Source organism: Ruegeria sp. BB5 (assembly GCF_056539405.1).
In genome coordinates this window covers 1-57,671 of the sequence record NZ_JBQFUX010000001.1, presented here as the reverse complement: position 1 = coordinate 57,671, position 57,671 = coordinate 1, and the positions used below count along the sequence as shown (strand labels likewise).

The window sequence follows — 57,671 nt, the reverse complement described above, 5'->3', positions numbered from 1 at the left end:
CGCTCGGCCAAAGCAACGGCTTCCAGAACAACAGCCAGCTGCTTGGACTTGTCACGTACTTCGATTACGTCGCCTTCTTTGACGCGGTAGCTGGGGATGTTGACCCGCTTGCCGTTCACTTTGACGTGTCCGTGGTTCACGAACTGACGTGCGGCAAACACGGTCGGCACGAACTTGGCGCGGTAAACAACAGCGTCCAGACGGCGCTCCAGCAGACCGATCAGGTTTTCACCAGTATCACCGTTCACACGGACGGCTTCTGCGTAGATGCGGCGGAACTGTTTCTCGGTCAGGTCGCCATAGTAACCTTTCAGCTTCTGCTTGGCGCGCAGCTGCAGACCGAAGTCCGACAGTTTACCCTTGCGGCGCTGACCGTGCTGGCCGGGGCCGTATTCGCGGCGGTTGACCGGGGATTTCGGACGACCCCAGATGTTTTCGCCCATCCGGCGGTCGATTTTGTGCTTGGCAGACGTGCGTTTGGTCACGGCTGATCTCCTTCTTAAGGTCGAGGTCCAGACGGACCACTATGAAGGGCGTTGTCCTCTTGAGGTTTCCCCCATGACAGGCATCCCCTTGCGGGGGCCACCAACACCAATGAAGCCGCGCTTATATCCGCGAAACCGGCAGAGTCAACACACCATGCCATGCAACATTGGAATTTCCATTGAAATCGAGGTTTACCTGCGGGTCAGTCAGCTCTGCGTCCGACAGAAACCGCCCTCTGCTGATCTTGATCATCCAGGACCGGAGTGGATCGGGATGGGAACGCTATGACAGTCTCATCCATCCCGGTTGCTTCGTTCCCCTGGCCCGCAAATTCGGCGACTTCACTAATCCAGAAATCCTGATCCCGCTCCGGGCAATCCCCTTCGAAGACCAGTATCGGGGCTGATTCGCCAGCAACTGGGAACAACGCCGCTGTGAAAGTTTGCGCACCGTTGGTCAACACAAGCAGGCCACTCGCTTCCTCTGAAAGGTTTTGAACATGCGCGCAATGGCTCAGCGTCGCTAAGTCGGAACCAATGTCTTCGGCTCCTTCCAGCATCTGCACAGAGGAATTCTTCAAAAATCGTGCCTGTCCTCGCCACGACCAGGCAGCTCCGACGCTCAAAAAGGACAAGGGCGCTGCCTCAAGTCCATCGATTTCCGTTTGCCTCCAAGAAATGGCTATACGACCGCTTTTTCCGGTTCTCATATTACCGCCTGTACCCTTAAACCCATCACTGCGTACTGGGCTACCCTTATCAACGTAAATTAAGGCGGAAAAGAGACGTTAATGTAATGTTAACGAAATTGTGGCCTTTGAGATTCAACTATTGACTTCTGGCGGGGTATTTTCCCGCCAGAATCGATCAACTTTTGTTGCTTTAGGATTTCTAACTCAGCCACACTTGGAATGCCCGCAACTGCGGCAGGTCATGCAACCTTCGATCATCACCATATCGAATTGACCACAGGACGGACAGGCTTTGCCGCGTGGCGCATCCATATTGACCACCTGCGCCTGAGGGTCGGATTTCAGCCCCATGCCTTCCCCTTCAAGAAAGCCGATATTGATCAGGTGCTGCTCGATCACGCCACCAATCGCGGCCAGGATCGACGGGATGTATTTGCCCTGAACCCAGGCTCCGCCGCGCGGGTCAAACACAGCCTTCAACTCTTCGACCACAAAGGACACATCCCCGCCCCGCCGGAACACGGCCGAGATCATCCGGGTTAGCGCCAGCGTCCAAGCGTAGTGTTCCATGTTCTTCGAGTTGATGAACACCTCGAACGGGCGACGCCGGCCGCCGATGACAATGTCATTGATGGTCAGATAGATCGCGTGCTCGCTATCGGGCCACTTCAGTTTATAGGTCGACCCCTCCAACGCCTGCGGACGATCCAAAGGCTCGGACATGTACACGACTTCGCCTCCATCGACCTCATGCGGCGCAGCGGCGCTTTCGCCCGGCGCAGTGTCGGCACTTTCCGAAACGGTCAGCACCGACCCGGTCACGTCATTCGGTCGATAGGTGGTGCAGCCTTTGCACCCCTGATCCCACGCCTGCATGTATACATCCTTGAACGCGTCAAAGCTGATGTCCTCGGGGCAGTTGATCGTCTTGGAAATCGAACTGTCGATCCATTTCTGCGCCGCGGCCTGCATCTTGACGTGATCGGACGGTGGTAGCGTCTGCGCATTGACGAAATAGTCGGGTAATTCCGCGTCCCCGAACTTGTCACGCCACATCTGCACGGCATAATCCACCACCTCTTCCTCGGTGCGCGAGCCGTCTTTCTGCAGAACTTTGCGCGTATAGGCATAAGCAAAGACCGGCTCGATTCCCGATGACACGTTCCCAGCGTAAAGGGAAATCGTTCCCGTGGGCGCAATCGAGGTCAGCAATGCATTGCGGATGCCATGTTCACGGATCGCATCGCGCACATCCTCGTCCATTTGCTGCATCGTGCCGCTGGCCAGGAATTTCTCGGCATCGAACAGGGGGAACGCCCCTTTTTCCTTCGCCAAGTCCACCGACGCCAGATACGCGGCGCGGGCGATCGCGTGCAGCCAGCGCTCAGTCTGACGCGCCGCCTCGTCCGAGCCATAGCGCAGGCCCTTCATCAACAATGCATCGGCCAGACCTGTCACACCCAGCCCGATGCGGCGTTTGGCTTGCGCTTCGGCCGCCTGCTCCGGCAGCGGGAATTTCGACGCGTCGACCACATTGTCCATCATGCGTACGGCGGTGGCGACCAGATCCTGCAATGCGGCCTCATCCAGGTGTGCCGCATCCTCAAAAGGTTCAGCTACCAATCGCGCAAGGTTGATCGAGCCCAGCAGACACGCGCCATATGGCGGCAGGGGCTGTTCACCACATGGGTTGGTGGCGGCGATGGTTTCCACATAGCTCAGGTTGTTGGCCTGGTTGATGCGGTCGATGAAGATCACGCCCGGCTCGGCATAGTCATAGGTGGCCTGCATGATTTTGTTCCACAGATCGCGCGCCTGAACGGTGTGATAGACCTTGTCGCCAAAGACCAGATCCCACGGGCCGTCGGCTTTGACGGCTTCCATGAAGGGGTCGGTCACCAGCACCGACATATTAAACATGCGCAGGCGGGCCGGGTCGGATTTGGCTGTGATAAACTGTTCGATATCCGGGTGATCGCAGCGCATGGTGGCCATCATCGCACCCCTGCGCGAACCCGCCGACATGATAGTGCGGCACATCGCGTCCCACACATCCATGAACGACAACGGCCCCGAGGCATCGGCGGCCACCCCATGCACATCAGCCCCACGTGGGCGGATGGTCGAGAAATCATAGCCGATCCCCCCACCCTGCTGCATGGTCAACGCAGCCTCTTTCAGCATGTCAAAGATACCGCCCATGCTGTCGGGAACGGTTCCCATGACAAAACAGTTGAACAGGGTCACCTGCCGTGCAGTACCTGCGCCCGCAGTGATACGACCTGCGGGCAGGTATTTGAAATCTTCCAGCGCTTCAAAGAACTTATCTTCCCAATGCCCCTGATCTTTTTCCACTCGTGCCAAATCGCGGGCAATGCGCCGCCAGCTGTCTTCGACTGTCTGGTCGATCGGTGTGCCATCCGCCTGTTTGAAGCGGTATTTCATGTCCCAGATCTGCTCGGCGATGGGGGCGGCAAAGCGGCTCATTGGTGATTCCCTGTACTGAAAGAGGTATCCAGACTATCCTAAATCACACGTCCACCACAACACCTTGATGACGCCGGTCATCAGGCTACAATATAAAGGTGGACCTTGGGACGACTCTGTGGGAAAGCTGTGGATAAGTACGTAAACCTGATAAAACTCTCGGTCGGATCGGAAAGTGTAGACACGCTGATCGCGTGGCAGGACAGCCGTAAACCGCTGTACGAGGATGGTTGCCCGCGCCATGTCACCCGCATGTGGCCCAAGCGCGAGTCCGAGATTTTGAACGGCGGGTCAATTTATTGGGTGATCAAGGGTGTAATCCAATGCCGTCAGCGCATCCTGCGGCTGGATGAGGTGCGCGGTGAGGACGGCATCCGCCGTTGCGCCATCGTACTGGACCCCGAGGTGCACCGTACGCAAACCGCTCTGAAGCGCCCGTTTCAGGGTTGGCGCTATTTAAAACCTGAAGACACCCCTGCCGATCTGCCACAAGGACGCGAGCAGGACGACGCCCTGCCCGATGATTTGAACCGCGCGCTGGCCGAAATCGGAGTGCTTTGATCAGGTCAGGTGATCCAGTAACTTGGATAGAACCGCTTTGTCATCGGCTGAATAGTTGGGCACCCTGCTGCGCCACAGAGTCGCCTGCGACCGTAAGATCACTCCGTCCGACAGAATCTTCAGGTGATTGGCGCGGAGTGTTTCACCCGTCGAGGTGATATCGGCAATCGCTTCGGCCGTTTCATTCATCACCGTGCCTTCGGTCGCGCCCTGGCTATCCACCAAGGTGTAATCGGCGACGCCCGCATCGGTCAGAAACTCGCGCACCAGCCGGTGGTACTTGGTGGCAATCCTCAGCCGATGGCCATGGGTTTTACGAAAGGCCGCTGCAGCAGCGTCCAAATCGTCCAGCGTGTCGACATCCACCCAGCAGGCCGGTGTCGCAATGATCAGGTCAGCCTTACCGAAGCCCAGCTGTGACACCTCTTCCACCTGCTGTTCCCAGCGCGGCAGCTTTTCCTGCACCAGATCAATACCGGTCACGCCCAGATGAATGCGCCCAGCCGCCAGTTCGCGCGGAATTTCCCCTGCAGACAGCAGAATCAGCGATACGCCCTCAATCCCTTCGACCTTACCGGCATATTCCCGGTCCGAACCACTGCGCGACAGGGTAATGCCGCGCTTTTCAAACCACGAGAAGGTTTTCTCCATCAACCGGCCCTTCGAGGGCACGCCCAGTTTCAGGCTCATTGCGCGCCCTCCTCGATTTCCAGGATCAGGTCAGGGCGCAGCACGCCACCCACGGCAGGGATTTCAGCACCATTGCCCAATTGCCGGGTCAGCGCATCATACCGCCCGCCTGTGGCAACCGGAGGCAGGTCCGGGCGTCCCTCGGCATAAAAGCCAAAGACGAACCCGTCGTAATATTCCATGGAAGTACGGCCATAGGCAGCTTCGAAGTCCAGCCGCTCGACATCGACGCCACGCGCCTGCAATGCGGCCACGCGTGTCTCAAGACGGTCCAGCGCCGGGGTAATCTGCGGCAGGTCTACCGCCACATCGCGCAGTTGCTCTAACGCAAAAGGCATGGTTTCGCGCACGTTGAGCAAGGTTTCTAACCCGCCTAGTTCGCTGTCGGAAATCGGCGGGGTGTCGCGGTCTTCGCGCAAGGCTTCGATCCGCGCCTCAATCTCGCTTGCGCGGCGTTTGCCGATCATCGGCACATCCATGGCCAGCGGGTCCTGGGAATCCAGCAAGGCATCACGGCCTTCTGGCACCGGCTTGCGCCCTGCAAACCGATCCAGCAGATTGCGGAAACGACGCGGATGCCACAGGTGCCGCATCAGAGCGGCCTTGCGGCGATCCGTGGTGCGCAGGCCCTGAACTGCAGCCATCAGGATACCAATATCGCCGGTCGCCGCACGCAACGGCAGCCCGCGCAGCTGAAGGGCGAACAACGAAAAAACCTCGGCATCTGCACCCGAGGGATCATCGCGGTCAAAGACCTCGTACCCCACCTGAATGTATTCGTTTGACCGATCTGGGTCGTGCTCCTGACGGCGGAACACCTCACCGGAATAAGTATAGCGCGCGGGTTCAGCCCCATCGCTCATGTGCATCTGCACGACTGGCAGCGTGAAATCTGGGCGCAACATCTGTTCGCCGCGCAGCGCATCCGAGGTCACATAGGCGCGGGCACGGATATCTTCGCCATAGAGGTCCAGCAGCGTTTCGGCTGGTTGCAACAGGGGTGGGTCGACGACCTGTGCGCCAGCGGCCTCGAACCGGACCCGCATCATCGCGGCGCGGGCTTGTATCTGGGAACGGTTGGCCATGGATCAGTCCTGACTGTCCAGAATTTCGCGCACCTTGGCGACCAGATCGCCACGCGGCACTTCAAACTGGCTTGGGCGTTCTTTCCATTCCTCCAGCGTGGCGCTTTCGGCGATCTTCGCACCCAGGATCAGGTCTTTGATCTGTACGATGCCATTGGCCTTTTCATCGCCGCCTTCAATCACCGCGATCGGAGAGTTTCTCTTATCCGCATATTTCAGCTGATTGCCAAAGTTCTTGGGATTGCCCAGATAGACCTCGGCCCGGATGCCAGCATTGCGCAGCTCGGCCACCATGGTCTGATAGTCGGCCATCCGATCCCGGTCCATGACAGTCACAACGACGGGGCCTGTCGCCTGCGCAGCGATCCGACCCTTTTCGCGCAACGCGGCCAGCAATCGGTCGACGCCGATGGAAATACCGGTCGCAGGCACTTCCTGCCCGGTAAATCGCTTGACCAGATCGTCATAGCGACCACCGCCAGAGACCGACCCGAACTGTCGCTTGCGGCCCTTCTCGTCGAAAATCTCAAAGGTCAGTTCGGCCTCATACACCGGCCCGGTATAGTAACCGAGGCCACGCACGACTGAAGGGTCAATCTCTATCCGATCCGCACCGTAGCCGCCCGCATCCAGCAACGCGCCGATCTGTTCCAGTTCGGCAATACCATCGGCACCGATCTTGCTGTCACCGACAGCAGCACGAAGGTTGGCCAATGTCCCAGCGGTGTCTGCGGCTTTCGAAGTCAGGAAAGCAATCACTGGTTCGGCCTGATCGTCGCTGAGGCCCACGCCGTCGATAAACGCCCCCGAGGCATCCAGACGGCCTTTGGTCAGCAACGCGCGCACGCCCTGCTCACCCACCTTGTCGAACTTGTCGATGGTGCGCAGGACATTGTCGCGGGCAGCAGCGTCTTCGCCCAGACCCATCGCCTCAAGCACGCCGTTCAGAACTTTGCGGTTGTTCACCCGTACCAAGTAGTCGCCGCGCGGGATGCCCACGGTTTCCAGCGTGTCCGACAACATGGCGCAAATCTCGGCATCGGCCGCCATCGAGGCCGTACCCACAGTATCCGCGTCACACTGATAAAACTGACGATAGCGTCCCGGACCCGGCTTTTCGTTGCGCCAGACCGGGCCCATCGCATAGCGGCGATAAGGTGTCGGTAGATCATTGCGGTGCTGCGCATAGACACGGGCTAGTGGCGCGGTCAGGTCATAGCGCAGGGCCATCCAGTCGCCCTTGTCATTCTCGTCCACTTCCTGCCACGCGAATACACCCTCGTTCGGGCGATCTACGTCGGGAAGGAACTTGCCCAGCGCCTCAACGGTCTCAACCGCGCTGCTCTCTAAGGCATCAAAACCATATCGATGATAGACGTCCGCAATAGCCCGCAGCATCTCGGTGCGCTGCGTGACTTCCTGGCCGAAATAGTCGCGGAACCCTTTTGGCGTTACTGCCTTGGGGCGGGGCTGTTTCTTGGGCTTGGCCATGTGGGGCGTCCTTGGGCGTTTAGTGTTCCGCGCGCGGTCTATCCCATGGTCCGCATCGGGGCAAGGCGCGCTTTCGCTGGCCTTGGGCCTCACGTGTCGCTATGACCGGCAAAGAAGGAGTCTCCCATGCAGCATTTGGAAGAGCAGATCGCCCATCTGACCCGCACGGTCGAAGAACTAAACACGGTTGTCACCCTCCAGCAATCCGAGATCGACCGCCTGACCCGCCGGGTCGAGATGCTGATGCGTCGCGAAGGCGAACGGGCGCAGGAAGGATCAGGTGGTGTTGTGTTCGGAGACGAACGTCCGCCGCATTATTGAGCGCTTTTTGTGTACCGCCTTTATCAAGAGGCTGAAATTCTATTTCTTCAGTCTCATTGGTGAAACGGATTGCATTCACAGCAACCAAATAACCGGAGAAAATTAATGGTCAAAAAACTCGCTCTGGTTACCGGTGCCGCGCGCGGTATTGGGCTGGCCACCTCAAGACTGTTTCTCCAGGACGGGTGGCACGTGGCGATGGTCGATCGTGATGCGGAAGCATTGACCGAGGCGGCGAGCAATCTTGATGGCACGATGCCGATTGTTGCCGATGTTTCAGATCCAGATCAGGTGGACGATACAATACAGGCCGTTATGTCAAATTTTGGACGAATTGACGCCGTGGTGAACAATGCGGGTATCGCCGAATTTGGACCAATCGAGCAACACGACTTTGCGGTGTGGCGCCGCGTCATGGAAACCAATCTTGACGGTGTGTTTCTGGTTTCACAGGCTTCAATTCCAGCCCTTCGCGAAAGCCGGGGCTCTATTGTCAATATCGCCTCGATCTCGGGACTGCGGGCCAGCACCCTACGTGTTGCGTACGGCACTTCAAAAGCTGGCGTCATCCACCTGACCAAACAGCAAGCCGCAGAATTGGGAGAATACGGGATTCGAGCCAATTGCGTCTGTCCCGGCCCGGTTCGTACCAAGCTGGCGATGGCCGTTCACACACCCGAAATCATCAACGCGTATCATGACGCCATTCCGCTGAACCGTTATGGTTCGGAAGAAGAGATCGCTCAGGTGATCTTATTTCTTTGCTCGGACAAGGCCAGCTATGTAACTGGCCAAGTGATTGCGTCCGATGGCGGGTTCGAGAGCACTGGCGTCGGGCTGCCCGCACTTCGGTCACCCGACTGAATTCTCAATCCAGAAATCTGGTCAGAGATACGGAAAACCGTTGATCACAGACCCAGCGTAGTTTTCACCGCATTGTCGACCACCCCGCCCAAGAGGGCATGCTTATCCGCGGCGCAGCCTTCCGACAGTGCGGCTATGAAAGCTTCACGCAGTTGGGCCTTTTCTTCGTCCGTGGTCGCGTGATCTTCGATATTGATCTGGCGGTTGTAGAGCGATAGGGCCGTCATCTTACCAACAACCTCTACAACAAAGGCTTCATCCCCGTCCGCCTCCTCGGCAATCGAGGCGCAGGTATAGTGCATCAAAGGCAATGCGTCCTGGACCATCTGTTCAGCAGTCTCATCGGCCGTCGCCAAACACGGGGCCGCCAGGATCGCGGCGCAAACAAGCATTCTGAATCTAACAAACCGCATCACAATCACTTCCAGTTATGTCCGATAATGGCCCCGGCCACGCCACCGATGGCTGCACCCTTGCCGTCGCCGATCAACGCACCCACGCCCGCTCCGATCAAAGCCCCTTCGATCGTTTGCTTTTTCTTCTTGTCATCCTTGTCATCTGCCAGCGACCCGGACGCCACCGCCAGTGACGCAGCGGCTGCCAATGCAAATGTTCTGAACCCAATAGCTGTAATTGCCATAGCTGTGCCCTCCTGTGACACACCCCGAAACGGGGCATAAGTCCAGCCTAGCGGCGCAAAAACACTGTGGCAACAAAAGGGTGGGTCAGATTTCCTCGACCATGGTGACGCCATCCAAAGATTTAATGGCCCCCTTGATCTGCGGATTGATTGGGAAATCCTGTCCCAGATCCATCTCAACATCCCCCGGCAGACCGGGATCCAGCAGACAGATGTGGATCGGCCCTTTGGCCGCGCGCTTGGCTGCACCAGCCGCGTCTTCTAGAACCTTGGCGACCGTCGGAAGCACCTCGGGGACGTCAACAAATATTCGCAACCCCGTTGCGCCTGCTTCGGCAACTACAGAATCAACCGGCCCAACAGAATTCGCAAGCAACTTGAGCTGATCGGATTCCATTTCGGCTTTGACGGTCAGCACCACTTGCGATCCGGTCTCTAGAAACTCGCGCGATTTCTCCAGGGTTTCCGAGAACAGCGTGACCTCGTACGCCCCACTTGGATCAGACAATTGCGCAAAAGCAAAGCGGTTGCCCTTGGCCGATTTGCGTTCCTGACGCCCAGACACCACACCGGCCATCTTGGCAATAAACGGACCCGAGCGCGCCTGTTCCGTCACCTCATCCAATGTCATGACCTTCTTGCGTTTCAGCGCGGGCATGTAGTCGTCCAGCGGGTGACCGGACAGATAGAAACCGATGGCTTTGAACTCTTCGCTTAGGCGTTCTGCAGGCAGCCAGTCCGGCGTCTGCGACAGGCGGGGTTCGGGTAGATCATCGCCAGCCTCACCGAACAATGATACCTGGTTCGAGTTCTTTTGGTCGTGGATCGCCGCCGAGTATTGTACCAGCGGATCAAGGCTTTCGAACACACGGCGGCGGTTTTTATCAAGCTGGTCGAATGCCCCGGCCCGCGCCAGCATTTCAAGCGGGCGTTTGCCGACTTTCTTCAGGTCCACCCGGCGGGCAAAGTCGAACAGGTTGACGAATGGCTTGTCGCCGCGGCCATCAACCACGAGGGTCATGGCCTCGGCGCCCACGTTCTTGAGCGCGCCCAGCGCATAGACCAACTGCCCGTCGACTACATCAAAGGTTGACAGAGATCGGTTCACGCAGGGCGGCACGTAGGGCAGCTCTAACCCCTTGCGAACCTCTTCGAAATACACGGCTAGTTTGTCGGTCAGATGGATATCGCAGTTCATGACACCCGCCATGAACTCGACCGGGTGGTTCGCCTTCAGCCAACCGGTTTGATAGCTGACCACCGCATAGGCGGCGGCGTGGGACTTGTTGAAACCATAGTTGGCGAATTTTTCCAACAGGTCGAAAACCTCAGAGGCTTTCTTGGCATCCACGCCATTCTCACCCGCGCCCTTTTCGAATTTGGGGCGTTCGGCATCCATCGCCTCTTTGATCTTCTTACCCATCGCGCGGCGCAACAGGTCCGCGCCACCAAGGCTGTACCCAGCCATCACCTGCGCGATCTGCATCACTTGTTCCTGATAGACGATGATGCCTTGGGTTTCCTCAAGGATGTGGTCGATCAGAGGATGTACGGATTCAATCTTGCGAAGCCCATTCTTGACCTCGCAGTAGGTGGGGATGTTCTCCATTGGCCCCGGGCGATAGAGCGCCACAAGCGCGACGATATCCTCAATACACGTGGGCTTCATGCGTTTCAGCGCATCCATCATACCCGACGATTCCACCTGGAACACCGCTACGGTTTTGGCGGCTGAATAGAGCTTATACGTCGCTTCGTCATCCAGCGGGATAGCGTTGATCTGGTTTTCGGCCCCCTCGGCGGGCTCATACAGTTCCGTGCTATCGGCGGCGATGTGCAGGGGTCGCCCGGATTTGAAGATCAGATCCATCGCATTCTGGATTACGGTCAGGGTTTTCAGACCCAAGAAGTCGAACTTGACGAGACCGGCCTGTTCCACCCATTTCATATTGAATTGGGTTGCAGGCATATCCGAACGCGGATCTTGATACAGCGGCACCAGCGCGTCCAGCGGACGGTCCCCAATCACTACCCCCGCCGCGTGGGTCGAGGCGTTCCGCAACAGACCCTCGACCTGCTGGCCATAGGTAAGCAGCCGGTCCACGACCTCTTCACTGCGGGCCTCTTCGCGCAGGCGGGGTTCGTCTTTCAACGCTTTTTCGATCGAGACTGGTTTGACACCTTCGACCGGGATCATCTTGGACAGACGATCCACCTGACCATAGGGCATCTGTAGCACTCGCCCGATATCGCGCACAGCGGCCTTGGACAGCAAGGCACCAAAAGTGATAATCTGCCCAACCTTATCGCGGCCGTATTTCTGCTGCACGTAGCGGATCACCTCTTCACGGCGATCCATGCAAAAGTCGATATCAAAGTCGGGCATAGAAACCCGTTCGGGGTTCAGGAACCGTTCGAACAACAGTGAATAACGTAGCGGATCAAGGTCCGTGATCGTCAGCGCATAAGCCACCAGCGAGCCCGCACCCGAACCCCGCCCCGGCCCCACCGGAATGTCTTCGTCTTTCGCCCATTGGATAAAGTCAGCAACGATCAGGAAATAGCCGGGAAACCCCATGCCTTCGATGATGTCCAGTTCGAAATCCAACCGTTCCTGATATTCCTCGGGCGTCACCGCATGCGGGATAACTACCAGACGTTTTTGCAGACCTTCATTGGCGATGCGGCGCAGTTCGGCGACCTCGTCATCGGCGAATTTCGGCAGGATCGGGTCACGGCGATAGGCCATGAAGGCGCATCGTTTGGCGATTTCCACCGTATTCTCGATCGCCTCGGGCAAATCGGCGAACAGTGTCACCATTTCCTGCTGCGACTTGAAGTAATGCTGCGCAGTCAGACGGCGGCGTCCGTCCTGCTGATCGACATACGCCCCTTCGGAAATACAGATCAGTGCATCATGGGCCTCGTACATGTCCGAGGTGGGAAAAAAGACATCATTGGTGGCGACCAGCGGCAGGTTCTTGGCATAGGCCATTTCGACATGCCCACGCTCGGTCAGGTGTTCAGCCTCGGGTTGGCCACCCTCCCCCGGATGGCGTTGCAACTCGATGTAAAGACGATCAGGGAACATGCCCGCCAGCCGATCCACCAAAGCCTCAGCCGCCAGGCGTTGGCCTTGCTGCAGTAACATACCCACCGGCCCGTCCGGCCCACCTGTCAGGCAGATCAGGCCGTCCGAGTGTTGTGCCAGTTCTTCCAAGGTGACCTGTGGAAGCTGTCCGCCCTTGTCCACATAAAGACAGGAACTCAGCTTCATCAGGTTCTCATATCCGACCTCGGACTGCGCCAGCAGCACCAGCGGAGCCGGGATTTTCGGCTTTTCACCCGGCTGTGCCTGCACATAGGTCAGATCAACCTGGCACCCCATAATCGGTTGCACCCCTGCCCCGCTTGCGGTGACCGAAAACTCCAAAGCCGAGAACATGCTGTTGGTGTCGGTCACGGCGACGGCTGGCATCTCCATTTTTTCGCATAATGCGGGCAGTTTTTTCAGCCGTACGGCGCCTTCCAGCAGGGAATATTCGGTGTGAACGCGGAGGTGAATGAATCGTGTGGTGCTGCTCATACCGCCTACGCTATCCCAGCCAGCGGCGCGGCAAAAGCGGGAACCGATGCTTTTGAAAGCTCAAAAAATCAAAACCGATTGTTCGGTTTTTACAGAAGGTGCTTCGGGCAGAAATTCGTTGGATTGACAGAAAACACTTTAATTTCAGATGCCTGAATATTACAGAAACCCGGTGTTTTTTCGCAAAACGGTCCTAATGGTACATCATATAGGCAGTTTTTCTTGCCAGATAACCTGCCCTGTTTCTAACATCTAATGGCAAGCTTTCCGCCCGCCACTCTTTCTACGTCGCATCGAAGGAGGGCCACAGGGGCGCAACCGGGTAAGGCGACGGGTTTCTCGAATGGATATCACGTTTCTTCTGAACGGAGAGACAGTGGAACTGGCGGATGTCGATCCGACAGCGACCCTGCTGGATTGGCTACGCGAGGATCGGGGCCTGACCGGTACCAAGGAAGGCTGCAACGAAGGTGATTGCGGGGCTTGCACCGTCATGGTCACGGATGAAAGCGGCGCCAAGGCGCTGAATTCCTGCATCCTGTTTTTACCGCAACTGCACGGCAAAGCGGTTCGTACCGTCGAAGGTGCAAGCGGCCCAAATGGCGAAGCCCATCCGGTGCAGCAGGCCATGGTTGATCTGCATGGATCGCAATGCGGCTTTTGCACCCCCGGTTTCGTGATGTCGATGGTGGCCAGTCATTCAAACGACGCAAGGGACCATGACACGCAGTTGGCGGGGAACCTTTGTCGCTGCACCGGATACGCCCCGATCATCCGCGCGGCCAAAGCCGCCGAAGAACACCCCGTGCCCGTTTGGGTCAAGGACAAACCTGTTTCTACACCTGCCACGATGCCCATGCTGCCGGGCTCCTCTGACGAATTGGCCGCGGTCTATGCCGAACACCCAGATGCCACCCTGGTCGCGGGCGCAACCGATGTAGGGCTGTGGGTCACCAAGCAATTGCGCGATCTTGATCCGGTGATCTTCCTGAACCGCTGTGACGATCTGAAAGACATTACAATAACGGACGATGAAATTCGTTTTGGGGCCATGGTCGATATGAACCGCATGGGCGAGGCGCTGACCGATCTGCACCCCTCGTACGCCGAGATGATCCGCCGATATGCCAGCGTTCAGGTGCGCCACGCGGCCACCGTTGGCGGCAACATCGCCAATGGCTCCCCCATCGGGGACAACCCGCCCGCGCTGATTGCCCTGAACGCCACCCTGCATCTGCGCAAGGGCAACGACCGCCGTTCGATACCGCTGGAGGAGTTCTTCATCGACTACGGCAAACAGGACCGCAGCCCCGGCGAGTTTGTTGAGGCCGTCAGCTTCCCCCGTCAGGCGGATCGCCTGAAGGCTTATAAGATCAGCAAACGGTTCGATCAGGATATCTCGGCCGTGTGTGGTTGTTTCAACATCACCGTTTCAGATGGTGTCGTCGACCAGGCGCGCATCGCCTTTGGCGGCATGGCCGGCGTCCCAAAACGCGCCACTCAAGTCGAGGCCGCGTTGAACGGCAATCCATGGACACGTGAAACGGTGCATACTGCGATGCTGGCCTTTGACGATGACTTTACACCAATGACGGATATGCGCGCCTCGGCCACCTATCGGCTTGAGACGGCCAAGGCGCTGCTGGAAAGGTATTACCTTGAAGATCAGGGCCACGTGACCAACGTGCTGGAGGTGTCGGCATGAGCGTGACAAAACCCCTCCCCCACGACGCAGCGCCGCTTCATGTGTCCGGCACCGCCCGCTACGTAGATGACATTCCGACGCCCAAGGGAACGCTTTATCTGGCGTTCGGTATGAGCCCGATTGCCAAGGGCAAGATCACCGCGATGGATTTGTCTGCGGTCAAAGCAGCCGAAGGCGTCGAGTTGGTCATGACGGCCGAAGACCTGCTTTTTGCCAACGATGTTTCGCCCTCGATCCATGATGAGCCGCTGCTGTCTGACGGCACCGTTCACTATATCGGCCAACCCGTTTTTCTGGTGGTCGCCACCAGCCATCTGGCCGCCCGCAAGGCCGCACGGCTGGGCAAGATTGACTATGACGAAGAAACCCCAATCCTGACGGTCGAAGAGGCGCTTGCTGCCAATAGCCGGTTTGAGGAAGGCCCGCGCATTTATGCCAAGGGCGACGCGGACGCGGCTATTGCGGGCGCGACCCATGTGATCGACGGGGGCTTTGAGCTCGGCGGGCAGGAACATTTCTATCTGGAAGGTCAGGCCGCCCTGGCCGTGCCGAACGAAGGTGCGGATATGCTGGTGCATTCCTCAACACAGCACCCGACCGAGATTCAGCACAAGGTTGCTGACGCTTTGGGCGTTCCAATGCACGCCGTACGGGTCGAAACCCGCCGCATGGGCGGAGGGTTCGGCGGTAAGGAAAGCCAGGGCAACGCGCTGGCCGTGGCTTGTGCCATTGCCGCGCGTGTAACCGGCAAGGCCTGCAAGATGCGCTATGACCGCGACGATGACATGGTCATCACCGGCAAGCGCCATGCGTTCCGGATTTCGTATCGCGCAGGCTTTGATGAGCATGGCCATATTCAGGGCGTGTCCTTCCTGCAATACGCCATCTGCGGCTGGGCACAGGACCTGTCCCTGCCGGTCGCTGACCGTGCCATGCTGCATTCGGACAATGCCTATTTGCTGCCTAATGCGCGGATTGAAAGCCACCGGCTGAAAACCAACACCCAATCCGCCACCGCCTACCGCGGATTTGGCGGCCCGCAGGGCATGATCGCGATAGAACGGGTCATGGACCACGCCGCTTATGAATTGGGTCTGGACCCGGTCGAGCTGCGCCGCCGGAACTATTACGACCCTGCCCATCCGCCAACCATGGAACCTGAACATCTGGCGAAGCGTCCGTTGGAACGCGTCGATCCGCATGAGGATCTGACAAGCCTTGGCGCTGTTGAGCAGGTTGAGACCGCTCCGCCCGTGCGCCCGGTGCCGGAAGGCGGCAATACAACGCCCTACGGCATGGAAGTCACCGATTTCGAACTGCACGGCATGACCGAAGCGCTGCTGAAATCCAGCGACTATGCCGCGCGCAAGGCGGCGATCGATGCGTGGAACGCCGAAAACAGCGTGATCAAGAAAGGCATCGCTTTCTCTCCGGTCAAATTCGGGATTTCCTTCACGCTGACCCACCTGAATCAGGCGGGTGCGCTGGTGCATGTGTATCAAGACGGTTCGGTCCACTTGAACCATGGCGGCACAGAAATGGGCCAGGGCCTGTTCCAGAAAGTCGCGCAGGTTGCGGCCTCGCGCTTTGGCATTCCGCTCGAGTTGGTAAAGATCACTGCAACGGACACGGCCAAGGTGCCGAATACCTCTGCCACGGCCGCGTCTTCGGGCAGTGACCTGAACGGCATGGCGGTGAAGGCCGCGTGCGACACGATCCGCGATCGGATGGCCGACTATCTGGCCGAACGGCATCAGGCTGATCCGTCCAGCGTTACCTTCACGGATGGCCACGTCTCAGTCGGCGAAGAACGCTATACCTTCGCCGAAGCCGCAGCATTGGCGTATCAAGGGCGCATCAGTCTGTCGGCAACCGGGTTCTACAAGACGCCTAAGATCGAATGGGACCGGATCAAGGGCCGGGGCCGCCCGTTTTACTACTTTGCTTATGGTGCTTCGATCACCGAGGTTGCCGTCGACACATTGACCGGAGAGAACCGCATTCTGCGCACCGACATCCTGCATGATGCGGGTGCGTCGCTGAACCCGGCACTGGATATCGGGCAGGTAGAAGGTGGCTATGTGCAAGGCGCAGGCTGGCTGACGACCGAAGAACTGGTCTGGGACGACAAGGGCAACCTGCGCACGCATGCGCCGTCTACATACAAAATCCCCGCCTGTTCGGACCGACCCGACATTTTCAACGTCGCACTCTGGGACGGACAGAACCGCGAAGACACGATCTATCGCTCAAAAGCGGTGGGTGAGCCGCCCTTTATGTTGGGAATTTCCGCTTGGCTGGCACTGTCCAACGCGGTGGCGGCTTGTGGAGACAGCTATCCGGCACTGGATGCGCCTGCCACGGCCGAAGAAGTCTGGCGCGGCGTCCAAAGGGTGAAGGGAGGCATCTGATGGGATTCGACCTGGAGGCTTTGAGGGAGGCGGTCAAAACCCACGGGAAAGTAACTCGGGTGGTCATCGCGGCGATCAAAGGGTCGTCCCCACGCGAAGTTGGGGCCGCTATGCTGGTTTGGAAGGATGGGCAAAGCGGTACAATCGGGGGTGGCGTACTTGAATACGAAACAGCCCAGGCCGCACGAACCCAAATCGTATCCTCGCGCCTGACGCATCATGCGCTTGGCCCAGACATGGGGCAGTGCTGCGGCGGCGCGGTCGCGTTGTTTAGCGAAGTCTTTGACGCCAAGGCAGCGAACGCGCTGGACGATACGGTCATCGCAAGAACGGCAGCGGGAGGTGACATGCCCCTGTCCGTCAAACGCCTGCTGGCGGCTGCGCGCGGTCAGGGTATCGCGCCCGATCCGCAACTGATCGACGGCTGGATGGTTGAACCGGTACACAAACCGGCCCGCAATCTGTGGATCTGGGGTGCAGGTCATGTCGGCCGTGCACTTGTGGATGTGCTCGCACCACTGCCCGATCTGGCAATCACATGGGTCGACACTGCACCTGAGCGTTTTCCGAACACGGTTCCAAACGGAGTAACAGTGGTTCCGGTCGCAAAACCGGCCGAGTTGGTGCGCCACGCGCCGACCAATGCCGAACATCTTGTGCTGACTTATTCACACAATCTGGACCTGGAGCTGTGCAACCGGCTGCTTTCACACGATTTCCGCTTTGCGGGGCTGATCGGCTCGGCTACGAAATGGGCGCGATTCCGGTCTCGGTTGGCAGCGCTGGGGCATATGCCCGAACGGATTAACCGGATCACCTGTCCAATCGGCGACCCCGACTTGGGCAAACACCCGCAGATGATCGCCGTTGGCGTCGCAGCAGACCTGCTGCGTCCCGCCCGGCAGAACGAATTGAAAAAGGACCTGAGCGCGTGACCACTCCACTGCTAAGCTTACAAGGTTTAACCAAGGCCTATCCCGGCGTCGTGGCCAATGATCAGGTGTCCTTTGACATCGGTGAGGGTGAAGTTCACGCCCTGCTGGGCGAAAACGGCGCGGGTAAATCCACGCTGGTGAAAATGATCTATGGGCTGGTGAAGCCCGACAGCGGCACAATGCTGCTGCGCGGTCAGGCGTTTGCGCCACCGGAACCCCGCGCCGCACGAGCCGACGGGATCGCGATGGTGTTCCAGCACTTCTCGCTGTTTGACGCGCTGAACGTGGCCGAAAATATCGCGCTGGGGATGGAGAACCCGCCGCCGATGGGCGATCTGGCCTCGCGTATCCGCGAAGTGTCGGAAACCTATGGCCTGCCGCTGGACCCGTTCCGCACCGTTGGCGATCTGTCCGCGGGTGAGCGTCAGCGGGTCGAGATCATCCGCTGCCTGTTGCAGGACCCCAAGCTGCTGATCATGGACGAGCCGACCTCGGTTCTGACCCCGCAAGAGGTTGAGATCCTGTTCGAAACACTGAACAAGTTGCGGTCCGAGGGCACCTCGATCCTGTATATCTCGCACAAGCTGGAAGAAATTCGCACGCTTTGCGACCACGCCACCATTTTGCGCCTAGGCAAGAACGTAGGTGAGTGTGTGCCGTCTGAAACCTCGGCGCGGGACATGGCCGAGATGATGGTCGGCTCGACCTTGCAGACACCGGAACGCTCGGGGCGTGAATTTGGCGAGGTAGCGCTGGATGTCAGCGGACTTTCAGTTCCGTCGCCCTCGGAATTTGGCACGGCTTTGAAGAACGTTCACATGACGGTCCGTAAGGGCGAAGTTCTTGGTGTCGGCGGCGTGGCTGGCAACGGTCAGGATGAACTGCTGGGCGTGTTGTCCGGTGAAATCCAGACAACAGCAGATGCCATCAAGTTCAACGGCCTGCCGATCGGCAAGCTGGGGCCGACGGCCCGACGCAAGCTGGGTGTGCTGACCGCGCCCGAAGAACGGCTGGGCCATGCAGCGGCCCCGGACATGAGCCTGACCGAAAACGCATTGCTGACCGGTTCGGTGCGCGAAGGTTTGGAAAGCAACGGCTTTCTGAAGTGGTCAGAAACCAAAAGTTTCGCTGAGAAAATCATCAGCGCCTTCGACGTCCGCACGCCGGGGCCCGAAAATGCGGCGCGGTCATTATCAGGCGGCAACCTGCAGAAATTCGTGATCGGACGCGAGGTGTTGCAGAACCCTGACGTTCTGGTGGTGAACCAGCCCACCTGGGGCGTGGACGCGGCGGCGGCAGCCTCGATCCGGCAGTCCATTCTGGACCTGGCGGCCAAAGGAACCGCAGTCATCTGCATTAGCCAAGATCTAGATGAATTAATGGAAATCTCCGACAGCTTTGCCGCCCTCAACGAAGGGCGTCTGAGCGCGCCGCGCCCAACCACCGGCCTGACCGTGGATGAGATTGGCCTGATGATGGGCGGCGCACATGGCATGGAGGTGGCCCATGTCTAACCCATTACAAAAGAATGAAATCAGGGGGATGAGCGGATGATTGTGTTGGAGAAACGGCCGCAGCCGTCCAAGGCGTGGTCTTATGCCACCCCGCTGGTGGCGGTGTTGGCAACGATGGTGTTTGGCGGCATTCTGTTCGCCATTCTGGGTAAGAACCCGATCGAAGCAATCGGCACCATTTTCTGGGAACCTCTGTTCGGAGAATTCGCCTTTTATTACCGTCCGCAATTGCTGGTGAAAGGGGCACCTCTGGTGCTGATCGCTATTGGCCTATCGCTGGGTTTCCGCGCCGGTATCTGGAATATTGGGGCCGAGGGTCAATACATCATGGGTGCCATCTTTGGTGCCGGTGCGGGCTTGGCCTTCTATCCGCTAGAGGCGTTTTACGTCTTTCCGATCATGGTGATCGCTGGCGCGCTTGGCGGTTGGTTGTGGGCATCCATTCCGGCCTTTCTAAAGGTCCGCTTCGGCACCAATGAAATACTTGTTTCGCTGATGCTGGTGTACGTGGCCGAACAGATGCTGGCCTCGGTCTCGCTGGGCCTGCTGAAAAACCCTGAAGGCTTCGGCTTTCCCGGCTCGCGTAACCTGCAATCCTATGAAAGCGCACATAATGCGGAACTGATCGCGGGGTCCGGGATGCACTGGGGTGTCGTGACCGCGCTGATCGCGGTGATCTTTGCCTATGTCCTGCTGAACCGACACATGTTGGGCTTCCACATCCGGCTGACCGGAGAAGCCCCTCGCGCGGCAAAGTTTGCAGGCGTGAACCCGGCGCGGCTGATCTTGTTCTGCCTGGGTCTGTCCGGCGCGCTGGCCGGGCTTGCGGGCATGTTCGAAGTGTCCGGCCCCTCGGGTGTGGTCAGCATCGACTTTAACGTCGGTTATGGCTTTACCGCGATCATCGTGGCCTTTCTGGGCCGTCTGCATCCGGTGGGTATCCTGCTGGCCGGTGGCCTGATGGCGCTGACTTATATCGGCGGTGAAATCGCGCAGTCTCAGCTGGGCCTGCCCGCCGCTGCCATTCAGGTGTTCCAGGGGATGCTTCTGTTCTTCCTGCTGGCTTTCGATCTTTTGACCAACTACCGCATCCGTGCGGCCCATAGCGAGGTGGCGTGACCCATGGATTTAGGTGAAATCAATCCCGTACTTCTGATCGCCTCGCTGATGGTGGCCGCAACTCCGCTGCTGTTGGCTGCAATCGGAGAGTTGGTGGTCGAGAAAGCAGGCGTCCTGAACCTTGGCGTCGAGGGTATGATGATCGTGGGTGCAATCAGCGGATTTGCGATCTCGGTCGAAACCGGCTCACCCTGGCTGGGGTTCATTGCGGCGGCCATCGGCGGCGCCGTACTGTCGCTGCTGTTTGTGCTGCTGACACAGTTCGCGCTGGCCAATCAGGTTGCAAGTGGTTTGGCCCTAACCCTGTTTGGCCTGGGTTTCAGCGCCCTTCTGGGCCAAAGCTATGTGGGTATCAAGCCGCCCAGCATGGGTGACATCCACATCCCGGTGATCAGCGATATCCCGGTGATCGGCCCGATCCTGTTCCAGCATGACCCGATCCTGTATGTCGGTATCGCCCTGACAGCAGCCGTGTGGGCCGTTCTGAAATACACCCGCGTCGGTTTGATCCTGCGCGCGGTGGGTGAAAACCACGATGCGGCTCATGCCTTGGGTTACAAGGTTATCAAGATCCGCATCATGGCGATCCTGTTCGGTGGCGCATGCGCGGGCCTCGGCGGAGCCTATATCAGCCTGATCCGCGTCCCGCAGTGGACCGAGGGCATGACAGCCGGTGTCGGCTGGATCGCCCTGGCGCTGGTGGTCTTCGCCAGCTGGAAGCCATGGCGCGCCTTGCTGGGAGCCTATTTGTTCGGCGGAATCACGGTGTTGCAGCTTAATTTGCAGGCGGCGGGCGTTGCCATTCCAGTCGAGTATCTGGCAATGTCGCCCTATATCATCACGATCCTTGTGCTTGTGATCCTTTCGGCCGACAAGAGCAGCGCACCTGCCTCACTAGGCCGGATCTTCCATGCCTCACACTAGGGGCCAATTAAACCAACTTGGGGAGTAACACATGAAATTCACATCACTTTTGGCAAGCGCCGCCATGGCGCTGGGTCTGGCGACAAGCGCCATGGCCGAAGACAAAACCAAAGTCGGTTTCGTCTATGTCGGCCCCGTCGGCGACGGCGGCTGGACCTATGAACACGACAAGGGCCGTCTGGCGGTCGAAGAGCATTTCGGTGACAAGGTCGAAACTGTATTCGTGGAATCAGTGCCCGAAGGCCCGGACGCTGAACGTGTGATGACTCAGATGGCGCTGGAAGGGGCTGACCTGATCTTTACCACTTCGTTCGGCTATATGGACCCGACCATTAACGTGGCCAAGAAATTCCCGAACGTGAAGTTCGAGCATGCGACTGGCTACAAGACCGCCGACAACGTCTCGGTCTATTCTGCTCGCTTTTATGAAGGTCGTGCCGTTCAGGGCCACATCGCCGGTAAAATGACCGAGTCGAACATCGTCGGCTATATTGGTTCCTACCCGATCCCCGAAGTGATCCGCGGCATCAACTCGGCCTATATTCACGCCAAGAAGGTGAACCCGGATGTCGAGTTCAAGATTGTCTGGGCTTACACTTGGTTCGATCCCGCAAAAGAAGCGGACGCCGCCACCGTTCTGATCGAACAGGGCGCCGACGTGATCCTGCAGCACACCGACTCGACCGCACCGCAGGCGGCCGCGCAAGAGGCAGGCAACGTGATCACCTTCGGGCAGGCCTCGGACATGAGCGAATACGCCCCGAAGCCACGCGTATCCTCGATCATCGACAACTGGGCGCCCTATTACATCGCGCGCACTCAGGCTGTTATGGATGGGTCGTGGGAAACCGTGAACACCTGGGACGGCATCAAAGAAGGCATGGTTGAGATTGGCGAAATCTCGGACGCGGTTCCTGCCGAAGTGAAAGAAGAAGCGCTGGCGATGAAAGCCGCCATGGCCGCAGGTGAATACCACCCCTTCACCGGTCCGCTGAAAAAGCAGGACGGCAGTGACTGGCTGGGTGAAGGCGAAACCGCCGATGACGGTACGCTGGCGGGCATGAACTTCTATGTCGAAGGGCTGGAAGGCGACATTCCGCAGTAAGCTCTATTGAGCCAAGACAGGAAAGGCCCGCAGTTCTAGCGGGCCTTTTTTCAAAGGGCCGTTCTGAGCCCAAACACCCCAGACCTATGGGCACAAAGTCGGCAAATATCGATTGAGTTTTGTGTCGAGAATTTCGAAGCGCATCCGCTTTTTTGACCAGTTGTAGACCTCAGTTCGCTCGTCAGATGGAGTAACCAGGATGGCGTGATAGTCCAGAATTACTGTGCCGGTCGGTCCCGTCCTACTCGTCGCGACTTCAGGAAGACGCATTTCCCAAATGGAAATGAGTTCGGTGTCATAACGAGTTGGTTCAGGCACAAGAATACATGCCTCTTGTGTATCGCTAACCGCCCCACGATGAACGTACATGCTTATTGCTGAAACCCAAGACCACGTTGCAAGAAGAAAGAGGATCAAGAAACCTCTTCGAGGGAACCACCGCGAGGTCCGTTTTGGTGTAATAATGTCAGCAAGCAATTGTAGATAGCCAGCAAACCCCACGACGAAAAACAAGGTGATTGCCCCATCAACTGGTGTACCTAAGGCCAACGCCACAAAAGCAAGTAAAGCCCCGCCAATCAGAACGAGGACTGTGAGCACCGACAGTGCTCTAGCTGGCCACCGGCGTTCCTTTAGTGGCTTTTGGACAAGAAGTACCGCGAGCAATCCAAGAGTACAGATTGTAATGACCGAAAGCGCCCATCTATCCAGTGAGATTGGGAGCCAACTACTATACCAGAAAATAAGCACAAAAAACGAAGATGCGGCTTTCAACTGAATTTATGCTCCAAGCTAATTTGCGCTGTATCACAACTATGGCTTTAAATTCGTATCCCATCCGAGTGCACTGTCCAAGGTCAGCTTTGTTCGCAAACAGGCCATTCATGCAACTCGTCAAACAGGAGCATTGGGTAATGACATTTCCACAACCCATCGCGGTCAAACGAGCCCTTCGAATCTCAGGTCCATCCCGTCAAATGTGACGAGATGAACCTTTAGAAATCAGTGCCCGGTCAAAACCAGCGTATTCACCGGCATCAGGATCAGACGCAGGCGCAGGCCCGCAGCGTGAACAACGCCAATCGTGTCGATCACATGCAGCGTTGCAGATTTCCAGAAACCCAAATCCTCATGCTCTAGCCGTTCGTGGTTGTCGGTATAGACATTGGCCAGACAGTTGCTGCCCGGCGGGATGTCATCGGCCATGCTTTTGTACAGAGGCTCCATATACACCAGGATTGATCCGGGATTGGTATTGGCCTGCACATCCCGCAGCTCATCCGAAGGGCGAATTTGGCCCGAGGGGATAACATCCTGCACCTCAACCACGACCATCGGGATCACGGTGAACGGCTTGGTCATACAACCCAGCTCTCCGATCATGCCCGGTTTGATGACTTGCGCGGACATTTGGTTGAACGCGGCCTGAAACCGATCATGGCCCGAGTGTGACGGCACCAAGATACCTGCCGGACGCAACAGAGGGCTGACATAGTCGCCGACCTGCAGGCCAAACTGTTCAATCCGGCCAGTGACCCCGGCGCTGATCACGGTTTTGTCCAGCTCGGTCAGGGCAGCGTCCAGCTGAGCGTTGGCGCTGGCCAGTTGAGCGGGGATCAACTCCTCGATCTGCTGCACGACTGCTGCGCGCTGTGACTCGGCGGCCCGCAATTGTGCCTCACGCTCGGCCACCAGGTTTTCCAGCCGGTCAATCTCGGCCAGACGCACGGCGCTGGACCCTTCGTCCCGCAGCGTGGTGTTGCGTTCAAGATCTTCAAGCGACTGATCCAACGCAGCGCGTGCCCCGGCGATGCCAGCCTCAGCCTCGGCCAGGTCGGTCTGCGCCACCCTGAGCGATGCCTGAACCTGCGCTATATCGGCGTGCGCGGCCTCGACCATGGCTCTCTGTGTGAAATCCTCGATCCGGAAGATCGGCTGCCCCGCTGTCACGGGTTCATTGTTTTTCACATAGACCTCGGATACGCGACCACCCAGTTGTGGCAGGATCGTCACGGTGCGGAAATACGAGGCCGCGGTTTTGCTGGCGGGATGAAAATAAAACAGCGTGGTGATCACCGTCAGCGCCAGAATGGCGCAAGTGGTCAGACCCCAGCGCAATTCGTACCACATGGTGAAAAGCGTGATTTCATGCCCGATCCGCTTACCCTGAACGTAGCGGCGAAACAGATAGTCGGGCAGCACCGTCACCAGCGCGCACATCAATGTCTCAAGCATATTCTAATGCTCCTGCTGCGCGGTGGGTTCGGTGGGTTGGGCCGGTGCGGGGTCTTCGGAGCGTTGATTGCCCAAAGATCGGATTGCATCCGCAATGGCTCTGAGTGGAGCGGCCACATCGGGGAACTGGAACCCAGCCACCAGAATGGCGGCGACCCAGAACAACCCGTTATGGGTGAACAGCGCCAGCAAGGCCAGTATCCCGACCAACTGGAACTGAGGGTGGTTGGATTCGTGCGCTATCTTTTCGGGGATCGAATGCAGGGTGAAATATCCAACCCCGATCAGAACAATCACCAAAACGGTAAACACAAACATGAACGTTAAAAGAAAATCACTGCCGTCCGCCTGGGTCACGTAGGACGGAATATGCCCCGTGGCCATCGGGTGTAGATCTGCGGTACTCACCCTGCCCTCCTGTTATTGCTTGTTACTTCTTTGGATGGGTTGATGCGCAAATTCAAGACTGCTTAGAGTTCCAGACAGGTTAGGACGATCGGTTTCGCCATAATAGGTACGCGGTGAAAAGGGGACATATGATTGATTTTCTTGTCATAGGCGGCGGTATCGCCGGTCTGAGCGCCGGGGCACGCCTGTCATATCACGGTCGGGTAACTGTGCTCGAGGCTGAGGATGCGTTGGGCTATCACGCGTCTGGCCGGTCCGCCGCGTTGTTCGAGGAAAACTATGGTCCGCCCTCCGTCGTTGCGCTGAACAGGGCCAGTGCCGCGTTTATGCGAGCTGAAAACGGCGGGTATCTGACGCCCCGCGATCTGATGTTGGTTGGTGGTAAGGATCAGGCCGAAATCTTTGAACGGGACGTCCATGATCTGAATATGCAGGTGATCCCAACGGCACAGGCGCTGGCACGTGTGCCAATCCTGAACCCCGACACTCTTGGGTTCGCAGCGCTCAGCAGTGGGGCATTTGATATCGACACGGACAGGTTGTTGCAGGATTTCGCCCGCACCGTTCGCGGCAATGGCGGTGACGTGGTGACCAAGGCCAGGGTCACCGCCATTCGCAAGGATGGGCGCTGGGTCGTCGAGGCTGGGGAAGTCTATGAAGCCCGCATCCTGATCAATGCTGCCGGCCCTTGGGTTGACGAGATCGCCGTGATGGCGGGGATTGCACCAATCGGAATAATTCCGAAACGCAGGTCGATGGCGCGGCTGCCTGCCCCCGGCGGGCATGACCTGGGCGGCTGGCCGATGATGTTGGGCGCGGGTGAGACATGGTATGCCAAGCCAGATGCGGGCAAACTGTTGGTTTCCCCATGCGAGGCCGACCCCGTACCACCGCAGGATGCCTACGCCGATGACATGGTGTTGGCTGAGGGGCTGGCCCGGTACGAAGAGATGGTGACCGAACCCGTCACCCGGGTTGAGGTAAACTGGGCAGGGCTACGCAGCTTCGCGCCGGATGGAACTTTGGTATTGGGGCCCGATCCGTCTGATCCGTCCTTTGTCTGGTCTGCGGGTCAGGGTGGCTATGGGTTCCAGACCTCTCCGGCGGCTTCGCAACTGGTTGCTGATCTGACAACCGGCGCGACATCTGAACTGGACCCTGAAATCATTGCTGCCCTCAGCCCGAAAAGGTTGCGTCGATGAGCAAAAGAACCCTCCCCTCCAACGCCAGCGTTGCCACCGAAGGTCAGGACGGGCGGCTTGTCGCCCCTGCCGCGACCCGCAATGCCGAAGCTTTGTGTGACCTACTGGCTCAATGGACCCCCAAGGCAGGCCGGGCGCTGGAAATTGCCAGCGGCACCGGCCAGCATGTCAGCGCATTCGCCCAGTGCCTGCCAAACCTCATCTGGCAACCGACCGAAGTCGAGGTCGAGCGGATAACCAGCATCAAAGCCTATGCTGCCGATCTGCCCAACGTTGTGGACGCAGTGGCTTTGGACGCCACAGCGCAAGGTTGGCACACCGAGTTCATCGGTCAGGACCTGATCGTCCTGATCAATCTGGTGCATCTGATCAGCTGGCCGGAAACACAAATGCTGGTGACCGAAGCCGCGCAGGCGTTGGCCCCCAAGGGGCGGTTTATCCTGTACGGACCATTCAAACGTTCGGGGCAATTGACCAGCGATGGCGACCAACGCTTTCACGATGCTCTGGTCCAGCAAGACGCTGAGATCGGGTATAAGAATGATGAAGACATTGCAGCGTTGATGCGCGCCCAGAACCTGACCGTCGTCGGGATGGTCGAGATGCCTGCGAACAATCTGGCCTTTATCGCGGAAAAGCCGGGCCATTAGCAAAACAGGCGGCACCTCTGCGCCGCCTGTTCTCTGTCCGGGTTAACCGTCCTTGCGGATGGTTTCGTTTTTCGGATCGTAGGGGCTGTCGCAGGTCACGACCGCATCCCAAAGCTTGTCCTGAATTTTGACCTTCAGCTTGGTGCCTTCGACTGCCATTTCAGGTTTCACGTAGCCCATACCGATGGACTTTTCGAACGCCACCGAGTAGCCGCCCGAAGTCAGACGGCCCACACGCTCGCCTTCTGGCGTATACAGCGCCTCGCGGCCCCACGGGTCGGCATCGTCCGGTCCGTCGATCAACAAAGTGCAGCACTTCACACGCACGCCGGTTTCTTCCAGCTTGGCCTTGCCGTGGAAGTCCTTTGACAGGTCGACAAAACGCGGCAGGTCAGCTTCCAGCGGGGTCGCGTCGCGGCCCAGTTCGGTTCCAAAGGCGCGATAGGATTTCTCCTGACGCAACCAGTTCTGGGCGCGCGCACCAACCAGCTTCATACCGTGCTTCTCACCCGCTTTTTCCAGCAAGTCGAACAGGTAGTTCTGCATCTCGATCGGGTGGTGCAGTTCCCAACCCAGTTCACCGGTATAGGCCACTCGGATCGCGTTGACCGGGCACATGCCCAGTTCGATCTGACGGGCCGACAGCCACGGGAAACGCTTGTTGGACAGCGCGGTTTCCGGATCGGCGTCCTTGATGACCTCTTTCAGAACGTCACGCGACTTGGGTCCGGCGATGGCAAAAACGCCCCACTGCGTGGTCACGTCCTGGATTTCGACATAGCCGAACTCATCCATCTTGTCCTCAGCCGCCTTACGCAGATAGTCGGCGTCATACTCGGTCCAGGCGCCGGCTGAAACGATGTAGTAGTTGTTCTCGCCATTGCGGACGATGGTGTATTCGGTTCGGGTGGTGCCATGCGAGGTCAGCGCGTAGGTCAGGTTGATACGACCCACCTTGGGCAGCTTGTTGCAGGTGAACCAGTCCAGAAACTGGGTAGCACCGGGGCCTTTGACGACATGCTTGGTAAACGCGGACGCATCGACCAGACCCACGCCTTCACGGATCGCTTTGGCCTCTTCGACGGCGTATTGCCACCAGCCACCACGACGGAACGAACGGCTTTCCTTATCAAAGTTATCTGGTGCATCGGTGGGACCGAAGTAGTTCGGACGTTCCCATCCGTTAACCCAACCGAACTGCGCGCCGCGTGCTTTCTGACGGTCGTAGGCCGGAACAGTCCGCAGCGGACGGCAGGCTTCACGCTCTTCATCCGGGTGGTGCAGGATGTAGACGTGCTCATAGCATTCTTCGTTCTTGCGCGCCGCGAATTCGGTGGTCATCCAGCTCGAGGAATAGCGCTTGGGGTCCAACGAGGCCATGTCGATCTCGGCTTCGCCATCGACCATCATCTGTGCCAGATAATAGCCAGTGCCGCCTGCAGCCGTGATGCCAAAGCTGAAGCCCTCAGCCAGCCACATGTTACGTAGGCCCGGAGCCGGACCAACCAGCGGGTTGCCATCGGGGGTATAGCAGATCGGGCCGTTGAAATCGTCTTTCAGACCAGACTCGGCGCAGGACGGCACGCGTTCGGCCATCGCCATGTACTGATCAGCAATCCGGTCCAAATCCAGCGGGAACAGGTCCGCGCGAAAGCTGTCCGGCACGCCGTGTTCGAACTGCGCAGGCGCGCCGTGTTCATAAATACCCAGAATCCAGCCGCCACGTTCCTCGCGGGCGTAAGATTCGTTGTCAGCATCACGGACAACAGGGTGTTCGGGGTTACCAGCTTCACGCCATTTGACCAGCTCGGGGTCTTTATCCATGACGATAAAGGTATGCTCGACCGGGATCGCAGGCATTTTGATGCCCAGCATCTTGGCCGTGCGCTGCGCGTGGTTTCCGGAAGCGGTGACGACATGCTCGGCGGTGATAACAACCTGCTCATCCGAAGGAATGAGGTTGCCGCCCTTCTCGACCATCTTAGTGCAGGTGACTTCCCAGTGGGTACCGTTCCAGTGGAACGCATCGGCTTGCATCTTGCGGACGATATCGACGCCGCGTTGACGGGCGCCTTTGGCCATAGCCTGCGTCACGTCGGCCGGGTTAATGTAACCATCTTCAGTGTGGTAAATCGCGCCCTTCAGGTCCGACGTCTCGATCAGCGGCCAGCGTTCCTTGATCTGGTCCGGGGTCAGCCATTCATATGCAACGTCGCAGGTCTCGGCGGTGGACGCATACAGCATGTATTCGTCCATACGTTCTTGCGTTTGGGCCATGCGCAGGTTGCCGACCACGGCAAACCCTGCGTTCAGACCGGTTTCTTCCTCCAGCGTCTTGTAGAAGTCGACTGAGTATTTGTGGATGTGAGTTGTCGCGTAGGACATATTGAACAACGGCAGCAGGCCAGCGGCGTGCCAGGTCGAGCCGGACGTCAGCTCATCCCGTTCAATCAACATCACATCATCCCAACCCGCTTTGGCCAGATGATAGGCAATCGAGGTCCCAACGGCGCCGCCGCCAACAACCAGTGCTTTGACTTGGGTTTTCATAACCGGGCGTCTCCCCTTGAATTCAGTTGACACCATATGGCGCATTTGAAGCACCCGGCGCGACATTCATCCGACCAGTGAGAGAAAAAAAACGACCCGCCACCGTAAACAGACTGCGGAATCATCGTGATTGGCGTTATTGCCCCGAGGCTGAACACCGCTTGATGCTGCCAACCTGCGCGCAGGACGTCCCCAGCCCGCCCTTATGCACGCGCACTGGTTGCGAGGTTTTTTTCGGAGCCGGTTTCACTGCCGTATCCTTGTACTTGGGCGCTGCAAAGGCTGGCAGTTTGTTTTTCAGCCTGTTGAAAAAACCCGATCCTTCGGCCTGGTCATCTTCTGCCAAAGCCGCCTGGCGCTGATCAGAATCCAACAGCAGTTTTTGCGCCCGACCATACCCGATTTGCAGGATGTCCTGATTTTCGAATACCTCACCCCCGGTAATATCCATGATGCCATCGCTGTTGAAATCCGACGCCGTCAACGAATTGACCATCATGGCCGTGACATCCAGATTCTTGAGCTTTTCATCGGTGATCTTTTCCTGAACCAACTGCATTTCCTTATACAGCTGATCCATCTTTTCGGCGACCTCTGGCTGGCGGTCTTGCTGGACCGAAACACCCTGCCCCACCACAAGCGACGGATAAGTCAGTAAAGTGTTAAGGGCGGCATAATCGACGGCCTCCAAAAGCTCTAGAATCGTGGCGTCATCGGCATTAGTGCCCATCCGGATCACAACCTCTTCGTCAATCCCGATCCGCCCGATGATCCTGCGATAATCCACCGCTTCGGTGGGATTGGTCAGCTCCTGAGTGATTTCCATGAATGCGACACCGTCAATCACCGCAAAACCCTGTTTGATCGCGGTATGCGACATGAAATTTTGCTGCCGCGAAAGGGCCATGCCCGCCAGCGAGTTACTCGCCGATTTTGGTTTGAGGCTGATGTCGAACCAGACGACCTCATCACCTTTGGCATATACCAGCCCGGTTTCGCTCAGCTTGCGCGCGATCCCTTTCTTGCCGCCTTTCACCAGACGCATCAGTTCAGCCGTACCAGATACCGAACTGATCAGGGGGATGGGGGCATAATTCGAAAGCACCGTATCGACGGGCGCGCTGTCCATCTGGGTCAGCTCAAATTGTGCCCATCCGGCGCTGGCCGCTGGCAGATAAGACTTTGCCCCGGCTTTCCAGCGTTTTTTCCGGTTACGTTCAACGGCTTTGACCTCACGCTCTTCCTGTTGTTGCGCAAAACGGTGCTTGATCGATTCGACATAACCACTGACGGACAAAGTGCCTTCGTGCTTTTTGCCCTGTTGGTAATAATCAAGGCCCGCAATAGTCGATATTACGACCACCATAAAACCAAAAATCCGCAAAATGCCCATCTGAGATTCCAAAATCAATCGCTGCTCATTTTTGCGAAAGATAGAATGGAATTTGGGCAGCCTTGTGGCTTTCAGCCCGAAATTTTAACGATGGTCGAAATCTGCATTCGACAGGATTTTCCCCGGGTTCATGATGTTGTCCGGGTCGAGTGCTTTTTTGATTGCATCCATATAGCTGACCGCCGCGCCCAGTTCCTTGATCAGATAGGGTCGCTTGCCCTGCCCGATTCCATGCTCACCGGTACACGTGCCCTCCATCGAGATGGCCAGATCGTTCAGCCAACCGACAAACCCATCCGCCCGCGCCACCTCATCGGCGTTGTCCATGTCGATCAACAGCAGAGTGTGAAAATTCCCGTCCCCCACATGCCCCACGATCGGTGCCATCAGGCCCAGTTCCTTGGCCTTGTCCCGGGTCGTGGTGACGCATTCCGCCAGGCGCGAGATCGGAACGCAGACATCGGTGGAAATCCCCCGCGCACCGGGGCGCAATTGCAGGCTGGCCCAATACATATCATGCCGGGCCTGCCACAGCTTGTTGCGCTCTTCCGTTGTTGAGGTGGCGGCGAAATCCGTCCCACCGAACTCTTCAGCGATCTGACCAAAGGTTTCGGCCTGCTCAACCGCGCCGGATTCCGATCCGTGGAATTCCAACAGCAGCAAAGGCGTTTCCGGCAGGCTAAGCCCAGAATAGGCGTTGGCTGCCTTGACTGACAGTTCGTCCAACAGCTCGATCCGGGCCACGGGCACGCCGTATTGGATCGTCATCATCACCGCCTGACAGGCCGCATCAACTGTTGGAAAGGAGCACCGGGCCGAGGTGATCGCCTCTGGGATACCCTGCAGGCGCAGGGTGAGTTCGGTGATTATGCCCAGCGTGCCCTCGGCCCCAATCAGCAAGCGGGTCAGGTCATACCCGGCCGAGGATTTCCGTGCCCTGTGGCCGGTGCGGATGATCTGACCATCGGGCATGACCGCTTCAAGGCTTAGGATATTGTCCTTCATCGTGCCATAGCGCACCGCGTTGGTGCCCGAGGCCCGCGTTGCCGCCATCCCGCCCAGCGATGCATTGGCACCGGGGTCAATGGGAAAGAACAGGCCCTGATCGCGCAGATGGGTATTCAGGTCTTCTCGCGTCACCCCTGGTTGCACGACGCAATCCAGATCACCTGCATGCACGGCCAGCACCTGATCCATCTGGCCCAGGTCGACCGAGATACCACCCGCCGGGGCGTTCACATGCCCTTCCAGCGATGTGCCGGTGCCAAAGGCGATCACCGGCACCTTGTGCTGAGCACAGGTTTTGACAATCTCGGATACTTCCGCGGTCGAACGGGGAAAAACCACCGCGTCCGGGGGCTGATTGTTGATCCAGGTTGTCGTGTGGCCATGTTGTTCTCGGACTGAAACGCCGGTTTGCAGGCGATCACCAAACCTCTGCTTTAGAATACCGACAGCCGTTTCAATCCCGGCCTCGTTTCGCGGCAACGCTGCTGCCTGCACCATGTAATTTTCCTTTTATTCGCCCAGCGCGATGCCTTCGCGACGTGGATCAGCGCCACCGGTTAGGACCTCTCCGATCTCGATCGCATGCAGGCCAGACGTCAGATCGCGCGGGTTCACCTCGAACCCCAGCTCGATCAATGGGTCCGAGAAACCTTCGGCTGCGGTGCCCTGTTCCACATCATAGGTGCCAAAGCGATTAACCAGATGCGGCAGTGACAACGCCTGTTGTACATCCATATCCCAATCAGCCCAGGCGATAATCGACTTGGCGACATAGCCAATGATACGGCTTCCACCGGGTGATCCGATGGCCAATACCGGTTTGCCATCTTGCATGACTATCGTCGGACTCATCGAAGAACGAGGCCGCTTGCCGGGCTCTAACCGGTTAGCAATCGGAACACCATCGCTGTGGGTTTTGAACGAGAAATCGGTCAACTCGTTATTCAACAGGAACCCGTTGGTCATCAACCGTGAGCCGAACCCGTTTTCAATCGTCGTGGTCATCGACAGCACATTGCCATATTGGTCGACAATCGAGATATGCGAGGTCGAGGGCAACTCGAGCGAAACATCATCCGCCCAGTTCGACGCGTGATCGAACTCTGGATTGCCCGGGGTCGCTTCGATCAACGCGCCCTCGCCGCCCAGCAGTTGCCCGCGTTCAGACAGATAGGAGGGGTCGACCAGACCCTGCGTGGGCATCGGCACATAGTCGTGATCGGCCATGAAACGGCCGCGATCCGCAAAGGCCAAACGCGACGCATCGCCGATCAACCGCCAAGCATTCGCATCCTCGGGGCCCATCGCGGTCAGATCATACCCGTCTAGCATGCCAAGGATCTGACCGACCGTCAGCGCCCCGGATGAGGGCGGCCCCATGCCGCAAACCTCATAAACACGATAGGCAGCGCAGACCGGTTCGCGTTCAATCACCTGATACAGCGCCAGATCTACGCCGGACAGAACTCCGGGATTTCCGGGCGCTCCGCGCACCGTGCTGACGATGCCGGCGGCGATTTCACCGCCGTAGAACCCGGCCGACCCTTCACTGGCCAAAACACGCAACGTGTTCGCATAGTCCGGGTTCATCAGGCGCTGACCTTGCTGCAAAGGCGTACCACCGGGCAGGAAGTATTCAGCCGTCACAGGAAAACGCGATAACCTCTCAGCATCTGCCTCGACCAAAGTGGCCAATCGCGGAGATACAAGGAACCCTTCATCCGCCAGCGTGATGCCATCCTGAAACAGGCTGGGCCACGGGCTGCGACCCCAACGCCGGTGCGCCTCTTCCAGCAACGCTGGCGTACCGGGCGTACCGACTGACAGCCCCCCCACCACGGCATCGTAGAATTGCAAGGGCTCACCATTCTCATCGTGGAATAGGCGGTGGTTCGCTTCCAGCGGAGCCGTCTCGCGCCCATCCAGCGTGGTCAACTTGCCAGTTGCCGCATCGTACCAAACCAGAAACGCGCCGCCACCAAGGCCCGAGGATTGAGGCTCGACCAACCCCAGCACAACCTGCACCGCGACCATGGCATCCGCCGCAGACCCTCCGGCCCGCAGAACCTTGGCTCCAGCCTCAACGGCCAACGGGTTCGCCGCAGCAACCATCCAGTTCTGCGAAGTTACGGGCTGACCAGCCAACTTCGCCTCAAGCGAGGCAATCACTTCGTCGGTCAGGCCCTGAACCTGCCCGTCCGAGGCACCCTCGGGTGCTACCGCATCCGCTGTTTCCTGCGCAAAGGACGCCCCGCCAAAGGTCAATGCCGTCACAAACAATCCTGATATCAGATTTCGTCGCATCGTATCCTCCTGAAAAAATTGTTCCTTCGGCGCGGGTGCGTCACAACATGGATGGCACAACCTGATCCGGCGGGCGGTGCCCGTCTTCGAAGGTCTTGATATTGATAATGACTTTCTCGCCCATCTCGATCCGGCCTTCCAGCGTGGCCGATCCCATATGAGGCAGCAGAACAACATTAGGCAATTGCCGCAAACGCGGGTTCACTTGAGTGCCATGTTCGTAGACATCCAACCCCGCGCCTGCGATATCACCCGATCGGATCAGGCGCGTGAGCGCATTCTCGTCAATCACTTCACCCCGAGAGGTGTTGATAACTACCGCCGAGGGCTTCAGCAGCTTTAACCGACGCGCGTTCATCAGATGAAAGGTAGACGGGGTCGACGGGCAATGAATTGAAAGAACATCCATCCGAGCGACCATCTGGTCTAGGCTTTCCCAATAGGTGGCTTCCAACTCGTCTTCGACCTCAGGGCGTAGGCGACGACGATTGTGGTAATGCACCTGCATTCCAAAGACACGGGCACGGCGGGCCACGGCCTGGCCGATCCGACCCATGCCCAGAATGCCAAGGCGACGTCCACCGATCCGCCCACCCAACAGTGCGGTCGGCGCCCAGCCGGTCCAATCCCCCCGTTGCATCACACCAACGCCCTCGGGAAAACGCCGCGTGACCGCAAGGATCAATGCCATGGTCATATCGGCCGTATCGTCTGTCAGCACACCGGGGGTGTTGGAAACAAGAATGCCCCTCTGTCGCGCCGTCGACACATCAATATTGTCGACACCGGCCCCGTAATTGGCGATCAAGCGCAGGTTTTCGCCCGCCTGCCCCAGCAAACCGCCATCAATTGTGTCGGTCACCGTTGGAACAAGGACATCTGCACTCTGAACTGCTGCGACCAGCTCTTCGCGCGACATGGGGGTGTCATCCTCGCGCAGCTGGACGTCGAACAACTCGCTCAGTCTGGTTTCCACTGCCTCGGGCAACCGTCGCGTTACAACAACACTCAGACGTTCTCTTGGCACTTCCGCCCTCCCATCGCTTTGCAAACCTTCGCGCGCCATGGCATCGTGGCGCAGGATAAGGCGGGGCACAAGAACCCCAACGCATTGAGACGACCTTTTTTCGAAACCAAATCAACAGGCACAAGAGCAGGCAGTCAGTGAGTGGTTTTCTATCGGTAAAACGCCGCCTTCTGGTGGTTTTGTCCGTATTTCTGTTTGTGCTGGGCACTTTGGCTGCCAGCGCACAGGATGCCCGCGGCCCTGTGACCAACCTGCCATTGCCAAGATATGTTTCGATGAAGGCCGCCGAGGGCAATGTTCGGCGTGGTCCTTCGTTAACACATCGAATCGACTGGGTGTTTAAACGGCGCGGCATGCCGCTGCAAATCACGGCTGAATACGGCAATTGGCGCAAGGTTCAGGACCGTGACGGTGCCGGCGGGTGGGTTCACTATGCCCTACTGTCCGGCGTGCGGACCGTATTGATCGAATCCGAAATGCTGCCTGTCTATGCCAGCCCCGACCCAAATGCGCAGATCAGTGCCCAATTCGAATCCGGGGTGGTGGCGCGCCTAGGCAGTTGCAGCCTGGACTGGTGCCAAATCTCTGCTGGCGGTTACCGCGGCTGGGCTCGGAAATCGAGCCTATGGGGAGTCGACCCCTCTGAAATCCGCGAGTAACGGGGCGACCACAGCCGCCCCGTCGCCTATTCCGTAGCCTGGGTGGTTCGCGTGCCCATATCCTTGTCCAACAGCAACAGGTTCCACCTATCGCCATTGGCCGCCTTGGTCTTGTCGAGAATCTTGCCAAACAAGTCTTCTTCTTCGTTCTGCTCGGCCAAAAACCAGTTCAGCATATTTTGCGTGCTGTATTCCTTGACCCCGTGCGCCAGTTCAAACAGCGCATTGATCTGACCTGTGACCTTTTCCTCGTTGGCAAGCGCATATTCCAGCGCCTCGACCGGCGAGTCATAGTCCATCTTGGGTGTGTCGATGCCTTCCAGTTCGATTCTCCCGCCACGCTGTGCCACAAAATCGAAGATACGCATGGCATGTGTTTGTTCTTCAACCGAGTGACCGCGGAACCATTGCGCGAATCCTGGCAGATCCTGCGATTCAAAATATGCGGCCATCGCAAGGTAGGTGTAGGATGCCTGAAGTTCACTGTTGATTTGACGGTTCAGTGCTTCTGCGACATTCGGGTTCAGCTTCATCTTCGTCTCCTGTGACACGGGGTACCGGTTCATTTGCATTGCTACGTATTTTCAAGGAATTCCACAACCCAGTTTCGTTTTTTTATAATTTAATTTCAATATTTTAGATGCCGCTCCCTGCAAATGAAAGGCGTTTGCAAATCCGGGGCGAATTTCCAAGTCAATGTATTTCCCAGCTTCAAAACGCCGCTCAGAACGTGGGTGAAAGTCCCTCCGCCCTTTGAACACAGTGGCCGTGTTCAACACTTTCAGACCTTTCACATAGGCTTTGTGACCAATAAATCCTTTTCCAGATAGGCAATCCATGACCGGAAATCTCGCCAATTTGGATCGTCGCGAGCGTGGAAAAAAATTTTTGCTCCAAGTCAGTTTTTTTCACTCGAAAGCCCTTGAACCCTCCAACCAACAATCGTAGACAGCGCCTCACCGTTGGGGTGTAGCCAAGTGGTAAGGCAGCGGTTTTTGGTACCGTGTATCGTAGGTTCGAATCCTACCACCCCAGCCAGTTCATCGGAACATGGAACAGCGACAGGCACTTTGGGTTAAACCCTCCGAGAAATGCCCCCGTTTGTGCCCCAGTGGTTTCGGGTGCTCTGACGTCCTCTGACCTCGCCAATTAAAGTTCAAGCGTTCATGACATCGCGACTGATTACTTATTGTGGTAAACCTGCTTTTAACCAACCCTCACGCCAATTGTTTGCACAAGATGGAACAGTGAATATTGGTAATTGAGTCTGTGCCGAGGTTACGGTCAGCCCTGGGCTCAACGCCTGAAGATCCGCAACCGCTTCGCGAGCCGCATCATCGTCGGTGAGGTGTCCTAGAGCAGCAATCAGCATGAGATGACTCATTACGAAGTTTGAACGCACAGATAAGGCATCTCGGCAAGCCTTAACCGATTCCTCGTAGCGCCCAAGATGAAAGAGTGCGCTTGCCTGAGCAATGTAAGCAGCATGGCGCAACGGATCGTGCGGGCTCAGGTCGACAGACTGAATCGCGTGACTTAGTGCCTCCTCCGGCCGATCAAGAAGAAAAAGGTTGATGGATGCCAGCATGTGAACTGTTGCTGCGTTTGGGTTTTGCTCGAGAGCTTGTTTGAAAGCAACGCGCGCGCGTGGCAAGTCCCGCGCCAGCATTGAGATTGAATGCGCAGCATACGCCAGCGCGATCCCGTCTGCACGATCACTCAGCAGTACCCGCTCGGCTGCCTTTACGGCCTCTTTCGCCCCTTCGCCAATAGGCTCAAGCCCTTGAACCATTCGTTGAATATGCAACCAAGCCAACAAACCTGATGCGGTCGCATAGTCTGGGTCACGATCCAATGCGAGGGTCGTCAAACGTATGGCCTCTCGGTTGTCTTCATCCGTTAAAAGATGGAAATGCGACTGCGCTCGAAGGTAAAGTTCGTAAGCTTCCAAATTATCAGTAGGTTTTGCACGCGCACGGTTGGTTTCGGCGTGCCTTAGAGATGGCTCAATCGCCGTTACGACCTCCAGCGTGACTTTGTCTTGAAGGTCGAAAATATCATCAAGCACGCCGTCGAAGCGATCTGCCCAGAGATGGCTGCCGTTTTCCGCATCAATTAACTGCCCAGTAATGCGGACGCGTTGACCAGCTCGTCTGACTGAACCCTCGAGAACATAGCGCACTCCCAGTATGCGACCGACTTCGCGTATATCCGTGTTTTTGCCTTTGAAAGTGAAGGACGAATTTCGGGCCACAACCATCAGCCAGCGGAAGCGAGACAACTCTGTGATGATGTCTTCGGTGATGCCGTCCGCAAAGAATTCCTGTTCGGGATCACCAGACATATTGTCGAATGGAAGCACTGCAATCCCAGGTCTGACATCTGTCGTTGGTGACAGATTGGCTGAAGTGCCCTTGGGCCAGCACCAAACACCGATGCGGCGCGTGATGTTTTTGAGTTCTGTCTGCTCGCCGCCGTCGAATTTGGACGCGTCGCCTCGGTCAAGACTGTTGTGAGACGTGTCCGATATCAAAACCTGACCCGGCTCGGCCATAGCTTCGAGACGAGCAGCGACATTTATTCCATCACCAAAAATGTCATCACCTTCGGTGACAACCTCGCCGGTATGGATGCCAATTCGAAGCTTGATATTGTCTGGTTTCTGCGCCGACTGTATTGCTATGGCGCAATCTGCAGCGTCTGATGTGGACTTAAACTCGGCGATCCAACCATCGCCCAAGCTTTTGATCATTGTCCCGCCATGGGCTTTCAGCATCAATTGGAGCGTATCTTCACGGAATGATCTGAGCGCACTAATCGTACCTTCACGGTCATGATCCATCAGTGCTGAGTAGCCGACAATGTCCGCCGCAAGCACTGTGGTAAGACGTCTGTCCATTCGTTCCCCCGTTTTAAGGAACTTAACGCGACACTCAACTTCTGTCAGCCCGACAAGGTCGTCTTTGGGGTCAGCGTTCGAAATCCCGAGGTGCTCCCAAACCCCGTTCCACGCTGATGCTCGTCCCAGATGCGGTCGATCAAGGCGGCGACCTCTAGGTGATCCGACTAACGGTAAACATCGATCGGTCGCGAGTGCCATGGTTCCTCTATCTCCCCCATAACCTCCTCTTCCCTTTTTGTATTATGGATCAGGAACGAGGATACTCGGTTCTCTCTATCCTCCGGTTTCTATTCATTACTTATACCTATTCCCCACCCCCATAGAACTCCTGCTAGAGGTTAGGAAAGATGAGAGGTCAGAGGGTATCAGTACACCCGAAACCACTGGGGCATAAACGGGGACATTTCTCGACGAGTTCAGCTCCAACTGCCTGTCGTCGTTCCATGTTCTGAAGAGCTGGCTGGGGTGGTAGGAATCCTTGCCAACCGATGAAACCTAAGAGCTTTTCCAACCGGTGGCCGAAACTGGGGCGGTTCCGGGGGCATTTCGGGAGGGAACACGGGACATGCCTGACCGCTAGAGAGGTCGTTAACCTGTGCCGACAAGTGCTGACGAGACCGCTAGATCAACCGTTCACTGGCGCTGACTAGACCGCTGACGACTGGTTCCGGGTGCTGACGGGTGGTCGCTGGTGCTAGCTGGTTGGGGCTGTTGAGTGGCGGAGCGCTCGTTCAATCCAAGTGTTGCGAACGACTGGTATGAGCCCATAGCGGTCGCAAAAAAATTGTCGTGCCAAGGAAATCTAGTGCTACACATAGAACATTCTTGAATATGAATATCATTACGGGATTTGGTCTAGCGCGGCTCTAAAACCCGAAACCGACGGAAATAAGGTTGACCGCAATACCGTGTGTCAATGTGGAGGGAGGGTTAGAAATGCCTGCAACAAATAGATTGAAGCTAACTGTAGCAGTATTGGTCTCATTCGTTTCCACTACCGAAATGGCGCTATCCCAATCGCAAGTGGGCTCTCCAGACGGAACCACCACAATTGATGGCAGGCAATTGCCTCCGGAACCTCCGGTGTTTGGGGGAAAAATTGAGGAGCAAGCGACCAATTCAACCCCTTGGTGGCCGCCGCGTGTCGTGCCACCTGAGAACGCGCCAAATATCCTCCTCATCATGTTGGATGATGCTGGGTATGGTATTCCTAGTACTTTTGGCGGCGTCATCCCGACTGATACGATGGATGAATTGGCAAAAGAGGGTTTGAGTTTTACGAATATCTATTCGACCGCACTTTGTTCACCGACCAGGGCAGCCTTGATGACAGGCCGCAATCATCACTCGGTCGGGTTCGGAGTGATTTCAGAATCTTCGACCGGGTATCCCGGCTACAACAGTATTGTTCCAGACAACAAAGCCACTATCGGGAGGATACTTTCAGACAATGGCTACGCCACTTCATGGTTTGGAAAAAATCATAACACTCCAGCATTTGCGGCGAGCCAGGCTGGTCCATTTGACAAATGGCCGACTGGTTTAGGTTTCGAATACTTTTATGGGTTTGTTGGTGGAGACGCGAACCAATGGCAACCGAACTTATATCGAAATACCACCCCGATTTACCCGTTTGATGGTGATCCTGAGTGGAACCTGATTACCGGAATGGCCGACGATGCGATTGACCACATTTCGCGGTTGCACCAAATCGAGCCAAGTAAGCCTTTCTTTGTCAAGTATGTGCCCGGTGCAACGCATGCGCCGCACCACCCGACCAAAGAGTGGGTCGAGAAGATCGAGGCGATGAACCTGTTTGATGGCGGGTACGAAGCACTTAGGCAGACAATTTTTGAGAACCAGAAAAAGTTGGGGCTTGTCCCGCAAGATGCAACGCTGTCGCCTTGGCCCGCAGACAAAATCAAGCCGTGGGATCAATTGACGGACGACGAGGAAAAACTCTTCGTTCGACAGGTAGAGGTTTTCGCCGCCTATGCGGCCTATACCGACCATGAGATAGGTCGCGTCATCGACGCAATTGAGGACCTCGGAAAACGTGACAACACGCTGATCTTCTACATCAACGGTGACAATGGCACCTCGGCTGAGGGCGGGCCGATGGGGACACCGAACGAGGTGGCTTGGTTCAACGGTATCGCAGAGATGCCTGCAAAAACGCAGTTGCAGTGGTACGATGTTTGGGGAACCGAAGAGACTTACAACCACATGTCGGCAGGATGGTCCTGGGCTTTTGATACTCCGTTCGATTACTTCAAGCAGAATGCAAACAGGCTTGGCGGCATCCGACAGAACATGGTGGTGTCATGGCCTGACGGAATCGCAGACAAAGGCGGTCAGCGAGATCAGTTCATGCATGTAATCGACGTCGTGCCGACGATCCTCGAAGTCACTGGAATTCAAGCGCCGTTGGAAGTCGACGGGATTGTTCAATCTCCAATTGAAGGCACCAGCTTTGCCTATACTTTCGATGAGAAAAACAAGGATGCACCGAGCCGTCACCGAACTCAGTACTTTGAAATGATGGGACAATGGGCTTTGTATCACGAAGGTTGGTTACTGAGCACCAAAGTAAACCGGATGCCATGGGAAACGCCGAAGACGCCCAACCCTGACCCTTTGAACAATCAAGTGCTCGAGCTTTACGATCTAACCACGGATATGAATCAAAGAAATGATCTGGCGGCGCAGCACCCAGAGAAGATCGAAGAACTGAAGGCTATATTTATAGAAGAAGCAAATAAGTATCAGGTCTTCCCGATGGATGCCTCGGTCACGTCCAGAATTTCATTGCCTCGGCCAAGCATTGCAGCGGGACGAAACGAGTTCGTTTATGTCCGGCCTATGACTGGGGTTCCTCAGGGAGATTCCCCAAGTATTCTTAACAGCTCGTACACCATTACAGCAGAGATAGATGTGCCCGAAGGTGGTGCTGAAGGCATGATTTTGACATCAGGCGGCCGCTTTGCCGGTTATGGTTTCTACCTACTTGATGGCAAGCCAGTCTTTCTCTGGAATATGTTGAATCTCGAACGGATCAAATGGGAAGGCAAAGAAGCCTTGGCACCCGGAAAGCACACTCTGGAGTTTGACTTCAAATATGACGGCCTCGGACCAGGAACCCTCGCATATGGAAGCACCAGTGGTTTAGGTCAGGGTGGCACCGGGACGCTGAAAGTCGATGGCGAAGTCGTAGCAACCCAAAAGATGAAGAACACTATTCCTACCACCCTTCAGTGGGACGAGGCGTTTGACATAGGTTCTGATACATTGACTGGCGTTAACGACGACGACTACCAACCACCGTTCCCACTAACCGCGAAACTGGAAAAGCTAACGATAAAAATCGACCGACCCCAGTTGAGTCAAGCCGACATTCAAAAGCTCGAAGACGCGATGCAAAGAGCAAGCGACTAATTGGCTCAGAGGGTTGAAAGGTTGCCTACTTGCTTGAGTCGGGCAGCGGAAAACCGGATGGTATATTTGTCCGCTTCGTCCGCAGAACGGTCATTCAGCCAACCTTCAACCAACGCCCGCTTCTGAAAAAGAAAACAAAGTGAGCTTCCCCGGCAACCCGCTAAGGGCCGCCGAGGGTTAGTTGTCAGGGTGGTCTTCGGTGGACGACATAGTCAGCCAGCCACTGCCAGTAGGCTTCCGCATCCCGGAATCCTTGAGCCCGAGCCGCCAGATTTTCCGCTGCCTTACGGGTGCAACCGCCATCGTATTCGGCAATTGCTGCTCGTTCCTCGAACGCGTCAATGTCCGGGAAGGTCATGTCGGGAGTTGGATCTGATCGACGATCGACCGACGCTGCTCATCACTGATGCCAGCCGAGTAGATGCCATAGGTGATCCCGTTCTCTGACCGTGCCGATTGGTGGCCGACCAGAGATGCCGTGAAATGCTCAGGAACACCTGTTCGCTCGCACTGGGTGATGAACCACTTGCGGGTCGAGTGAAACACCAGTCCCGGTCGTTCCAGATCCAGCCGTCGTCTCAGTCTCGCGAAGCCTTTGGTGATGTGCGCCACGGTCAGGTCAGGAAACAGAGGGCCGGATTAAGGCAGTTGACGTAACGTCTCATCCAGCTCCGGATGGACCGGAACCAGTCGCTCCGCCGCGTCGGTCTTCATCAGTCGTAGTTGGTTAGGTTGGACATGAACGAAGCAACCGAGATTGCCCTTGGTCACTAGGTCTTCCCGAAGCAACCCCACCGCTTCCCCCGCTCGCATTCCTGTCAACAGACAGGTCAGCAGAACCGGATGCAGGCCTCGGTCCCTGGCTCCCAGCAACCGCGACACTTCATCGTCATTCGGAACTGCATAGGGTTGAGGACGTATCTTCCGGGCGAACAGAACGGTTCGGAAGGGGTTAACTTCCAGATGCCCCTCATAAACAACCCAGTCGAGGAAGTGATTGACCTGCGGCCAGATACGCCGCTGGGTTCTGGCCGTTATGGTCACCGACCCACGAGACGAGTACGCGACCAGTTGGTCCAGGTTCAGCCCACAGGTTCGTTCCGACTTGCCGATCATCGGAGACAGTTGGGCTATTGCGGACAGGAAGTCCCGCCCGTCATCCCGTGTCAGGCTGCAAACAGACTGGCCACCAAAGCGACTAGTGAATACCCGACAGAGTATCGGACCGATTTGAACCCGCTGGGTCGTAGTTCGTTACTGCGCTTGTTCAGATAGGCCCGGCTCAGGTCACGAACCGGCACTTTCACCGGCGCTGATGGCCTGATGAGCTTAGACCGCTCGAGATTGCATCCAGAGTCCTCCAGAGTGGCCCGGAGACGGACGAGAGACGACTCCGGTTGATCGACCCAATCAGGAACGTCAGCGGTGTTCTCCGGTGCAGAGAGGACGTCTTCTGCCTGCGACCCAACCTGTTCCACCAGCGTCTCGAACCGCGCATTGGCTTCCGCGGCTCGGACACGGGCGGTGTTATGATCTCCGGTCTTGAGGCTCTGCTTCAACGCCAGAGCGCCCAGCGCGAGAGCCACGTCAACTGGTTAGTTGCGTCTATACAGCCACGTATGGCCCTTCAGATCGGCATAGCGAATATGAGCAGACATAGGTCTCCTCCTTTCAGATTTAGGATTGGGATGGGTTCAGGTGTCTGAGACGATCCGCAGGATCATCTCTAGGGTCGGCTGGCCGTAAGAACCAGCCAGTGGGCCGGTGACAGCAAAGCCGGTCAAGCAGTCTTCAAACACCTCATCCACGCGGAACAGATGTTCAGGAACGTCATTGAAGGCCCGGACGACCACGACGTCGCCGGGGTTTAGCTCCAGTTCAGTCATCGTCGCTTCCATGTCTCCACGTCCAGAGAACCGCCAGCAGAACCAGCGCCGAGATAGCGGGATGAGACCGAGCAACCACCCAGAGCATCGTCGTCAGGACAGCCTTGGGCGGTGGGTGCAAAAGAAAACCCCCGACGAGAACGCCGAGGGCAGACAGGTACTTCATGGATCAAACTCCTGCAGTTGCTTCTTTATTTAGATGCAGGAAGTTGCTCGGTTTTTAGGGGAGCGGATATTCAAGCATTCTGGACGAGTTTCCGTCAGGCGAACGAAGTTGCCGTTTGCAGCATTCGCAAAAACCTAGCCCATTCTATGAAGCATCTACGCGTTTGAGTGAATTCCCGTCGAACAGTTTGGTGCTGACCGGAGAATCGACGAATATAAACTTCAGACGCATTCATAACATTGGTACGTATTCAGCAGATGTCCGGCTCTATTGTTGAAAAAGCAAATCAGGTTCGCAGCGGATCGCTCTCGGCGGTTTCGCTCGTCGAGCAGGCGTTTGATGAGATGGCTTCCAACAGTGAAATCAACGCTTTCATTTCATATGACCGGGACAAGGCCTTGGCAGACGCGAGGCGGGTGGATCTGTTGATTGGCTCTGGCGGCAACACCGGGCGATTGGCGGGTATACCACTTGCTATCAAGGACAATATCGATGTTGAAGGGTATCGGACCACAGCAGGCACCCCGAGTATCAATTATGTTGCCTCGAAGTCGGCCCCGATTGTCTCCCACCTGACATCCGAGGGTGCAATTGTTATTGGCAAAGCGAACATGCACGAACTTGCCTTTGGGGTGACGTCTAACAACGCAGCGTTTGGCGCCGTTCGAAACCCCGCCGATCTTACCCGTATCCCGGGCGGGTCATCAGGTGGAACCGCTGCAGCGATTGCGTCCGGGATCGTTTTGGGTGGGCTCGGAACCGATACCGCGGGTTCGATCAGGGTTCCCGCCGCACTGACAGGCGTGGCTGGGTTTCGACCCTCGACGTCGCTGATAGATATGAACGGCATTGTCCCTTCTGTCCCGACGTTTGACGTTGCAGGCCCCATGGCGACAACCGTTGGAGACGTTGCGTATCTGTTTTCAATTATGACTCATCAAACAATGCCTGAACCTCGTGACCTGCGAGGTCTGCGCCTGGGTTTAGTAAAAGACTACATGGTGAACCTTTCGCCCCATGTGTCTCGCGCTGTCAGCGATGCTTTCGCAAAACTCGAACAGGCTGGCGTTACCCTGATCGAAGTCGACATATCGCCGATAAGCGCTGCATCTTTCGAAGTGGGGTTCTCCGCTGGTTTTTACGAAATGAAAAATGCAATGGCTGCTTGTCTGGCGCAAAAGCAACCAAACACAACATTGCAGGACATGGTCGACAAGATCGCTAGCAAGGACGTCAAGAACACGTATGTCAATTCGGTCTTGGGTGACGACGCGCCATCAGAGACTACTTATCGTGAGGCAATCGCCAGGATTGATGGGATCAGACAGATTTATCTAAGGCTGTTTGAGGAATTTGGACTCGATGCCCTGATCTTTCCGACTGCACCACTTGAAGCCCCCCCAATTGAGGGATCTGATGAGGCCGTTTTCCTGAACGGTGAATATGTGCCTATATTGCCTGTTTTCATGCGAAACGTTGCTGCAACCGGGGTCTATGGTGCTCCGGGAATATCAATCCCCCTGAGTGCTTCAGAAAGGGATCATCTACCTGTGGGGTTGGAACTTGACGGGCGCCCGGAGGCTGACCTCGATCTGCTTAGTATTGCGAAAGCGGTTGAAGCTGCTCTGTTGAGTGCCTAAGATTTTGGAGAACAGAAAACGTAATCGTAACCTTGTACCCACCCACTTAACATCCTTGATGATCTGTTATTCGCTCCTCAGCAAAGGCGCAAAAGGGCTCACACCGCTCAACCGACGCTTTCTATCGGGCTTGTGGTCTGTCCCGACATGACCAGCGCCGGCTGTGCGGACTTAGCAAACCTTCGAACTCAGTCGAAATAACTTCCCGAGCAGAGTTATGCTATGGTGCCTTCAATTATGGAGGAAAAATTGTTTCGCTATGTTTTGCCGGCAGCTCTCATTCTGGGGAGCCCAGTCCTAGCTCAGGATGCAATAAATCCGTCAGGCCTTTCAGGCCCTTCCGGTCGACCTTATTCACCTTACGCCGAACGTGCGTATCCAACTCAAGTCTATTTTGGTGACACTCACGTTCACACTGGTCTTTCCGGGGATGCTGGTGGGGGCGGTACGCGCCTCATGCCTCATGATGCCTATCGGTTTGCGCGTGGCGAAGAAGTTGTGTCGAACACGGGGCAACCTGTAAAGTTGTCGAGGCCTCTCGATTTCTTCATGATTACAGATCATTCGGATGCTATGGGTGCGATTACCGATATCATCGGAGGTGCTCCCAACATCTTGGCAGATGAGCAAGGCAGATATTTCCATGAAGAATTCAATAAGGGCGGAGAAGCCGCTCTAGCGGCTGCGCTTGAGCTTACAGCCGCGTTTGCGCAAGGACAGGTTTCCCCTGCGCTGAACTATCAACCAGGCAACCCTGCGTATGCCCGTGTTTGGGACGAAATTATCGATGCCGCGGAAGAGTACAATGATCCGGGCGTGTTCAGCACCTTTATCGCCTATGAATGGACATCTCTCGTCGCAGGGAACAATTTGCACCGAAATGTGATCTTTCGCGATGGCCCTGAGCTCACAAGACAGATACTGCCTTATACAACAACGCCACCTGTGGGGTCACCTAACCCTCGTGATCTTTGGAAGTGGTTGGAGAACTATGAACAAACGACAGGCGGGCGTGTTCTTGCTATTCCACATAATGGGAACTTGTCTAACGGCTGGATGTTCCCGTTAGTCGATGACTTCGCGGATGGTGTGCCGTTAGACCCCGCATACGCAGAAGCGCGAAACAAATGGGAAAGACTATACGAACCAACGCAGATTAAGGGAGATGGTGAGGCCCACCCGTTCCTATCACCTGACGATGAATTTGCTGACTTCGAAACATGGGATTACGGCAATCTGGATGCTTCGGTTCCGAAAGAGCCAGAAATGTTGCCCGGTGAATACGCTCGATCCGGGTTACTTCGAGGCTTATCTTTGGAAAAGGCTTTGGGAGTAAACCCTTTCAAGTTTGGCCTGGGTGGGGCTAGTGACACACACACAGGTTTAACGGCTCCAGATAACGACAATTTCTTCGGGAAGTTTACCGGTTACGAGCCCAGCGAAGAGCGCAGCCAACATGTCAGTAAGACCTATGCTGACGGGACTGTTGCGCTGCTTTCGTCGCAATACATTACTGGCGGTCTAACCGCAGTATGGGCGCAGGAGAATTCCCGAGAAGCCATTTGGGATGCGATGCATCGGCGAGAAACCTACGCAACTACAGGACCTCGAATGCGCGTCCGTATGTTCGGAGGATACTCTTTTGCCGAAGAAGATGCGTTACGGCGCGACTTGGCGCTTGTGGGATACAGCAAAGGGGTGCCGATGGGTGGTGATCTTGACCCTGGTGAAGGCACACCTTCCTTTCTGGTATATGCGCTTCGTGATCCGATGGGAGCAAACCTGGATCGAATCCAGATCATAAAGGGCTGGTTAGATGCAGATGGAGAGCAACGGGAAAAAGTCTACGACGTGGCCTGGTCTGGTTCCCGCGAACCAGATGCCGTTGGCAAGTTGCCGTCAGTAGGCACCACAGTGGACCTCTCTATCCCCTCGTGGACCAACACAATTGGAGCCTCTGAGCTGGGAACTGTGTGGGAAGACCCGGATTTCGATCCCTCGGAAAGCGCATTTTATTATGCCCGGGTTATTGAAATTCCGACCCCTCGCTGGACGGCGTATGATGCAGTGAAGTTCGGAATAGACATGCCGGATGGCGTCCAATTAACAACACAGGAACGGGCCTACACTTCGCCGATTTGGTACTCGCCACAACAATAGTTCGATTTACGATGTCGGTCGGGTATGGGCTCGTTGCGGACGTTGACAGCAATCCGCTCGAACGATCGCCCCAGCGCCACCAAAGCCCACCCAACCGCCAGCACCAGCGACTACCCGTCAGCACCCGGAACCAGTCGTCAGCGGTCCAGTCAGCGCCAGTGAACGGTCGATCTAGCGGTCTCGTCAGCAATTGTCGGCACGGGTTAACGACCTCTCTAGCGGTCAGGCATGCCCCGTGTTCCCTCCCGAAATGCCCCGGAACCGCCCCAGTTTCGGCCGCCGGTTGGAAAAGCTCTTAGGTTTCATCGGACGGCAAAGATTCCTACCACCCCAGCCACATGCTTCAAAAAATCCAAGAAAATAAGAGCTTTACAGAGTCCCTGAAAAACGATGTGTAACACATGCCGATGCGCGCTATGCCCGCAAGCGCGCCGACTCGTCCCACCGAAAACCCAAGCTCTGCGCCGGACCCTACCTTATGAGAAGGGGCCGGTATTTCTATTTCCGCAAGCGCCTACGCAGAAGCTTATCAAACCCTCAAACAAACTCATTTCTCTGTTTTTCGTTGCGAACCGATCTCCCGCGCGACGCCGTGATGTGAGCCGCAAGGCTCTTCACGGTCTGCGAGCAAAAGGAGATCGAAATCGTGGACACGCTGAATACAACTGCCCTGCCCCCTGCCGACGCCAAGGCCCTGCTGAATGAAGCCCTCCGGGTGGAGTTGTCCCGGATCCTGGCCGAGCAGAACAGCATGGGTAGTCTGTCCAACGAAGATGTGAACGAACGCATTGAAAAACTCGAAGCTGAAAACAAGAAACTGCGCCGCGCCGCCAGGCGCGGAAATTGGGAGGGAGTTCAAGAGCTGCTTAAAAAAGCCAGTGAAATGATATCGCTTGCCTTGCCGAATCCGCTCTCGCCGGACCTCGGTCGCCAGGCCATTTCGCTCAAGTGGCGCATTAACGATATCGAGAATGACGTAGCCGATGGCGACGATGTGCGGACTGCCAGCCGTGCACTGCTCAAAGAACATGGTATCAAGAATTCGACGGCTTCGTTCAGGAGCCCGTTCTTCTCTCACACGCTTGGGGCCAGACCCCGGAAAAACCATCCAACCCCGTCAATTCAGGGCAACATCAATGCCCTAGAAAAGCTGACGCTGGAATTCTTCGGCGATATTCCCGTCTCGGCGATCACGAGGAACGGCAAAAAGAGTTCTTTGCTTGGGAAGCCCGACTACCCCGCACCCAAGGTCGTAGTCACGGTAAGAACCGCTTTAACAAAGAAGGAAAGATAATCTCGAAGGCGACCGAGATCTCTGCAGCTGATGCTCATGACCTCCTGGTGACCGAAGAGATCAGGGGGCGAGACGATATCTCGGTTGCAGAAAAGCGGGTGATCCTGGCCGATAACCTGGTTCCACGCCGCACCATAACTACTATCAAGCGAGATCGGGATGGGCGGAATCGTATGTTCAAGAGTGCCAAGAACCTCGGCATCAATCCTCCAGAGGCGTTGTCCTATAAAGAGGTCGAAGGGCACATCGCGGCGCAGGCCCCGAATGATGAGCTCTATGTGCGCGTGACCATGCCCAAGATCCAAATACCCTGGACCGAAGAACGCCTGGCAAAGTTCCTGACGTCGCCGATTTTCACCGGCTGTCTTTCGGCCCATCGCCGGTGGAAACGAGGCAAGCTTATCATCCGGGATGCGACCTACTGGGTTCCGCTTATCGTTCTTACAATCGGCTCTCGGATTGAGGAAATCCTCCTGCTCAAATGCAGCGATATCCGGTATCGCAATGGCGATTATTGCTTTGCCATCGGGACAGGGCCGGAACAACCGGGTAAGCGCGGCCACAGCTGCCAATGCGGCCTGGTGCACCCCTTCACCCGCGCGTTCCAAAAAAACAGAATGAATCGTGTCTAGCCCGCGCCTTGGCGAAACTTACTACATCCTCGGGCGCCTAGTCTGGATTAGGAGCTTCGCCACTGAGCCGCGCCTTTGCCCAAAAGAACACATTGTATTCGTTTAGTTTATCCCTTGCCTCTTTCTGTTGTTTCTTGCCGTCTTCCGTGGTCGGCTGGGGAGGCACTTATGCAATCTCCGACATGCCCTCAGTGTCAGGCTTAGAAAAAATTTGATAGCTGGTGCTTTCGACCATTCGTGCCCACTCTTCGGCATTGCGCCTGACAGCCTCGATATGCTCGACGTTGCCAAATTCCTCATTGAAATAAATCGGCAGGTGATGTTCGTACCCGGCAATCTTTGATTTGAAGGCGTCGCGCAGCTCATCCGAGGCCGAAAACAAGGCTATAGGAGCCATGCTTTGTAGGGTGCGAGTCTTGTGGGTTCTCTCATCAAGATATTTTAGCGCCTCGCGTTCTTTGTCGGTCGTACCTTGCAGTGGATCTATGCCCATCAAGTTTAGTCCACGTCCAAACTCCTGAGCTTGCCGGTTGATGTCCATGTCCCAAATCCTAAAATTCGCGATGACGGGAAGACTGACTTCGGAGACATGCTGAGTCTAAAGTATTATCGAGGCAGCAACGCCAACGGCCGCGACACTTTCGCTCCCTTCCAAAACCTGCCTGATGAGGGCGTCGGGGTTTTCACCGGCATCAATCTTCTTATGAGCCCAATAGGAAAGCACCAAATATGCGCTTTCAATGGGCTGAGGGCCAAGAGAACCACGCGACCATAAGTACGTGTTTCTCCCTCCCCAAAACTCTTGCTCGCCCCACGGAAATTCAAGCTTCAGCGGTATTGGGGTTCCGGAATCGCGGTTTGGTAACGAATGTGTTTGACGCCAACTAAACGAAGTTGACTGCATAGATTGTTCTTAAACCGCGACAGCAAAGGATCACAGCAGGTTTTAGCGGTCTATCCCAAGACGTCTAATCTCAATATTGAAATTTCCACAAACTGGGTTTTTAGTTCTTCTGTGCGCGAAACCCAAGCCACACCGGAAAGGTGATAAACTGCGGTAACGCCAAGTTTCCCAGGTACACGACCTATTCCAACGACACCCAAAGAACCTGCGCGTCTTCTTCACTGGTCGACACGCAGCCATGCCCCATGCTGCTGTCATAATACAGTGAATCACCCGCTTTCATCGGCAGAGGGCGGTAGTGTTCCGAGATGAAAATCAACTCGCCGCTCAGCACGTACATGAATTCTTCGCCCGAATGTCGGATCCAGGGGTCAAACTCAGAGATATCGCGGGCACGTATCGTGGCCACATAGGGCAGCATGCGTTTGCTTGTCAGATCCGAACACAGCAATTCGTGCAAATAGGTGGCGGTTTCCCGGAACTCACCCTGCCCCTTAGCGGTATAGTCCCGCCGACCGTTTATGCCTGACTGACCCGATTGAAGAAAAAGTTGCGGAGGGTTCATATCCAGCGCCTGTGTCAACCGCCGCACGATCTCAAAGCTGGGTTTGGTTTGATTGTTTTCGATCTTCGACAGGGTCGATCGCCCGATACCTGCCGCACGCCCGGCCTCTTCCAGAGTCCAGCCCTTTTCCCGTCGCGCGTCGCGGATGGAACGCCCCAAGGCCGCCCCTTCATCCAGTTCTTCGGGTGTAACCCCTTCGTTTCTTTGGTCTTCGCCCATGAAAATCTCCCCGTTCTTTCCAGCTTACATATTCCCTTAGTCGCACGCAACTTCACGAATAAGAGATTTATGTTGCTTTAAGGGAACCAATTCCACTATAGGAAACTTAGTTTCGAACCGGAGATTCGAAATCAGAGGAGATGACCATGTTCAAAACGTCGCTTACACAGGCCGATCCGACCATTGCTGCATCAATTGCTCGCGAGGGCGCACGTCAGGCCGAACAGATCGAACTGATCGCATCTGAAAACATCGTCTCTCAGGCTGTGATTGACGCTCAGGGCTCGGTTCTGACCAACAAATATGCCGAAGGGTATCCCGGTCGCCGCTATTATGGCGGATGTGAATATGTGGATGAGGTCGAGCAGGAAGCCATCGACCGGTTGAAGCAGCTGTTTGGCTGCGAATTTGCGAATGTGCAGCCCCATTCGGGCGCCCAGGCCAATGGCGCGGTCAAGCTGGCACTGCTCAGCCCCGGTGACACCATTCTGGGCATGTCGCTGGACGCCGGCGGCCACCTGACCCATGGCGCGAAACCGGCGCAATCCGGCAAATGGTTCCGTCCGATCCAATATGGTCTGACCGATGCGGGGCTGATCGACTATGATCAGGTCGAAGCACTGGCCAAGGCCGAAAAGCCCCAACTGATCATTGCAGGCGCGTCGGCTTATTCGCAAAAAATCGACTTTGCCCGTTTCCGCGCGATTGCGGATGAGGTTGGCGCCTGGTTGCTAGCCGACATGGCGCATATCGCCGGTCTGGTTGCAACCGGCCTACACCCTTCTCCCGTCGGGCACGCTCATATCGTGACATCGACCACGCATAAAACCCTGCGTGGTCCGCGCGGTGGCATCATCCTGACCAATGACGAAGCGCTGGCGAAAAAGATCAACTCAGCCGTATTCCCCGGTTTGCAGGGCGGCCCGCTGATGCATGTGATCGCCGGTAAGGCCGTCGCTTTCGGTGAGGCTCTGAAACCCGAATTCAAAGAGTACATGCAGCGCGTGATCGACAGTGCCTCGGCTCTGGCCAACGTTATGATGGCACGCGGTTGCGACATCGTCTCGGGCGGCACGGAAAACCACCTGATGCTGGTGGACCTGCGCCCGGTTGGCGTAACCGGTAAAGACGCCGAAGCCGCGCTGGAACGCGCTGGCTTTACCTGCAACAAAAACAGCGTGCCCGGTGACCCCGAGAAACCCACCATCACCAGCGGTATTCGTCTGGGTACTGCGGCCGGTTGCAGCCGGGGCTTTGGCCCCGAGGAATTCAAGCAGATCGGCCATCTGATCGGTGACGTTCTGGACGCGCTGACGCAGAACCCGGGCGGAGACGAAACCGTTGAAAGAGCAACCCGTGAAAAAGTGCGCGCCCTGTGCGCAAGCCACCCGATCTACTGAAAGTTAGCGTCATGACCTACGATCTGATTGTCATCGGGGGCGGACCTGGCGGCTATGTCGCTGCGATCCGCGCGGCTCAGCTGGGACTGAAAGTGGCCTGCGTCGAAGGGCGCGGGGCACTTGGCGGGACCTGTCTGAATGTGGGGTGCATCCCCTCCAAAGCGTTGCTGACCTCCTCGGCCAAGTATGCCGAACTTGCACATCTCTCCTCCCACGGCATTGCGGTCGAGGGGGCCAGCATCGACGTACCCGCGATGATGGGGCGTAAGGACAAGATCGTAGGCGACCTGACCAAAGGCATCGCGTTTCTGTTCAAGAAAAACGGGGTCGACCATATCGAAGGCTGGGCCAGCATCCCCTCCGCCGGACAGGTCAAGGTCGGCGATGATGTCTATCAAGCGAAAAACATTCTGATCGCCACCGGCTCGGAACCGACCTCGCTGCCGGGGATCGAGATCGACGAGCAGGACATCTTGAGTTCGACCGGTGCGATTGCATTGGAGAGCGTACCGGACCATCTGGTCGTGATCGGCGCAGGTGTGATTGGGCTGGAACTGGGGCAGGTTTGGTCCCGTCTGGGCGCAAAGGTTACCGTGGTCGAGTATCTGGACCGCGTTCTACCCGGCATTGATGGTGAGATCGCCAAGCTGGCACAACGCGCACTGTCCAAGCGCGGGTTGAAATTCCAGCTGGGTCGTGCGCTGAAAACGGTCGAAAAGACCGATACCGGTCTGGTGCTGACCGTTGATCGCGTCGGCAAAGACAAAGAAGAAGTGATCGAGGCTGATAAGGTCCTGATCGCTGTGGGCCGCCGCCCTGTCACCCGTGGGCTGGGCCTGGAGGAGCTGGGCGTTACAGTAAGTCAGCGCGGCTTCATCGAGGTGGATGGGACGTTCCAGACCTCGGTTCCCGGCATTTACGCCATCGGCGACTGCGTGCCCGGCCCGATGCTGGCGCACAAGGCCGAAGAAGACGGCGTCGCCTGCGTGGAAACGCTGGCAGGTCAAGTTGGTCACGTCGATTATAACACCGTGCCGGGTGTCGTGTATACCGACCCAGAAGTCGCCTCGGTCGGTCTGACCGAAGAAGCGCTGAAAGAGGCTGGCACCGAGTATTCGGTTGGCAAGTTCGCCTTCATGGCCAACTCGCGCGCCCGTTCGACCGGCGACACCGACGGCGCAGTCAAGGTTCTGGCGGACCCAAGCGGCGAAATCCTGGGAGCCCACATCTGTGGCGCCCACGGCGGAGACCTGATTGCCGAGTTGGTTCTGGCCATGACCAAAGGCGCAACCGTCGCCGAGGTCGCTGCCACTTGTCATGCACACCCAGCCATGGGCGAGGCGGTCAAAGAAGCCTGCCTTGACTCCATGGGCCGCGCAATCCACGCCTAAGAGGGACCTGCCAGATGACCATCCAGCTTCGCCCCCGCCACCCTGAAAAGGCCAAGAAGGCAGACAGTGTCATCCCGCGTAAGCCCAAGTGGATTCGCAAGAAAAAGGGCGACAGCGCCGAATATTACGAAACCCGCCGTCTGATGCGCGACCACAATCTGGCGACCGTCTGCGAAGAGGCCGCCTGCCCCAATATTGGCGAGTGCTGGTCCAAGCGTCACGCCACGATGATGATCATGGGTGAGGTCTGCACCCGCGGTTGTTCCTTCTGCAATGTTGCCACGGGCCGCCCCGATGCGCTGGACGCCTTTGAACCGGGCCGCGTCGCTGCCGCGGTGAAAAAGCTGGGCCTACGCCATGTGGTGATCACATCCGTGGACCGGGACGATCTGGCTGATGGCGGGGCCGAACATATCGCTCAGACCATTCGGGCCGTCCGCCACCAAAACCCAGGCACAACGGTCGAGGTTCTTACCCCCGATTTTCTAGGTAAAGGCGACGCGGCGGATGTCGTGTTCCAGGCTGCCCCAGACGTCTTCAACCACAATTTGGAAACCGTTCCACACCTGTATCCGTCCGTTCGCCCCGGCGCGCGCTACTATACCTCGCTGCGGCTGCTGGACGATGCCAAACGCGCCAACCCCGAGATCTTCACCAAATCCGGCTTGATGGTCGGGTTGGGAGAATCCCTGAACGATGTTCGCCAGGTGATGGATGACCTGCGCGCGGCTCAGGTCGATTTCCTGACGGTCGGGCAATACCTGCAACCGACCGCGAAACACCACCCGATTGATCGTTTTTGGTCTCCGGACGAATTCGCCCAGCTGGAGCAAATCGCGCGCTCCAAGGGCTTTCTGCACGTGTCAGCAACCCCGCTGACCCGTTCGTCGTTCCATGCGGACGAAGACTTTGCCGCCCTCAAGCAAGCCCGCCAACGGGCTATCGCCAACGGGGCATAATCCAAACGCAAATGGGAGGGAAACCATGGAAGCGTTAAATTCAATCGTAGGGGCCATCAATGGCGTCGTGTGGGGGCCGCTCATGCTGGTTCTCATTCTTGGCGTCGGCTTCTTCTTGCAGGTGGGGCTGAAATTCATGCCGATCCTGCGCATCGGCACTGGCTTTAAGCTGTTGTTCGCAGGCCGCGAAGGTCAGGGTGACGGTCAGATCAGCCCGTTCAACGCGCTGATGACGTCGCTGTCGGCGACCATCGGTACGGGTAACATCGCCGGTGTGGCCACTGCTGTCTTCCTGGGCGGTCCGGGCGCATTGTTCTGGATGTGGATGACCGCCCTGGTGGGCATGGCCACCAAATATGCCGAAGCCGTCTGCGCGGTGAAGTATCGCGAGAAGGACGAGCTGGGCAATTTTGTTGGCGGCCCGATGTACTACATCAAGAACGGTCTGTCGTCGAATTGGCACTGGCTGGGTTGGGCCTTCGCCCTATTCGGAGCCATTGCTGCCTTCGGCATCGGTAACGGTGTACAAGCAAACGGTGTGGCTCAAGTTCTGGAATCGAATTTCGGCGTGAATACCTCGGTCACCGGAATTATTCTAATGGTCCTGACCGCCGCCGTTATCCTGGGTGGCATTACCCGCATCGGTGCGGTTGCCGGTAAGCTGGTTCCGGCCATGGCGATCGCTTACATCGTCGCTGGCCTGTTGGTTCTGATCATCAACATTGGCGAAATCGGTAACGCCCTGTCGCTGGTCTTCACCTACGCCTTCACCCCATCTGCCGCTGAAGGCGGTTTTGCAGGTGCAGCCGTCTGGGCCGCAATCCGCTTCGGTGTGGCACGTGGCGTGTTCTCGAACGAAGCTGGTCTGGGTTCCGCTCCGATTGCACACGCAGCAGCCGAGACCAAAGGTCCGGTCAATCAGGGCCTAATCGCGATGCTGGGTACATTCATCGACACTATCATCGTCTGCTCGATCACCGGTCTGGCTATCATCTCGACAGGTGCATGGACCTCGGGTGAGTCGGGCGCGGCTCTGACCTCGCTGGCATTTGCAACCTCGCTTCCGGGCGGTGGTCACCTGATCGCAATCGCGCTGTCGATCTTTGCCTTCACCACCATCCTTGGCTGGTCGTTCTATGGCGAGAAATGTGTTGAGTTCCTGCTGGGCGTCAAATCCCTGCTGCCCTACCGCATCCTTTGGATCGTTGCGATCTATTTCGGTGCGACTGCAGATCTGGGCTTTGTCTGGCTGCTGGCGGATACGCTGAACGCCATGATGGCCATCCCGAACCTGATCGCTCTGGCATTGCTGAGCCCGATCGTCTTCAAATTGACGAAAGAGTTCTTTGCCTCGAACGGCCAATCCGAAGAACCGGGCGGCTCACCTGCCGAATAACTTCGGCACTGACAAAATAAAACGGGGGGCCAACCCGGCCCCCCGCCTTTGAAACAAATTTTCTATCTCGAGGAGAGACGTGATGGCCACGAAAATCCTGCTGCCGATTGATCACACTGACGACCGCTCGTGGAAGCTGGCTTTGCCGGTCGCTTTGGAACAGGCAAAATTCTATGGCGCCGAACTGCACACGGTCGCCGTCATCCCCGAGATCATCCAGTTGCCGAACCTACCCGCCAACTATGGCGCAGGCGCCAAAGACCACGTGCGGGGTGCGGTTCAGGCCATACTGGATCACGCCAATGCCTCTGATGTGCCGGTACATGTTGAAGAAGGCAGCGTCTACCGCGAAATTCTGAAGCTTGCCTATAAGGACGGCTTTGATCTGATCGTCATGGCGTCGACCAAAGGCGATTTCCCGAACTATGAGATTGGCCCGAACCTGGCCCGTGTTGTGCGCAACGCGCATTGCACCGTCATGGTTGTCCGTGACCAGTCACGTTGATTGAAAGGCTACAGCTATGACTGACTTAAAACGCACTCCTCTCTACGATCTCCATGTTGAGTTGGGAGGCAAGCTGGTTGATTTTGCGGGTTGGGAGATGCCTGTTCAGTATCCGCTGGGGATTATGGGTGAGCATAAGCAGTGTCGTGAGAAGGCGGCGGTGTTT

49 protein-coding genes, 1 tRNA gene and 1 pseudogene (1 of these 51 running past the window's edge) are annotated in these 57,671 nt (G+C 56.9%); 25 read left to right on the top strand and 26 right to left on the bottom strand.

The window, feature by feature from the left end:
- The 3 genes from rpsD to ACR0DL_RS00245 all read right to left on the bottom strand — a co-directional run.
- Positions 1-485 carry the 5' portion of a 30S ribosomal protein S4 gene (gene rpsD / locus ACR0DL_RS00255; protein WP_170347804.1) on the bottom strand. The gene continues 136 nt to the left of window position 1, outside the view, so only the first 485 of its 621 coding nucleotides appear in the window; its start codon is at positions 483-485; its stop codon lies off the left edge, out of view.
- A 203-nt stretch (positions 486-688) separates the two neighbouring features.
- Positions 689-1,066: a hypothetical protein gene (locus ACR0DL_RS00250; RefSeq protein WP_480687048.1), complete on the bottom strand. Its 378-nt coding sequence runs from the start codon at positions 1,064-1,066 to the stop codon at positions 689-691.
- Between the two features lie 315 nt (positions 1,067-1,381).
- On the bottom strand, positions 1,382-3,664 hold the full coding sequence (locus tag ACR0DL_RS00245; protein ID WP_170347802.1) for an adenosylcobalamin-dependent ribonucleoside-diphosphate reductase: 2,283 nt from the start codon (positions 3,662-3,664) through the stop codon (positions 1,382-1,384).
- Between the two features lie 129 nt (positions 3,665-3,793).
- Here ACR0DL_RS00245 and ACR0DL_RS00240 point away from each other — a divergent pair, with 129 nt between their 5' ends.
- On the top strand, positions 3,794-4,225 hold the full coding sequence (locus tag ACR0DL_RS00240; RefSeq protein ID WP_480687046.1) for a DUF1489 family protein: 432 nt from the start codon (positions 3,794-3,796) through the stop codon (positions 4,223-4,225).
- Here ACR0DL_RS00240 and hisG read toward each other — a convergent pair whose 3' ends face one another.
- From hisG to hisS, 3 genes are read right to left on the bottom strand one after another with little or no spacing between them, the layout of a single operon-like run.
- A complete protein-coding gene (hisG, locus tag ACR0DL_RS00235) occupies positions 4,226-4,915 on the bottom strand; it encodes an ATP phosphoribosyltransferase (RefSeq protein ID WP_170347800.1) in 690 nt (229 codons plus the stop codon).
- Positions 4,912-6,000, bottom strand: a complete 1,089-nt coding sequence (locus tag ACR0DL_RS00230) for an ATP phosphoribosyltransferase regulatory subunit (protein WP_480687044.1) — start codon at positions 5,998-6,000, stop codon at positions 4,912-4,914. Before ACR0DL_RS00230 ends, hisG begins: the two co-directional genes overlap by 4 nt.
- A gap of 3 nt (positions 6,001-6,003) precedes the next feature.
- Entirely contained in the window at positions 6,004-7,491 is a 1,488-nt protein-coding gene (gene hisS / locus ACR0DL_RS00225; protein ID WP_226688787.1) for a histidine--tRNA ligase, read from the bottom strand.
- 126 nt (positions 7,492-7,617) lie between these two features.
- Between hisS and ACR0DL_RS00220 the strand changes: the two genes are divergently transcribed.
- Both ACR0DL_RS00220 and ACR0DL_RS00215 read left to right on the top strand, forming a co-directional pair.
- Positions 7,618-7,812, top strand: coding sequence for a SlyX family protein (locus ACR0DL_RS00220; RefSeq protein ID WP_480687042.1), 195 nt, complete (start codon positions 7,618-7,620; stop codon positions 7,810-7,812).
- A 105-nt stretch (positions 7,813-7,917) separates the two neighbouring features.
- Positions 7,918-8,676, top strand: a complete 759-nt coding sequence (locus ACR0DL_RS00215) for an SDR family NAD(P)-dependent oxidoreductase (protein ID WP_170347796.1) — start codon at positions 7,918-7,920, stop codon at positions 8,674-8,676.
- 44 nt (positions 8,677-8,720) lie between these two features.
- Here the strand turns inward: ACR0DL_RS00215 and ACR0DL_RS00210 are convergent, their stop codons facing one another.
- From ACR0DL_RS00210 to dnaE, 3 genes are all read right to left on the bottom strand, one after another.
- Complete coding sequence (locus tag ACR0DL_RS00210) at positions 8,721-9,089, bottom strand: hypothetical protein (RefSeq protein ID WP_480687040.1); 369 nt, start codon at positions 9,087-9,089, stop codon at positions 8,721-8,723.
- 5 nt (positions 9,090-9,094) lie between these two features.
- The gene (locus tag ACR0DL_RS00205) at positions 9,095-9,316 is read right to left on the bottom strand and encodes a YMGG-like glycine zipper-containing protein (RefSeq protein ID WP_170347795.1); all 222 of its coding nucleotides are present in this window, start codon (positions 9,314-9,316) and stop codon (positions 9,095-9,097) included.
- 85 nt (positions 9,317-9,401) lie between these two features.
- Positions 9,402-12,902, bottom strand: a complete 3,501-nt coding sequence (dnaE, locus tag ACR0DL_RS00200; RefSeq protein WP_480687038.1) for a DNA polymerase III subunit alpha — start codon at positions 12,900-12,902, stop codon at positions 9,402-9,404.
- A 343-nt stretch (positions 12,903-13,245) separates the two neighbouring features.
- Here dnaE and xdhA point away from each other — a divergent pair, with 343 nt between their 5' ends.
- From xdhA to ACR0DL_RS00165, 7 genes are read left to right on the top strand one after another with little or no spacing between them, the layout of a single operon-like run.
- Positions 13,246-14,607 (top strand): xanthine dehydrogenase small subunit, encoded by a 1,362-nt coding sequence (xdhA, locus tag ACR0DL_RS00195; RefSeq protein WP_480687036.1) that lies wholly within the window; start codon positions 13,246-13,248, stop codon positions 14,605-14,607.
- Positions 14,604-17,018: a xanthine dehydrogenase molybdopterin binding subunit gene (gene xdhB, locus ACR0DL_RS00190; protein WP_480687034.1), complete on the top strand. Its 2,415-nt coding sequence runs from the start codon at positions 14,604-14,606 to the stop codon at positions 17,016-17,018. Before xdhA ends, xdhB begins: the two co-directional genes overlap by 4 nt.
- Positions 17,018-17,953, top strand: a complete 936-nt coding sequence (gene xdhC / locus ACR0DL_RS00185) for a xanthine dehydrogenase accessory protein XdhC (RefSeq protein WP_480687032.1) — start codon at positions 17,018-17,020, stop codon at positions 17,951-17,953. The genes xdhB and xdhC overlap by 1 nt, the downstream gene beginning before the upstream one ends.
- Positions 17,950-19,467, top strand: a complete 1,518-nt coding sequence (locus tag ACR0DL_RS00180) for an ABC transporter ATP-binding protein (protein ID WP_480687030.1) — start codon at positions 17,950-17,952, stop codon at positions 19,465-19,467. Before xdhC ends, ACR0DL_RS00180 begins: the two co-directional genes overlap by 4 nt.
- A gap of 36 nt (positions 19,468-19,503) precedes the next feature.
- Positions 19,504-20,586, top strand: a complete 1,083-nt coding sequence (locus ACR0DL_RS00175) for an ABC transporter permease (protein WP_170360597.1) — start codon at positions 19,504-19,506, stop codon at positions 20,584-20,586.
- Between the two features lie 3 nt (positions 20,587-20,589).
- Positions 20,590-21,510, top strand: coding sequence for an ABC transporter permease (locus tag ACR0DL_RS00170; RefSeq protein ID WP_170374180.1), 921 nt, complete (start codon positions 20,590-20,592; stop codon positions 21,508-21,510).
- 31 nt (positions 21,511-21,541) lie between these two features.
- Positions 21,542-22,615 carry a BMP family ABC transporter substrate-binding protein gene (locus tag ACR0DL_RS00165; protein WP_425081132.1) on the top strand — a complete coding sequence of 358 codons (1,074 nt, stop codon included), beginning with the start codon at positions 21,542-21,544 and terminating at the stop codon, positions 22,613-22,615.
- 84 nt (positions 22,616-22,699) lie between these two features.
- Here ACR0DL_RS00165 and ACR0DL_RS00160 read toward each other — a convergent pair whose 3' ends face one another.
- The 3 genes from ACR0DL_RS00160 to ACR0DL_RS00150 all read right to left on the bottom strand — a co-directional run bounded on the left by ACR0DL_RS00160 (position 22,700) and on the right by ACR0DL_RS00150 (position 25,234).
- Positions 22,700-23,389: a hypothetical protein gene (locus ACR0DL_RS00160; protein WP_480687028.1), complete on the bottom strand. Its 690-nt coding sequence runs from the start codon at positions 23,387-23,389 to the stop codon at positions 22,700-22,702.
- 228 nt (positions 23,390-23,617) lie between these two features.
- Positions 23,618-24,850, bottom strand: a complete 1,233-nt coding sequence (locus tag ACR0DL_RS00155) for an HlyD family secretion protein (RefSeq protein WP_170347784.1) — start codon at positions 24,848-24,850, stop codon at positions 23,618-23,620.
- Positions 24,851-24,853: 3 nt separating this feature from the next.
- Positions 24,854-25,234: a hypothetical protein gene (locus tag ACR0DL_RS00150; protein WP_480688450.1), complete on the bottom strand. Its 381-nt coding sequence runs from the start codon at positions 25,232-25,234 to the stop codon at positions 24,854-24,856.
- Between the two features lie 152 nt (positions 25,235-25,386).
- Here ACR0DL_RS00150 and ACR0DL_RS00145 point away from each other — a divergent pair, with 152 nt between their 5' ends.
- On the top strand, positions 25,387-26,460 hold the full coding sequence (locus ACR0DL_RS00145) for an NAD(P)/FAD-dependent oxidoreductase (protein ID WP_480687026.1): 1,074 nt from the start codon (positions 25,387-25,389) through the stop codon (positions 26,458-26,460).
- Entirely contained in the window at positions 26,457-27,110 is a 654-nt protein-coding gene (locus tag ACR0DL_RS00140) for a DUF938 domain-containing protein (protein WP_480687024.1), read from the top strand. Before ACR0DL_RS00145 ends, ACR0DL_RS00140 begins: the two co-directional genes overlap by 4 nt.
- 42 nt (positions 27,111-27,152) lie before the next feature.
- On the opposite strand, the gene ACR0DL_RS00135 is transcribed toward ACR0DL_RS00140, so the two are convergent.
- The 5 genes from ACR0DL_RS00135 to ACR0DL_RS00115 all read right to left on the bottom strand — a co-directional run bounded on the left by ACR0DL_RS00135 (position 27,153) and on the right by ACR0DL_RS00115 (position 35,392).
- Positions 27,153-29,660, bottom strand: a complete 2,508-nt coding sequence (locus tag ACR0DL_RS00135) for a GcvT family protein (protein ID WP_480687022.1) — start codon at positions 29,658-29,660, stop codon at positions 27,153-27,155.
- A gap of 136 nt (positions 29,661-29,796) precedes the next feature.
- Positions 29,797-31,071 carry a hypothetical protein gene (locus ACR0DL_RS00130; protein ID WP_480687020.1) on the bottom strand — a complete coding sequence of 425 codons (1,275 nt, stop codon included), beginning with the start codon at positions 31,069-31,071 and terminating at the stop codon, positions 29,797-29,799.
- 66 nt (positions 31,072-31,137) lie between these two features.
- Positions 31,138-32,559 (bottom strand): FAD-binding oxidoreductase, encoded by a 1,422-nt coding sequence (locus tag ACR0DL_RS00125; RefSeq protein ID WP_480687018.1) that lies wholly within the window; start codon positions 32,557-32,559, stop codon positions 31,138-31,140.
- A gap of 12 nt (positions 32,560-32,571) precedes the next feature.
- Positions 32,572-34,365, bottom strand: coding sequence for a gamma-glutamyltransferase (ggt, locus tag ACR0DL_RS00120; protein ID WP_480687016.1), 1,794 nt, complete (start codon positions 34,363-34,365; stop codon positions 32,572-32,574).
- A gap of 40 nt (positions 34,366-34,405) precedes the next feature.
- A complete protein-coding gene (locus ACR0DL_RS00115) occupies positions 34,406-35,392 on the bottom strand; it encodes a 2-hydroxyacid dehydrogenase (protein ID WP_170349330.1) in 987 nt (328 codons plus the stop codon).
- 170 nt (positions 35,393-35,562) lie between these two features.
- On the opposite strand from ACR0DL_RS00115, the gene ACR0DL_RS00110 reads away from it, so the two are divergent.
- Complete coding sequence (locus ACR0DL_RS00110) at positions 35,563-36,051, top strand: SH3 domain-containing protein (protein WP_425081164.1); 489 nt, start codon at positions 35,563-35,565, stop codon at positions 36,049-36,051.
- A 26-nt stretch (positions 36,052-36,077) separates the two neighbouring features.
- Here ACR0DL_RS00110 and ACR0DL_RS00105 read toward each other — a convergent pair whose 3' ends face one another.
- Positions 36,078-36,584 (bottom strand): ferritin, encoded by a 507-nt coding sequence (locus ACR0DL_RS00105; protein ID WP_170408943.1) that lies wholly within the window; start codon positions 36,582-36,584, stop codon positions 36,078-36,080.
- 51 nt (positions 36,585-36,635) lie between these two features.
- Complete coding sequence (locus ACR0DL_RS00100) at positions 36,636-36,890, bottom strand: hypothetical protein (protein WP_480687014.1); 255 nt, start codon at positions 36,888-36,890, stop codon at positions 36,636-36,638.
- Positions 36,891-37,014: 124 nt separating this feature from the next.
- Here ACR0DL_RS00100 and ACR0DL_RS00095 point away from each other — a divergent pair.
- Positions 37,015-37,089: transfer RNA gene (locus ACR0DL_RS00095), tRNA-Gln, on the top strand.
- A 148-nt stretch (positions 37,090-37,237) separates the two neighbouring features.
- On the opposite strand, the gene ACR0DL_RS00090 is transcribed toward ACR0DL_RS00095, so the two are convergent.
- Positions 37,238-38,950 carry an adenylate/guanylate cyclase domain-containing protein gene (locus ACR0DL_RS00090; protein WP_480687012.1) on the bottom strand — a complete coding sequence of 571 codons (1,713 nt, stop codon included), beginning with the start codon at positions 38,948-38,950 and terminating at the stop codon, positions 37,238-37,240.
- Between the two features lie 939 nt (positions 38,951-39,889).
- Between ACR0DL_RS00090 and ACR0DL_RS00085 the strand changes: the two genes are divergently transcribed.
- On the top strand, positions 39,890-42,388 hold the full coding sequence (locus ACR0DL_RS00085; RefSeq protein WP_480687010.1) for an arylsulfatase: 2,499 nt from the start codon (positions 39,890-39,892) through the stop codon (positions 42,386-42,388).
- Positions 42,389-42,742: 354 nt separating this feature from the next.
- Here the strand turns inward: ACR0DL_RS00085 and ACR0DL_RS00080 are convergent, their stop codons facing one another.
- From ACR0DL_RS00080 to ACR0DL_RS00065, 4 genes are all read right to left on the bottom strand, one after another.
- Positions 42,743-42,934, bottom strand: coding sequence for a hypothetical protein (locus tag ACR0DL_RS00080; RefSeq protein ID WP_480687008.1), 192 nt, complete (start codon positions 42,932-42,934; stop codon positions 42,743-42,745).
- 93 nt (positions 42,935-43,027) lie between these two features.
- Positions 43,028-43,504, bottom strand: coding sequence for a hypothetical protein (locus ACR0DL_RS00075; RefSeq protein ID WP_480687006.1), 477 nt, complete (start codon positions 43,502-43,504; stop codon positions 43,028-43,030).
- 50 nt (positions 43,505-43,554) lie between these two features.
- A complete protein-coding gene (locus ACR0DL_RS00070) occupies positions 43,555-43,974 on the bottom strand; it encodes a hypothetical protein (protein WP_480687004.1) in 420 nt (139 codons plus the stop codon).
- A 108-nt stretch (positions 43,975-44,082) separates the two neighbouring features.
- On the bottom strand, positions 44,083-44,274 hold the full coding sequence (locus ACR0DL_RS00065) for a hypothetical protein (protein ID WP_480687002.1): 192 nt from the start codon (positions 44,272-44,274) through the stop codon (positions 44,083-44,085).
- A 423-nt stretch (positions 44,275-44,697) separates the two neighbouring features.
- Between ACR0DL_RS00065 and ACR0DL_RS00060 the strand changes: the two genes are divergently transcribed.
- From ACR0DL_RS00060 to ACR0DL_RS00045, 4 genes are all read left to right on the top strand, one after another.
- Positions 44,698-46,080, top strand: a complete 1,383-nt coding sequence (locus tag ACR0DL_RS00060; protein ID WP_480687000.1) for an amidase family protein — start codon at positions 44,698-44,700, stop codon at positions 46,078-46,080.
- 222 nt (positions 46,081-46,302) lie between these two features.
- Positions 46,303-48,240, top strand: coding sequence for a DUF3604 domain-containing protein (locus tag ACR0DL_RS00055; protein WP_480686998.1), 1,938 nt, complete (start codon positions 46,303-46,305; stop codon positions 48,238-48,240).
- 646 nt (positions 48,241-48,886) lie between these two features.
- A complete protein-coding gene (locus ACR0DL_RS00050) occupies positions 48,887-49,534 on the top strand; it encodes a hypothetical protein (RefSeq protein WP_480686996.1) in 648 nt (215 codons plus the stop codon).
- 47 nt (positions 49,535-49,581) lie between these two features.
- Positions 49,582-50,166: a hypothetical protein gene (locus ACR0DL_RS00045; protein ID WP_480686994.1), complete on the top strand. Its 585-nt coding sequence runs from the start codon at positions 49,582-49,584 to the stop codon at positions 50,164-50,166.
- Between the two features lie 166 nt (positions 50,167-50,332).
- Here the strand turns inward: ACR0DL_RS00045 and ACR0DL_RS00040 are convergent, their stop codons facing one another.
- Positions 50,333-50,707 carry a hypothetical protein gene (locus ACR0DL_RS00040; RefSeq protein ID WP_170347768.1) on the bottom strand — a complete coding sequence of 125 codons (375 nt, stop codon included), beginning with the start codon at positions 50,705-50,707 and terminating at the stop codon, positions 50,333-50,335.
- 544 nt (positions 50,708-51,251) lie between these two features.
- Positions 51,252-51,854, bottom strand: coding sequence for a helix-turn-helix domain-containing protein (locus tag ACR0DL_RS00035; protein ID WP_170347767.1), 603 nt, complete (start codon positions 51,852-51,854; stop codon positions 51,252-51,254).
- Between the two features lie 146 nt (positions 51,855-52,000).
- On the opposite strand from ACR0DL_RS00035, the gene glyA reads away from it, so the two are divergent.
- The 6 genes and pseudogenes from glyA to gcvT all read left to right on the top strand — a co-directional run.
- Entirely contained in the window at positions 52,001-53,254 is a 1,254-nt protein-coding gene (gene glyA, locus ACR0DL_RS00030; protein WP_480686992.1) for a serine hydroxymethyltransferase, read from the top strand.
- Between the two features lie 11 nt (positions 53,255-53,265).
- Entirely contained in the window at positions 53,266-54,645 is a 1,380-nt protein-coding gene (lpdA, locus tag ACR0DL_RS00025; protein WP_480635738.1) for a dihydrolipoyl dehydrogenase, read from the top strand.
- 14 nt (positions 54,646-54,659) lie between these two features.
- A complete protein-coding gene (gene lipA / locus ACR0DL_RS00020) occupies positions 54,660-55,604 on the top strand; it encodes a lipoyl synthase (RefSeq protein WP_170347764.1) in 945 nt (314 codons plus the stop codon).
- Between the two features lie 25 nt (positions 55,605-55,629).
- A complete protein-coding gene (locus ACR0DL_RS00015; RefSeq protein ID WP_226688796.1) occupies positions 55,630-57,000 on the top strand; it encodes an alanine/glycine:cation symporter family protein in 1,371 nt (456 codons plus the stop codon).
- A gap of 82 nt (positions 57,001-57,082) precedes the next feature.
- Positions 57,083-57,505, top strand: coding sequence for a universal stress protein (locus ACR0DL_RS00010; RefSeq protein WP_170347762.1), 423 nt, complete (start codon positions 57,083-57,085; stop codon positions 57,503-57,505).
- Positions 57,506-57,521: 16 nt separating this feature from the next.
- Positions 57,522-57,671, top strand: a pseudogene (gene gcvT / locus ACR0DL_RS00005) (glycine cleavage system aminomethyltransferase GcvT); the annotation flags it as partial.

Bases quoted from the DNA above. Each gene is read 5' to 3' on its own strand.
- xdhB (WP_480687034.1), top strand. From the start codon at position 14,604: ATGAGCGTGACAAAACCCCTCCCCCACGACGCAGCGCCGCTTCATGTG.
- ACR0DL_RS00065 (WP_480687002.1), bottom strand. From the start codon at position 44,274: ATGACTGAACTGGAGCTAAACCCCGGCGACGTCGTGGTCGTCCGGGCC.
- ggt (WP_480687016.1), bottom strand. From the start codon at position 34,365: ATGCGACGAAATCTGATATCAGGATTGTTTGTGACGGCATTGACCTTT.
- ACR0DL_RS00055 (WP_480686998.1), top strand. From the start codon at position 46,303: ATGGTGCCTTCAATTATGGAGGAAAAATTGTTTCGCTATGTTTTGCCG.
- ACR0DL_RS00165 (WP_425081132.1), top strand. From the start codon at position 21,542: ATGAAATTCACATCACTTTTGGCAAGCGCCGCCATGGCGCTGGGTCTG.
- ACR0DL_RS00060 (WP_480687000.1), top strand. From the start codon at position 44,698: ATGTCCGGCTCTATTGTTGAAAAAGCAAATCAGGTTCGCAGCGGATCG.
- ACR0DL_RS00105 (WP_170408943.1), bottom strand. From the start codon at position 36,584: ATGAAGCTGAACCCGAATGTCGCAGAAGCACTGAACCGTCAAATCAAC.
- lpdA (WP_480635738.1), top strand. From the start codon at position 53,266: ATGACCTACGATCTGATTGTCATCGGGGGCGGACCTGGCGGCTATGTC.
- ACR0DL_RS00125 (WP_480687018.1), bottom strand. From the start codon at position 32,559: ATGGTGCAGGCAGCAGCGTTGCCGCGAAACGAGGCCGGGATTGAAACG.
- lipA (WP_170347764.1), top strand. From the start codon at position 54,660: ATGACCATCCAGCTTCGCCCCCGCCACCCTGAAAAGGCCAAGAAGGCA.
- ACR0DL_RS00205 (WP_170347795.1), bottom strand. From the start codon at position 9,316: ATGGCAATTACAGCTATTGGGTTCAGAACATTTGCATTGGCAGCCGCT.
- ACR0DL_RS00075 (WP_480687006.1), bottom strand. From the start codon at position 43,504: ATGATCGGCAAGTCGGAACGAACCTGTGGGCTGAACCTGGACCAACTG.
- ACR0DL_RS00170 (WP_170374180.1), top strand. From the start codon at position 20,590: ATGGATTTAGGTGAAATCAATCCCGTACTTCTGATCGCCTCGCTGATG.
- ACR0DL_RS00040 (WP_170347768.1), bottom strand. From the start codon at position 50,707: ATGGACATCAACCGGCAAGCTCAGGAGTTTGGACGTGGACTAAACTTG.
- ACR0DL_RS00010 (WP_170347762.1), top strand. From the start codon at position 57,083: ATGGCCACGAAAATCCTGCTGCCGATTGATCACACTGACGACCGCTCG.
- xdhC (WP_480687032.1), top strand. From the start codon at position 17,018: ATGGGATTCGACCTGGAGGCTTTGAGGGAGGCGGTCAAAACCCACGGG.
- ACR0DL_RS00150 (WP_480688450.1), bottom strand. From the start codon at position 25,234: ATGGCCACGGGGCATATTCCGTCCTACGTGACCCAGGCGGACGGCAGT.
- ACR0DL_RS00085 (WP_480687010.1), top strand. From the start codon at position 39,890: ATGCCTGCAACAAATAGATTGAAGCTAACTGTAGCAGTATTGGTCTCA.
- hisS (WP_226688787.1), bottom strand. From the start codon at position 7,491: ATGGCCAAGCCCAAGAAACAGCCCCGCCCCAAGGCAGTAACGCCAAAA.
- ACR0DL_RS00230 (WP_480687044.1), bottom strand. From the start codon at position 6,000: ATGGCCAACCGTTCCCAGATACAAGCCCGCGCCGCGATGATGCGGGTC.
- ACR0DL_RS00100 (WP_480687014.1), bottom strand. From the start codon at position 36,890: ATGGATTGCCTATCTGGAAAAGGATTTATTGGTCACAAAGCCTATGTG.
- ACR0DL_RS00215 (WP_170347796.1), top strand. From the start codon at position 7,918: ATGGTCAAAAAACTCGCTCTGGTTACCGGTGCCGCGCGCGGTATTGGG.
- ACR0DL_RS00090 (WP_480687012.1), bottom strand. From the start codon at position 38,950: ATGGACAGACGTCTTACCACAGTGCTTGCGGCGGACATTGTCGGCTAC.
- hisG (WP_170347800.1), bottom strand. From the start codon at position 4,915: ATGAGCCTGAAACTGGGCGTGCCCTCGAAGGGCCGGTTGATGGAGAAA.
- xdhA (WP_480687036.1), top strand. From the start codon at position 13,246: ATGGATATCACGTTTCTTCTGAACGGAGAGACAGTGGAACTGGCGGAT.
- ACR0DL_RS00245 (WP_170347802.1), bottom strand. From the start codon at position 3,664: ATGAGCCGCTTTGCCGCCCCCATCGCCGAGCAGATCTGGGACATGAAA.
- ACR0DL_RS00145 (WP_480687026.1), top strand. From the start codon at position 25,387: ATGATTGATTTTCTTGTCATAGGCGGCGGTATCGCCGGTCTGAGCGCC.
- ACR0DL_RS00140 (WP_480687024.1), top strand. From the start codon at position 26,457: ATGAGCAAAAGAACCCTCCCCTCCAACGCCAGCGTTGCCACCGAAGGT.
- ACR0DL_RS00210 (WP_480687040.1), bottom strand. From the start codon at position 9,089: ATGCGGTTTGTTAGATTCAGAATGCTTGTTTGCGCCGCGATCCTGGCG.
- ACR0DL_RS00220 (WP_480687042.1), top strand. From the start codon at position 7,618: ATGCAGCATTTGGAAGAGCAGATCGCCCATCTGACCCGCACGGTCGAA.
- ACR0DL_RS00175 (WP_170360597.1), top strand. From the start codon at position 19,504: ATGATTGTGTTGGAGAAACGGCCGCAGCCGTCCAAGGCGTGGTCTTAT.
- ACR0DL_RS00035 (WP_170347767.1), bottom strand. From the start codon at position 51,854: ATGGGCGAAGACCAAAGAAACGAAGGGGTTACACCCGAAGAACTGGAT.
- ACR0DL_RS00135 (WP_480687022.1), bottom strand. From the start codon at position 29,660: ATGAAAACCCAAGTCAAAGCACTGGTTGTTGGCGGCGGCGCCGTTGGG.
- ACR0DL_RS00155 (WP_170347784.1), bottom strand. From the start codon at position 24,850: ATGCTTGAGACATTGATGTGCGCGCTGGTGACGGTGCTGCCCGACTAT.
- dnaE (WP_480687038.1), bottom strand. From the start codon at position 12,902: ATGAGCAGCACCACACGATTCATTCACCTCCGCGTTCACACCGAATAT.
- ACR0DL_RS00015 (WP_226688796.1), top strand. From the start codon at position 55,630: ATGGAAGCGTTAAATTCAATCGTAGGGGCCATCAATGGCGTCGTGTGG.
- glyA (WP_480686992.1), top strand. From the start codon at position 52,001: ATGTTCAAAACGTCGCTTACACAGGCCGATCCGACCATTGCTGCATCA.